Origin of the sequence: Halovenus halobia (genome assembly GCF_051414135.1) — an archaeon.
GTDB lineage: Archaea > Halobacteriota > Halobacteria > Halobacteriales > Haloarculaceae > Halovenus > Halovenus halobia.
Genome location: NZ_JBLKOA010000001.1, coordinates 331,032 through 386,765, shown reverse-complemented (window position 1 = coordinate 386,765; position 55,734 = coordinate 331,032). Strand labels below are relative to the sequence as shown.

The following is a 55,734-nucleotide window of genomic DNA, read 5'->3' as shown; positions in this document are numbered from 1 at the left end:
GCTATACCTACGTACTCGTGGCGGCGCTTATCGCAATCGGGCTGTACATCCTCATTGCAAGCCCAAATATGGTGAAGAAGGTGATTGGGCTGAGTATCTTCCAGACCGCTATCTTCCTGTTTTTCATAACCGCTGCGTTCGTCGAGGGCGGCTCTTCGCCAGTCATCGACGGCGACGGCCTGTACGCGAGTCCGCTGCCACAGGTCATCGTGCTAACAGCAATCGTCGTTGGCGTTGCCCTCACTGCGGTGGCGCTGTCGCTGATTGTCCGCATTTATTCCGAGTACGGGACACTCGACGAGGAGACACTCCGGGAGGTGCGTGCCGATGAGTGATTACCTGCTCGGACTGGTTATCGTCCTCCCGCTCGTTGGCTCCGGGCTGTCGCTGGGTGCTGGACTCGTCCGCGACCACAGCGGCTGGTGGGTCGCCGCGGTTATCTTGGCCGTCGAGGCTGCGCTGGCCGCCAGACTCGCCTACGCAATTTACGTCGGTGGTGACCGACTCGTTCACATCCTCGGCGGCGAGACGTTCGGGCGCAAGACCATCACCGTCGACGGCGGAACGACCAACTTCACCGTCGGTATCGAACTGGTCGGGGACGCGCTCTCCGGACTCGTCGTTATCCTCATCGCTGCCGTTGCCCTCGGCGTGCTCGTATACTCGCGACACGCCGGTCCTCGCGGGAACGTCTTCTATACCGTCTACCTCATCATGACCGGCGGGCTGATGGGTGTCGCGCTCACCGGCGACCTGTTCAACCTGTTTGTCTTCCTCGAAATCGTCGGGCTGGCGACCTACGCACTGGTCTCGACTGGTCGAGACGTCGAATCTGCCGTCGCGTCGCTGAAGTATCTCGTCGTCGGGACAACCGGCGCGTCAATCTACCTGATCGGTGTCGGCTACGTCTTCCTCGAAACGGGCGCATTGAACATGGTCGACGTGTCGCGGTCGCTCGCGGGCGAAGCGCCGTGGTTCGACGGGGCGCTGTACAGCGAACCACTTGTAGTGGCCGGGTTTGGCTTCATCGCGGTTGGATTGGCGACGAAATCCGCAATTTTCCCGCTACACACCTGGCAACCTGACGCCTACTCCGAGGCACCTGACGCAGTGACTGTCTATATCTCGGCGCTTGCCTCCACCTCGTCGGCCTATGCCTTCGCACGAATCACGTGGATGGTGTTCACGCCCGACTTCTTTGCCGTGAACCGCCGCCTCCTCGAAGCCGTCCTCGTGCTGGCGTGTGTGAGCGTCGTCGTCGGCAGTTCCCTTGCGGCGATGCAACGCCGTGTCAAGCGAGTGTTTGCCTACTCCTCGGTGGCACAGTTCGGGCTGATTTTCGCCGCAATCTGCGTCGCTGTCCACCCGGCCGCTGGCGAGCGGGCAACACAGTTTGCGGTCTACGGTACGGCGGTCCACCTCGTCGGCCACGCGGTCATCAAGAGTGGGCTGTTCGCCGCCGCAGGCTCACTCGCGGCAGGTGAAGGCGCACGGACACTGGAGGAGTACGCCGGTCTCGCGAGTCGTCGACCGTTCGTCGCTGGCTCGATGGCCGTGCTCGGACTCAGCCTCGTCGGCGTCCCGCCGTCGGTTGGGTTCGTCGGCAAGTGGTACATCGGCGTCGGAGCCGTCAACGCACAACTTTGGGCAGTCGTGGCCGTCATCTTCGCCAGTACGGTGCTGTCGCTTCTGTACACGGCACAACTGCTCGAAAAACTGTACTTCAGCTCCGACATCCGGGCTGACGCCGACGCTGAGCTCACATCTGTCGTCGCTGACGGCGGCGAGACGCTTTCGTATGGGATGGCTGGTGTCGGAGTGACGGCTGCGATACTCGCGGTGAGCCTCGGATTCCTCGGGGCAGACCTCGCCGCGCTGCTCGACCCAGTCTGGCAAGCAGTCGCCGAGTCCGCACCAGAGGTGACAGCATGACAGAAGTCGTCGCAGACCCACGACCGCTGCTTGCGGTGTTATCCTCGGCAATTGCGATTGTCTTCATCATCGCCTCGCACAATCGCCCGAACGTCCGGGAGGGCTGGTCGGTGCTGGCGGCGCTGACGAAGTTCGCCATCATAGTCAGTATGCTGCCGGGCGTGCTCGACGGAACGAGATACGAGTGGTCGATGGGACCATTGGTTGGCGGTGGCGGCGGTATCGAGTTTGCACTGCAGGCCGACCCGCTGGGCATGATTTTCGCCACGCTGGCCAGTTTGCTGTGGATTTTCACCGCTTTCTACGCGGCAGGGTACATGCGCGGGCTGGAGGAGCACTCCCAGACGCGATTCTTCGCGGCCTTCGCCGCGAGTCTCTCGGCAGCAGTCGGCGTCGCTTTCGCGAAGAACCTCCTGACAATTTTCGTCTTCTACGAACTGCTGTCGGTGGCGACGTATCCACTGGTTGCCCACAACGAGGACCCCGAGGCCAGGGCCGCTGGCCGGAAGTATCTCGCGTACACCTTCTTCGGCGGGGGTGTGCTCGTGCTCGGCGGGACGGCACTGGTATTCGTCCTCGCCGGAACGACGACGTTCGGAGAAACAGGGCAGGCGCTTGCCAACGCCGACCCCGCGCTGGCCAAGGCTGCGTTCGCCTTGCTGGCAACTGGCTTCGGCGTGAAAGCCGGGCTGATGCCGTTGCACTCCTGGCTACCGGACGCGATGGTTGCGCCAACACCAGTCTCGGGACTACTGCACGCTGTCGCAGTCGTCAAAAGCGGTGTGTTCGGCATTGCGCGCCTCGTTCTGGAGGTGTACGGACCCAACGCGATGAGCCAGTTCGGCCTCGGGTTGCCGCTGGCCGCCGTCGCTGCCTTTACCCTCACGGTGGCGAGTGTCATCGCGCTCAGACAGGACCGACTCAAGCGCAGGCTGGCGTACTCGACGGTGAGCCAGTTGTCCTACATCGTCCTCGGGTTAGCACTCGTGGGGCCGGCCGTCACCAGCGGCGGTGATGGTCTGCGATTCGTTATCTGGGGGGCGCTGTTGCACATCCCCGCACACGCGTTCATGAAGCTCACCCTGTTCTTCTGTGCCGGATTCATCCACGTCGAAACCCACACCGACTACATCAGCGAGATGGACGGTATCGGGAAACGGATGCCGCTGACGATGGCTGCCTTCGCTGTCGCGGCGGCAGGGATGGCCGGAATTCCGCTGGTAGCTGGGTTCGTCAGCAAGTGGTTCCTGCTGCTTGGCTCGGTCCAGGCAGGGCAGTCAATCTTCGCGGTGATACTGCTCATCTCCGGCGTGCTCAACATCGCGTATTTCTGGCCCATCGTCTACGGAGCCTTCTTCGAGTCCCACGACTCCGCGGACGCGAAGCCGTTGATCGGGGGCTCATTTGGCGGACGAGCGAGTGAGGAGGCTGTCGCCACCGACGGCGGAAGTCGTGCTGAAGGCGGCGAGGCTCACGATGACGAGACAGAAGCCCACGACGATGACCACCACGACCATCACGGCGGCCCGGGGCCGGGTGGCTGGGAGCGCGTCGGCTGGACCGGTCAGGAAGGCTCGTGGCTGATGCTCGGGCCAATTCTCGTCATCGCAGCGGGCGCAATTGTCCTTGGAATCGTCCCGTACGAGACAGGCTTCCTCGAACTCATCGAGGTTGTCGCCGAGGAGGTGATGAGCTGATGGTGCTCGATATCGTTCCCCCGGCGGTGTTCGTCCTCGCCGCAGCACTACTGATGGCAGTGATTCCGCAACGTCGAATCGCCCACGGAATTGGCATCCTCGCCACGGGTGGGGTCGCCGCAATTTCGTGGTTCGTCCCCGAGGGCGCGCACGTGGAAGTGCTGCTGTTCGGCGCGTTCGACGCCATCATCTACAACGTCGACCCCTTCTCGCGACTGATGGGGCTGATTTTCGGTATTATTGGCGTCGTTGCCGTGCTCTACTCCTACGCCAGTGACGCCGAGAATATCCAGACCGCGATTGCACTCTCGTACGTCGGAACCAGTATCGGGACAGTGTACGCTGGTGACTGGCTCACACTCGTCTTCTTCTGGGAGTTGATGGCAGTCACCAGCACGCTGCTGGTCTGGCACTACGGCGGCGCGGCAGTCCGGGCTGGCTTCCGGTACGCCGTGTTGCACGGAATCGGTGGGAGCCTCCTGCTCGCCGCCATCGTCTGGCACTACGTCGAAGTTGGCTCTGTGGCGTTCGCCGCGAATCCCGGTATCGTAAGCGGAATCCCGGCCGCACTCGCCGCCGTCGGTATCGGCGTCAACGTTGGCTTTGTCGGACTGCACGCGTGGCTTCCGGACACCTATCCGCGCCCGCATATCGCCGCGAGTGTCTTCCTCTGTGTCTTCACGACGAAGACGGGCGTTTACGGAATGTTCCGCGCCTTCCCTGACGGTCACCTCTGGATTGCGTACATGGGCGGCGCGATGGCCGTCTTCGGTGCCTTCGCCGCGTTGTTGCAGTCAGATATGCGCCGACTGCTCTCCTATCACATCCAGTCACAGGTCGGCTACATGGTCGCGGGTGTCGGACTCGGCGGTGCGGCAATCGGCTACGGTGGCTCGAAGTACTACTACGACGCCCTCGCCACTGCCGGTGCGTTCGGTCACGTCTTCAATCACATTCTCTACAAAGCGCTGTTGTTCATGGCAGTCGGCGTCATCATCTATCGCACCGGCAAGGAGAGCCTCGACGAGGTCGGTGGCCTCGGTCGGAAGATGCCGCTCACGGCGATAACGTTCGCCGTCGCAGCACTGTCGATTGCTGGCTTCCCTGGCTTCAACGGCTTCGTCTCGAAGGGGATGATTATCGGCGCGGCCGACAAGAAGAAGCTAGAAGCGCTGTGGATTCTGTTGCTGATTGGTGGAGTCGGGACCTTCCTTTCGTTCATCAAACTCGGCTACTTCGCCTTCATCGAGGGCGAGTACACCGGCGAGGTGAAAGACGCGAACACAGGACAGAGCGTCGCGATGGTCTCGGTCGCAGGCTTGTGTGTTGCCTTCGGTGTGGCACCGAACCTGCTGGTTACAATTCTCCCGGTGCCCGCAGAAGCCTACGAGTACACCACGTTCACGGTGCCACACGTCGTCGAGGGTGTGGGGCTGGCGCTTGCTGGACTCGTCGGCTTCGCGATATTGCGTGGCCCGCTGCATCACATCGGTCGTGTGCCCGATATCGACGCAGTCTACAACCGCGTGGCCTTCTACGGCGGCCGAGGAGTCATCGTCGGCACCACCGAACTGTTCGCGGCGGTCGACCGCGTTGCAGTGCGGTTCGTCCGCCTCTGTTACTGGGCAGGGTCCAATCCAGTGTCCGTCGTCCTTCGAGTTAGCAGGCAGTTACCGCGCTCGTTACAGCCAGCGTTCGCACGAGAAGACATCTCTGCGGACGGTGGGTCGATTTCGCGGCTGTACATCCGCGCTGGCGTCGGTACGTCAGTACTGATTCTCGTTGCCGTGTTAACACTGGTCTTGCTTGTGGCGCTGTAGGTGCTTCGGAACTGCTTAATCCCGTGATAGAGAAGTAGGGGTATGGATCCGTCGAGAGTAGATATGGCAGTCGACCTCGGTTACGGAGTGTTACTTTTCCTTGCGCTGGGGATGATGGCCGTCGTTGGCCAGTCCACAGGGATTGCCTTCGGTGTTGGGATAATCGTCTCCTACGCCCTGCACGTTGTCTGGAAGATGGCACGATTTGATCCCGAGTGGATGACTCAGGCCGTCGAAGAGACAGTCGAGCGAAGCGTCGAGGAAACTGTCGGCAAGCAAGTCGACGACTCCGTCAACGAGAGCGTCGAGACTGCAGTCGAGAAGCAGGTCGAAACGAGCGTTACCGAGTCAGTCGAGAAAAGCGTCGAGGACGCTGTGGAAAAGCAGGTTGAAACGAGCGTCACCGAATCTGTCGAGGGGACGATGGAGGACACTGTCGGTGAAACTGTCGAAGGAGCTGTCGAGGATACTGTCGGCGAAACTGTCGAGGGTGCCGTCGAAGAGACAGTTGCTGAAACGGTCGAGGACAAGGTTGAGGAGACAGTCGAGAAGACGGTCGCGGAGACTGTCGAAGGGAAGGTCGAGGACACCGTCGAAGAAACTGTCGAAGATGCTGTCGAAGGGAAGGTCGAGGACGCCGTCGAAGAAACTGTCGAAGATGCTGTCGAAGGGAAGGTCGAGGACACCGTCGAAGAAACTGTCGAAGATGCTGTTGGAGATACTGTTGAAGAGACCGTTGCAGAAACTGTCGAGAAGACCGTCGAGGAGACTGTCGAACAGAAGACCGACGATGACGGCTCAGCGGACGCCCAGAGCTGAGGGAGTCCCGTTTGCCTCGGCCCGCTCGTCCAAAAGCGGGTCGAAATATCCGGTCGAAACTGCGTTCTGGATTGCCTTGCCTCGATTATCGTCTGCAGCCGCAAGCTCGTAGGCTTCGGTCAGGCCCGTCTGCCCGGCCAGCGGCACGAGAGAGACGGAGGTTCCGGCCGGAGTGACACGGACGAGCAGGTACGCGGGTGGAAACGAAGAAACACTGGGTATCCCGACAACGTTGAGTCCCCGGTACTTCCCAGCGTACGGCCAGTGGACATGACCGGTCAAGACGAGGTCGGCACCTGCTGCAGCGAGTTCGTCGGCAACGACGCGGGCATTGTCAAGTTGGTACGACTGCTCAGGTAGCGCTTCGTCGAGTGGGTCCGGGACCGGACTGAGTGGATGATGACAGACCGCAATTCGTCTGTCTCGCTCGTCCGAGAGCGTCGTTAGCCACCGGCGTGTGGTAGGGTCGACTGCACCGCCGACTTTCGTCGTTCCATCAGTTCGTGTGCTATCGATTGCGAGAAGTTGGTACTCTCCTACCCTCTGCGCGCGGGGGAACTCCGACTGACCACACCACGCGGCAAAGGCGGTACCGTCGGGGACCGGCCCCCGGTCACCGTCGTAGGCAACGTCGTGGTTGCCAGGAACGACAATAGTTGGCTCCGGGCTCCCAGATAGAAGTCGGGTCGCGAGTTCGTACTCGGCCCACTCGCCGTCTTTTGTCAGGTCACCCGCGATGACTGTTACGTCGACGTTTCGCCGGTCGGCGTCGGCAAGCGCCGTCGCGAGGCGCTGTTCACTCCGGTGGTAGGCCTTGATCGAACCGTGAGCAGTGGGACTCAGGTGCGGGTCGGCGAGGACCGCAATAGTCGTCTCGGGGCCGCGCGGATGGTCGAATGTTGCCATCTGCTGAGGTGTATCGGTCGCCGAGAGCGCGTCACGTACCGTCTCTGGGAGCGGTTGTGCTGGCCGAGCGGGCATCGTTTGAAGCAGCGAGTGAGAGTACCAAGAACGTTTATAATAGCTGTGTAGCCACCTACAGCCGGCTCTGGAGGACGATAGAGCAATCAAGAGAGATATAGACGACGCGTTCGGTGAGTGGAAATATCGAGAATCGTCGGCGTTATGCCGAGTCCGCCCCTGGCAGTGGTAATGACAGTACGCGGCGCGATTATCGACCTCGATGGCACGGTCTACCGGGGTAAGGACCTCTGTGCCGGGGCGGCTCAGGGTATCACGAGTATCCGAGAGGCTGGACTGGACCTCCTCTTTTTCTCGAACAATCCCCTGAAAAACGGCGATGATTACGTCGAGCGCCTGACTGAGTTCGGACTCGATGTCTACCCGGGCGAGGCCTGTTCTTCTGGCGTCGTTACGACAGAGTATCTGGTCGAGAACCACCCCGACGACCAGGTATTTTGCATCGGAGCCGAGGGGCTGCGCGAGCAGTTCCGGGCCGCAGGCCTTGACGTGACGACAACCCCAACTGAGACAGAAGTGCTGGTCGCTTCCTGGACCAGCGAGTTCAATTTCGGAGACATGCGCGACGCACTGGCAGCAGTCGACGACGACACGCCGTTTCTTGGAACCGACCCCGACCGAACTTTCCCGATGGAGGATGGGATGGCAGTTCCTGGGTCCGGCGCAATCATTGGCTCGGTCGCTGCGGTTGTGGGACGGGACCCGGACGCGATTCTGGGCAAACCATCCGAGACGGCACTTCAGGCTGCACTGGACCGTCTCGGTGTCGACCCCGAAGAATGCCTCGTCGTCGGTGACCGCCTCGATACCGACCTCCGGATGGGTGATGGGGCCGGGATGACGACCGTTCTCGTTTTGTCCGGTGTCGCGGACAGAAACGATATCGAACGGAGTGATATCGAACCAGACTATGTTATCGACAGTCTCGGAGAGATCGACAGTGTCCTCGCGGCCATCGACGCGTCCGATTGAGGAGTTCCCGAAAGCAGAGTCTGTTTATGTCCTGGGGCGGTAAGGACCGATAATGGTCGAAGCAGACCCAGTGATGCGCGCCGCCAGAAACGGCTTTGGCGTGTTGATGGTCGCAATTCTGGCGCTGTGGGCGTGGCGGTTTCGCGCCGAAACTGGCCCAGATACACAGCTATTCGACCTGCTGTTGCTCGGTGGGCTGGTCTTCTGGGGCTCACAGCTGTACTACCGGCGCCAGCAGTCCTCAACAGAGTGAGCACACAGCGCAGGCCTGCTCGGAATTTCAGGTTCGTTCGGAAACGATTAACTGGCTACGCCCAGTAGGAGCGATCAAATGGCCGACGACGTCAAACCCACGCGGAAGGTCCTGATGCAAATCGAAGACCGCATCGAACTCTCCGAGCGTGGGCACGATACACTGGAAAAGAAGCGTGACGGCCTGATCATGGAGTTTATGGATATTCTCGATCAGGCCCAGGATGTTCGAGAAGACCTCGAAGCCAACTATCAGGACGCCCAGCGCGCAATCGATATCGCGCGGGCGACTGAGGGCGACGTCGCCGTTCGGGGCGCGGCGTCGGCACTGAAAGAGCATCCCGAAATTACGACCCAGTCGAAAAATATCATGGGTGTGGTCGTGCCACAGATTGAGTCGACCAAGGTCCAGAAAAACCTCCAGGAGCGCGGGTACGGTGTCCTCGGCACCAGCGCACGCATCGACGAGGCAGCGGAGGCGTACGAAGAGCTGATCGACCAGATTATTCTCGCTGCAGAGGTCGAAACGGCGATGAAGAAGATGCTCAACGAAATCGAGACGACCAAGCGCCGCGTCAACGCCCTCGAGTTCAAACTGCTGCCCGACCTGCACGAGAATCAGGAGTACATCGAGCAGAAACTCGAAGAGCAGGAGCGCGAAGAGATTTTCCGCCTGAAGAAAATCAAAGCCAAGAAAGAAGAGGAAGAACGCGAGGAGCGTGAACAGCAGCAAGAGGACGAAAAGGAGCAAGAGCCCGTCTCTGCGGACGACTGACCTGATTGCCGATACGTTTTACAGCACTCACCGTGTACGACTAGCCAATGAGCAACAGCGAGGAACTGGACGAACTCGAACGGATTCGCCAACAGAAGCGCAAAGAGCTGAAAGAACAGCGTGACGCTGGCGCGAATGCGGGGTCAGCTGCCGGAAGTAGCGAGGCCGGAGAGACACCGACCTCACCTATCGAAATAGAGGACCAGCCACACTTTCAGGAAGTGACATCGACACACGACCTCATACTCGTCGACTGTTATGCGGACTGGTGTGGGCCGTGTCAGATGATGGAGCCGACAATCGAAGCACTCGCCGCCGAGAGCGAGGCAGCAGTCGCGAAGGTGGATGTCGACCGTCACCAGCGCCTCGCCCAGCAACTCGGCGCACAGGGCGTGCCGACGCTGGTCGTCTTCGCAGATGGTGAGCCTGTCGAGCGAGTAGTAGGCGCGCAGGACCGGACAACACTGGAGCAACTTCTCCAGCGAGCGGCCTGATGCAGGGTGTCGTCCCGGCGGCGGGCGAAGGAACACGGATGCGCCCACTCACGGCCGACAAACCGAAAGGACTGGTCGAAGTAGCCGGGAAGCCACTACTGACACACGTCTTCGAGACACTACTCGAAGTGGGTGTGAGCGAACTGGTCGTCATCGTCGGCTACCGAGGCGAGCAAATCCAAGCACGATACGGCGAGTCATTCGACGGCGTACCAGTCCAGTACGTCACCCAGCAGTCCCGAGACGGACTCGCGGACGCACTGCTGGCCGCCGAGGACAAAATTACTGGTGACTTCGTTCTCCTGAACGGTGATAACGTCATCCGAGCGAACGTCGCCGAACTGGTGAACCGCCATCAGGAGACTGGTGCCGACGTGACGGCGTTGACTGAACAGGTTGCCCGCTCGGAGGCAGGCAAAGGGGCAGTCTTCGAGCTAACTGATGGGTCGATCACTGGCATTGTCGAGAAGCCCGAACAACCGCCATCGACACTCATTCCTCGGGGCTGTTACGCGTTCTCGCCAAAAATCCTCCACGCCTGTCACCTCGTGACGCCACAGCGAACCGGAGAGTACGAACTCACTGACGCCATCGACCTGCTATTGCAGGCCGGGCGGCGTCTGGAAACTGTCGAACTGGACGGCTGGTGCCAGAATGTGAATACGTCCGCCGACCGCGCGGCCGTTGCGAGTCGACTCGACGGGAGAGAGTCGTAACTGACTGCACCCCCGTGGTCGAGCCGACGATATCTTTCCTACGTGTAACATGTCGACAAATATGAACCATCTGGCGTTCAGTCGCTGTGATAGGAAGCGGTACTACTATTACAGTGCCGATATGATGTCGCCTGTATGAGACGTAGGGACTATTTGGTGCTCGCGGGTGGATCGATGACCGCAGCGATTGCAGGGTGCAGTGGGAACGACGACGATGGCTCAGACGGCGGGTCAACCGACGGGACAGCAGACGATACCGACCAGTCGGACGATGGGGGAGAGACGGACGATGGAGGGCAAACGGACGATGGAGGAGAAGAACAGCCAGCGCCGGCAGTGTTCGAGGTCAGCAACGTGTCGTTGGGTCAGGCGACGGTGGCCGCCGGGGCGTCGGTCGAACTGACAGCAACGGTTACGAACACGGGCGAACAGAGCGGGACGAAAACGGTCGAACTTCGACAGGCAGGCAACGTGGTCGCCAGCCAGGATGTGCAACTCGACGGCGGCGGCGAACAGACCGTTACGTTCGAACCGGACACCGACCTCGACCTCGGTGAGTACGAGTTTACGCTCCTGACCGAAGACAGTGAGGGGACGGCGACGCTGACCGTCGCCGAAGGCAATTTCGTCGTAGAGAACCTGTCGCCGGCGACGGCCGAAGTCCAGATTGGCGAGCAGTTGACCATCAGCGCGACGGTCGTCAACGATGGGCCGGTCGAAGACACCAAAGATGTCGAACTCCGAATCGACGGCGGAACGCTGCTCAAGCAGGAGGTGACGCTTGCGGCAGGCGCCGACCAGTCCGTCGAGTTTAGCGGCGTCGACACGAGTGGACTCTCGACCGATGTCGAACAGCACAGCGTCTGGACGCCTGATGACGAGGCAACAGGCGTGCTCACACTGCTGCCAGTCGAAACCGGACCCGGGACGCTCCAACTGAACGTTGTCGACGCAGATGGCGTCGCTATTGGCGGCGCGAGCGTCACTGGCGACGGAATCGACGAGACAACTAACAGCGATGGCGTCCTCACGCTCGAACTCGAGGCCGGAGACTACGACCTGACAATCACTTCCGGTGAGTTAGAGGCAACCCAGACCGTTACTATCGAAGCGGATGAAACGACCAGCGCGACTGTCGAACTCGCCGCCAGCGCGACCGGTGCGGTTTCATCCTTCGACGGCATCAACTCCTCCGGGTTCACGGCCTTCGCGGAAGACAACGAGTCAGGCGCCCGCGAAAACGGGATTAGCTTCCCGCCGGGCGATGTCATAATCAACGGAGACGTTTCGGATGGCGAGTGGACCTCAACCAACGTCGAATTCAAGGAACTGACAGTGAGTGGCTTCTCCGTGCAGGTCGAGGCCGTCAACGGATTTTCCGGCACCTTCGACGAGGAGGCCGGGCTGATGACCGTGGAAGGAGAACTGATGGTCACGGTCGGCGGCGACCAGAGCTTCAGTTACAGCATTGCCGCGACGACCGGCGAGAGTGGCGCACTGACCGGGTCGGCAGACTTCAACAGTGAATCGGGAACGGCAACAATCGTCGACAACGAGTACACTGTCAACGATACCACCGACGACGCCGTGCTGAACAGCGTCCTCGGCCTCCCTGTCGAGGAACCCGGTCGGGCGTGGATCGAACTCGCCATTGACTTCGACTTCCAACGGGCCTAACTGCCGCCATGGAGGTTTCCGTTGTCGTTTGTACGTACGACTCTGCTCTATTCAGCGACTTCGTCGAAGCAGTCGAAAGTCTGCTTGACCAAACGTACGACTCAGTCGAAATTATACTCGTTATAGATGGAAACGAGTCGGTCTACGAAAGCACCCAGCAAAGGTTCGCCGGGGTGGATAGCATAACAGTTATTTTAAATGAACAAAACCGGGGCTTGTCTTATAGTCGAACCCGCGGCGTGGAGCAGGCGACTGGTGATGTTATTGCATTTATCGACGACGATGCAGTTGCGGATTCCGAGTGGATCACAGAACTCGTCAAAACATACGTTCAGACCAACGCAATTGCCGTCGGTGGCCCAATGGTTCCAGAATGGGTCGCAGACAGACCGTCATATCTTCCCGAGGAGTTTTTTTGGCTTATTGGGGTAAATCATAAGCAGCCAGCAGAGGCGTTAGAAGAGGTTCGAAACACCTTCGGGTCGAATATGTCGTTCCGCTCAACAGTGTTCGAGGAGATCGGCGGATTCGACGAGAACGTAGGATTAACCGCCGACAGTCAGATTCAGGCTGATGAAACAGAGCTCGCAATCCGCATGCAACGGGCGTTTAATAAGGGCATGGTTTATCAGCCAGATGCAGTTGTTCGGCACAAAATTTTCCAGTCTCGCACCGACCCACGGTGGCTGTGCAGGCGAGCGTTCTGGCAAGGATACTCAAAGCGAATTCTCGATGAGGAAAGCCACCAGTCAGGCAGTAGTAAAGAACAAGAATTTATATCTAATCTCGTATTTTCAGGCGTTCCTCGGCGATTTAGGCGACTCGCCACAGAGAGATCGATAAAAGACATTGAGCAGTTGTGTATGTTACTTATTTTAACGACCAGCGTCGGGATGGGATATCTATTTGCAGTGGCTCAAAGATAGACAATGGCACAGACCGGTTTCAGTATTATAAATCTGTCCGCGTATGTCAGAGTTCCATAAATGGGCAAACGCTATTCGTTGAACACGTCCCGCGGCGCGTGAACTCGCTATTCGCGCGCCCTCGGGAGCGAATGTCGCTCAACTGATCATGTAGGTCGTGTTGACTGGATTAGTCGGCATGGGGTATCTCTGGGCCCTACTCTCGCGCTAGGGCGGTACGTTCAAGCCGGCGGCGATAAAACGGCGAGGTGAATGGACGACACAGGCGGCGTCTGTCTCGTGACACAGCCCCACCGAGGCCAGGTCGGGAAAGACCACGCGCACGACCTTGCAGATATCATCGCTCAGATTACGACCGTCACAGTGCTGACAGCGAATCTCCCGGCCAACGCGGCGATTCGTGACGACCACGATACCGTCGAGTTCAGTAGCGCCGGAACTGGAGAGTTCGTGCTGGTCGAAGCACTCCGATTTCTGCTGAACCAACTGCGGCTCTGTCGGATTATTACGCGCCGGGACGAGGAGTCTATCCTGTTTTTCGGAACGACGTCCTATCTACTGCCGGTCCTCTGTGGCCGCCTTCTCGGCAAGCGCGTGCTCGTGCTGCCGCGGGGAGACGTACCCCTGTCGTTACGGCTCCGCTGGGAGCAACAGCTTCCGGAACTGATTGCGCGTGTTCTCGCCGGTGCTGTCTCGGGACTCGAACGCCTCGACTACTGGCTGGCCACCGACGTAATTAGCTACACGCCAGCGATGGCTGACCAGCTCGGGCTGGAGCGATACGAGGAGAAACTGCATACGAACGGTGCTCGGTTCGTCGACACAGAGCGCTTCGACGTGTCGACGCCGTTTGCCGAGCGCGGACGAACGGTCGGCTTTGTCGGGCGGCTGGACGTGGAGAAGCGAGTGCCAGCGCTGGCGGAAGCCGCCAAGCAGTTGCCTGAAGATGTCACGTTCGTCTTCGTTGGGGACGGCGACTACCGCGACCATCTCGAACGCAAACTTGCGGCAGAAATCGAGGCTGGGGTCGTCGACGTGGTGGGCTGGGTGGACCGGGACGCTGTCCCCGAGCAGTTGAACCGACTGCGCCTGCAAATCGTCCCATCGCATCCGACAGAGGGACTACCCACTGCAATTCTCGAAGGCATGGCCTGTGGAACGCCGGCCTACGCGACGCCGGTCTCGGGCGTGCCTGACGTCGTCAGAGATGGCCAGACTGGATTTCTGATGGTCGACGATGACGGTGCCGCCATCGCCGAGGAAATACAGCAGATACTCGACCGAGCCGACCTCGAAGAAATCAGCGAGCGCTGTCGCGAGACCATCACCGAAGAGTACAGCTTCGAGGGCGCAGTTCGGCGGTGGCGTGGGATTCTGACAGGCTCGTAGCCCAATCGGCGGAGTTTATGTCCCGTGAGACGCACTAATAGGTGTGCGAGGAATTTTCTCTTCAGACGGGTGGGCAGCAGACTCGGTACCAGACCAGTCCGGACAGACAGTGATAGTCACCGGTGCAAACTCCGGACTTGGCTTCGAGGCGACGAAGGTGCTGGCCGGGAAAGGCGCTCACGTCGTACTGGCCTGCCGCAGCGTCGAACGCGGGGAAGACGCACGGGATTCCATCCGTGAAGAATTCCCCGCCGCGTCGCTATCTGTCCGTGAACTCGACCTGGCTAGCCTGGCGTCAATCCGTTCGTTCGCCGAGACGTTCACCGATGAGTACGACTCGCTGGATATCCTCTGTAACAACGCGGGTGTGATGGCAATTCCGCGCCAGGAGACCGAAGATGGCTTCGAGATGCAGTTCGGGGTCAACCATCTCGGACACTTTGCGCTGACGGGACTGCTGCTCGACACGCTCGAATCGACGAGCGGGCAGGCCCGAGTCGTGACCCACAGCAGTGGCGCTCACGAACGTGGTCGTATCGACTTCGACGACCTCCATTCGGAGGACTCGTACGCCAAATGGGGTGCCTACGGCCAGAGTAAACTCGCGAATCTGCTGTTCGCCTACGAACTCGACAGGCGACTGAACGACGCCGGCTCAAACGTGCTCAGCACGGCCTGTCACCCTGGCTACGCGGACACCAACCTGCAGCGCCGTGGCCCCGAACAGTCCGGCTCACGGCTGCGGCTGGCGGGGATGAAACTCGCGAACTTCGTGTTGGCCCAATCCGCCGAAGCCGGTGCACTCCCGCTTCTGTACGCTGCAACAGACGAGAGTATCGAAGGCGGGGAGTACGTCGGTCCGGGCGGGTTCGTAAACATGCGGGGCACACCCGAGATTCAACAGTCCAACGAGCGGTCCCGTGACGAGGAAACAGCCGAGCGTCTCTGGACCGTCTCCGAGGAACAGACGGGCGTCAAATACAACCTCTAACAGACACGAACGGAGCGGTCCAGTACCGGACGTTCGGCTCATATAAGCGCTTCTTACAGGAGAGAGTCAGTAGCTAGCTGGACGATTCCAATGAGTCTCGATGACCCCGACCCGCGTCGACAGTACACCTGTCTGGCCTGTGAAGACACGCTTGCCCAGTTCCACACCGAGTGTCCGAGTTGTGGCGGACAGTCATTCAGAACCGCCGCAAGGAAGCCTGACAGCACACCCACGACCCCGATCCAGCGGGTCGCACTGGCCACGGCCCCATTGAATCCGTACGTCCCAAGATGAGCCACAATATCCCATGGAAGAGCTATATAGAAATATATCTATCAAAATATAGATTCAGATAGGGATATATACCAATTAGTACAGTATTTACGTTCAACAGCCATCGCTACAGCTAATGACGGAGCTCAACTCCGAGGCGTCATCAACAGCATCACGACGGAAGTTTCTGACAGCGGCCGCGGGCGCCGCAGGTGCGCTGGCGCTTGCTGGTTGTACAGAATCATCAACCGCTGATGATGGCAGCAAAAGCATCACCATCACCGGGTCCAGTACCGTGTATCCGTTGATGAGTGCCATCGCCGGGGAGTACGCAGCAGAAAACCAAAATATCAAGCCAACGGTCAACCGTACCGGGTCGGGTGGCGGGTTCTCGAATCACTTCTGTGTCGGTAACTCCGATTTCAACAACGCGAGCCGCCCAATCCAGCCCGCAGAGCAGGACAAATGTGGCGAAAACGACGTCGAGTACGTCGAACTCACGCTCGCAACGGACGCGCTGACTATCGTTGTCGACGAAGACAGCTTCGTCGACTGTCTCACCGTCGAAGAGCTGGCACGGGTCTGGGAATCTGACTCGGCAGCAACGTGGGACGAGGTTGCCGACCGGTTCCCGAACGAGCCAATCGACCGCTTCGGCGCGTCTGATACCTCTGGAACCTACGATTATTTGATCGAGAACATTCAGGGCGAGGAGCGAGGCCACACGAGCGACTACACCGCGACCGAGCAGGATAACCAGATTGCCCAGGGTGTCAAAGGCAGCGAGAACGGCGTCGGCTACTTCGGCTTCGCGTACTTCTTCCAGAACCCAGACGGACTCAAGGCAGTCGGCATCGACAGCGGCGACGGCTGTGTGAAACCGTCGCTGGAAACAGCCCGGACCGGCGAGTACCAGCCGCTCACTCGGTCGCTGTACACCTATCCGTCGATGGAGGCACTTGGCAAGGAGTATATCGCAGATTTCGCTCGCTATGTAGTCGGGGAGACCACCAATGAGGAACTGGTCGCCGAAAATGTCGGATACGTTCCGCTCAGCGACGCAGTCCAGGAAGAACAGATGCAGAAACTTGAAGACGCAATCGAGCAAGCAAACTAGGTGAGTATGTACGACTGCCTTGACCACGCCGGGCAAGCGCCTCGATTGCGAGCGAATCGGGGTGACGGGCCGTGAGCAGCGAATCTGAGAGCCCAGACCTGACACGTGAGTCTGGCCTCAACCAACTCATTGAAGCAACCTCCACCGGCGTGTTCGCACTCTGTGCGGCGGTCACACTAGTGACGACAGTCGCGATTTTTGTGACGCTAGTCGGACCTGCTATCGAGTTTTTCTCGAATGTCTCGGTCATGGACTTTCTGACCGGGACGGCGTGGAGCCCCAATCCCGCCGGCGGGTCGCTGGCGTTCGGAATCGTCCCGTTGATTATCGGTACGCTGACCGTGACGATTATGGCGGGGTTCATCGCCATTCCAATCGGGACCCTCACTGCGGTCTATCTCTCTGAGTACGCGACAGGCCGGATTCGTGCCATTCTGAAACCGATGCTCGAAATTCTGGCCGGCGTGCCCACGGTCATCTACGGCTACTTCGCGTTCGTGTACGTGACGCCGGCATTGCAGGCGACGTTTTTCCCGAACCTGGGGACGTTCAACGCACTCTCGGCGTCACTGATGATCGGTATCATGACGATTCCGATGGTGTCCTCGATTAGTGAGGACGCGATGAGTGCTGTGCCCGACCGACTTCGGAACGCGAGCTATGGACTCGGCGCGACGAAATACGAGGTCTCGACATCGGTTGTCATCCCAGCGTCGGTCTCGGGTATCGTCTCGTCGTATATTTTAGCTATTTCGCGGGCGATTGGCGAGACGATGATTGTCGTCGTTGCGATGGGGTCACAGGCCAATATGCCGGACGTTCAGAGCACACTCCTCGGGATTCCATACATCCATCCGGCAGACGTATTGCTCCAGGACGGCGCGACAATCACTGTCGCAATGGTGAACATTGCCGTGAGCGACCTGACCGGCGGAACGCTCCCCTACAAGGCGATGTTCGCGCTCGGATTGGCGCTGTTTCTCATCACGCTGTTACTGAACGTGGTCAGTGATATGATTGCAAAACGGTACCGTGAGGTGTACTGAGATGGCGACAGAATCAGCAGGAAATCAGTTCGGACGGGTGAGTCGACTCAAAGGGCAGCTATTCGAGTCAGTGACATTCGTCGCGTCGGTGACAGGCATCGTTGCCCTCGCTGCACTGCTCACCTACGTTACAATCGACGCGTTCGACCTCGAAGCGGCCAGCCCCGAGTGGTTGCTCGTCTATTTCTTCACCCTAGTTGTGCCCTATATTGGATTTTGTCTGTACGAAACGAACCACCTAATCAAGCGGAGGGCACTGGGAACCCTCGGCGTCGGGCTCGTAGTAATTGCAGTGACGTTTACTGCCATTGAGACAGTCATTCGTCCGATTCCGGGGATGACGTGGCAACTCATCTATCTGTTTCTCGTCGTCGTTCCAGTGGTCGGGTACGTCACTGTCGTCGGTAGCAATACACCGACCGGAAGCGTTGGCTTCGGCCTGTTGGGCCGGCTTGTTGGCGGTGCGGCGCTGGGTGCCTGGATTCTCGTTATTTTCGTCGTCTTCGACCTTCAGATGTACTTTCTCGTCTACACCTTTGGATTGTTGCCGGCCGCAGTCCTGGGATATGCGCTCCAGCACTGGGAACTTATCGCTCGGGCCCTTGGCGAAAGCTCGGGGACTGAGCTGATCAACCGACTACTCATCTTGGTCGTCGGCATAGTTGGCACGGTTGCTGCTGTGAGTCTGCGCGGGAGTGTTCCAACGTATCCAACAGATCTCATCATCCTCACGTGGTCGCTGGTTTTGCCAGTTGTAGCGTTGACCGCACTGTTGACAGCCAGGCAGTACGACCTCCGAACGGGTCTCGCGGTCGGAGCAGTCGTGTTGGCCATCGCGCTCGGCGGTGGCTTCGGGCTCTCTACCGTGGCTGCAACGCAGCGGTCGGCCGTGCTGTTGCTGCTGGGCGTGGCCGTGCCAACTGTGACATATCTCAACCGCACGTTCCGCACCAGTGAGGGTCGAGCGGGGCTTGGCCTTCCAGTACTGCTCATCGCCGGCGCGCTCGGTGGGGCTGTCCTCGTGCAAGCACTGGGTGTACAATCACCGGACCCGTGGCTCGACCTCTCGTATATCACCGGGACACCCACGACACAGACCACACAGGCTCGCAGTGCAGGACTGTTCCCGGCTATTGTCGGTTCGATTTTGCTCATCACGCTGACCGCACTCATCTCGTTCGTGCTCGGCGTCGGAACTGCTGTGTTCCTCGAAGAGTACACGAGAGACGCCGGAGCAATCGGTGCAGTCTCGCGGCTCATTCAGGTTAACATCGCGAACCTCGCCGCCGTTCCGTCGGTGGTCTACGGGCTGCTGGGGCTGGCGGTGTTCGTCAATATAGCAGGGTTCGGTGTTGGCACGGCAATCAGTGCGTCGCTTACACTGTCACTGCTAATTCTGCCGATTACGGTCATCTCGGCACAGGAAGCGATTCGGTCTGTTCCGGACGACCACCGCGATGGCTCGCTGGCAATGGGTGCAACGCGCTGGCAGACGACGAAAAACGTCGTGCTGCCGGAAGCGATGCCGGGGATTCTCACTGGCATTATCCTCGCACTGGGTCGAGCGATCGGTGAAACCGCGCCGCTGATTATGATTGGGATGGCGACGATTGCGTTCAGTCCACCCTCGGGCCTGTTCAGCCAGTTGAACGCGATGCCGATGCTGATTTTCTCGTGGGCGAACAACCCCTCGGCCGAGTTCCGGTTTGGCGTCGTCGCCGCTGGTGTGTTGACCCTTCTGGGCGTGCTGCTGGCGATGAACGCGACGGCGATCATCATCCGCAACAAGTACGAGCAAGGCGCGTGACCTCCTCCCCGTCGTGAACGACGGGGCTTCCCGAACCGCACCGAAGCGTTGGGATATTTACCGGTTTACCGTCGGACCTGTTCTTGTGGGAGTATCTCACCCGTTGATTTCTCGAACAGGCGGACCGATGGCTGGGCCAGACAGCCGTTACTCCTATCCTTCGCAGGACTCGGAGTTACCGTCACTCGCATATTCTCAGCCGCATTCAAATCACTATTCGCAACTAATTCACACTCCTCACAGACGTACAAGCCACGCTCAACACGGTTCGAATCGGCTTTCATACCGCACCCACAGCAGGTTATTGACGTAGCCAGTTCGTACTCATCAACCCGCTCAACCTCAATCCCACGTTCTTCAGCCTTGTACTCAATGTGACTGAGCAGTGTGTCAAACGCCCAGTCGTGCAGGCGTTTGTTCCCGTGCCTGCCCCAATCTTCATCAGCTCGAATGTTCTTCGGATGACCAACCGCTATCGTGCCAACATTACGGGAAGCGCACTGCTCAATAATGTCTTTCGAGAGGGCGTGCAGAAAGTGAGTTTGTCGTCGGGATTTCTTCTGTCGTGCCCAGTCAGCATGGTTACTGGGACCGTTCTCACCTTCCGTGCCGTACTCTTCCTGCCGAAAGTAGTGAGCGTCTTCTTTCAGGGCGTTGCCCGGATACAGCAGTGTTTCGTCACCGACAGAGACAGCCGCCGTGTTGCAGATGCCGAGATCAACACCAGCTGTCTTCTCACTTGAGGAATCAGCGGCGTCAATACTGACTTTGCAGACGAAATGCAGTTCCCAGTGGTCGCCGTTCCAGACGATGCGGACCTGTTGTACGTCTTCTACGTCGGTCAGGTCAACGTCTGGTCCGGTTTCATATTCACAAATGATGAAATCACTCCATCCGTCTTTCAAGTTCTTGCCCTTGGAGAGGCGGACCTGTTGGTGTTTCGTGTCGAGTTTAAAGCCGTCTTCTTTGAACGTAACAGTTGAGCGTGGTCGTTCATCACCGTCTTTGCGGTAGCCCGGTGGGTTAGCGTCTGGGTCGTCTTGTTTGTACCATGACTGGAAAGCGCCAGACAATTCTTCTACGATTGCCTGACTTGACTGCGAGTTCAAATCTTTCCAGCACCGTTGGTTTTTCATGTAGGACTTCAGCGGACCTTCATCTGGAATTTCTCCGGTATGATCCCAGATGCGGCTGATTGTCCACCGAGCAACGTTGAAGATCTTACTGCCAGAACGACCAAGTGAATCGAAGTCACAGACAATACCCTCACGGTCGTTCGTGAGTGACGCGGTGATGGTACGTGTCGTGACCAGATTCACCACACATAGCCCATGATAGCAGAGTGATTTAACGGTTGCGATTCAAGTGTTGAATATCCTGTCAGCAGAAACAGTGTCGGTATTTCACCAGAGTTGACGCGATTCACTCCCGCCGTGAACGGCGGGATTCTCTCGCTGAATCAAGATAGGACCCGCAGCCGCTGATTCAGATTTGCGAACTACAACCGCTCAGGGCTGGCGTTCAGGCGGTGACCCCCAGAGGCGTGCCTGTTCGAGTCTGCGGTCTGGGAGCGGCCCAGTCACACCGAATCGGACGCGATAGAGAACAAATCCGAAACCCATTCCAAACAGCAGCGTTGCCGACGGCGTCGCGACGACACCCTGTCCGACGAGCAAGGCCACGCCAACAGCGGTGAACATAGCGCAGGCGAGCACGAGTGACATCGGCCTGGTTCTGTTGATGAATGCGAGAACGCGAGTGTGTTCTGCGACGTACAGCGTGGTGACGAAGGCGAACAGTCCTGTTCCAGCGATGAGCATTCCATCGAGCGAGCGTGGCGTCCCCCGAGCCAAGACGCCGAAGACAACTGCAGCGAACCCGAGGGAAAAATCCACCCACAGTGCTCGCCGTCGTGCCGTACCCATTGCCTGTGCTAGGTACGAGAGGTAAATAAGACTGCCCTGCTACTTCCCGGACGTGGCCCCACCGTCGGCCGACTCTGTCTCTTCTTCGTCCGCCTCGCTGTCAGTGTCACGGTAGCGACTGGCGTACGTGTAGGTCGCCAGTAGGGTTACGAGCCAGATCACGGCCCCGACCCTGACCGCGAACAGTGCCCGGTCAGGCCACGTAGGCAACTCAGCAAACACCGAGAGAATCGTCACGACAGGCGTGCCGATGAAAATCGTCGAGATGAACGTCACCTGCATTACCCACCCGTAGTCGACTCCATCGGGGTCTGACGTGCGTACCTCTGGGCTCACAACTGCCGCTAGGACAGGGGGCGATAAGCAACTGGTGGTTTCGGGCCGCTCCCAAGCACATATATTCTGTCGGAGAAAATTCCGAGTATGCCAAGCGTGCAGGAGATTCGAGCGAGTCCCGGCGGGGAACCGATCACCATGGTGACAGCCTACGACGCCGTCACCGCGACGCTGGTCGAGGAGGCTGGCGTCGATATCGCGCTGATCGGCGACAGCATGGGCAACGCTGTGCTGGGCTACGACGACACCCTCCCTGTCACTGTCGAAGAGGTTGCCTCGCGTACGGGCGCGGTCGCACGCGGGACAGATGACACACTCGTCGTCGCAGATATGCCATTTCTCTCCTTTGGGACGGACCTCCAGACGAGCGTCGAGAACTGCGGCCGGATGGTCAAAGAGGAAGGGGCCAACGCGGTCAAAATCGAGAGCGGTGAGCACACGATCGAGTTGACCGAACGACTGACCGACATCGGAATTCCCGTCGTGGCACACGTCGGACTGACACCACAGAGCGTCAACCAGACCGGATACACCCGGCAGGGGACGGACCCAGAAGCGGCCAAGCGAATCGCACGACTCGCGCGCGAACACGAAGCGGCCGGCGCATTCGCCTGCATTCTCGAACACATCCCGTCGAATCTGGCCGCCGAGATCACTGACGAGCTCTCGATTCCGACCATCGGTATCGGGGCTGGCTCGGACTGCGACGGACAGGTGCTCGTCATCAACGATATTCTCGGCCTCTCCGACCGGACACCACCGTTTGCCAAGTCCTTCGGAAATGTCCGCGAGGAGATGTCCGCCGCAATCGGCGAGTACGTCGACGCCGTCGAAGACGGAGAGTTCCCGGCAGACGAACACAGCCACGTCGCCGAGGAACTCGACGAACTGTACTGAGCTTTACAGTCCTGCGTGGTAGAGTTGTAGTATGACGCTATATGACCACATTTCTGACCTTGGTCTGCAATTAGATGACTACGACCTCGAACTCCTCGAACGTGATACCTCCAGTGACTTCGTCCGCACCTCGACAGTGATTTCGCTCCACGGCGACGGCGAGACAGGCCGCGGCGAGGACGTAACCTACGACAGCGAGCCACACTACGAACTCGTCGACGACCCGCCAGACCTGCCGCTTGAGAACGTCGAGACGTTCGCGGACGTTTCCGAACTCATCGGCGAGACCGACCTCTTCGTCGGCGACCCACCCAAAGACGACATCTACCGCTCCTATCGCCGGTGGGGATTCGAGAGCGCCGCGCTGGACCTCGCGCTAACACAGGCCGGAACCGACCTCGCGACACAACTGGGCCAGGAGTACGACTCAGTTCGGTTCATCGCGAGTACGCGCCTCGGCGAGCCACCGACGACCGACCGCGTCGACAACCTTCTCGCAGACAATCCAGATATCGAGTTCAAACTCGACCCAACCTCGGAGTGGACCCAGGAGATTGTCGACCACCTCGCAGCGACTGGTGCCGTCCGGACGCTCGACCTCAAAGGCACCTACGAAGGAACTGATGTCGACCAGTCTGGCGACCCGGAGCTGTACGCGATGTTGCTTGAAGCGTTCCCGGAGGCTGTCATCGAAGACCCCGACCTCACGCCAGAGACACGACCGCTGTTCGACGGTGAGGAGGACCGTGTCTCCTGGGATGCGATAATTACTGGGGTCGGGAGCGTCGAGAACCTGCCGTTCGAGCCAGAGTGGCTCAACATCAAGCCCTCTCGGTTCGGCTCGGTCGAGTCCGTGTTAGCGACTATCGAGTACTGCCGAGAGCGCTCGATTAGGATGTACGGCGGCGGTCAGTTCGAGCTGGGTGTCGGTCGACAACACCTCCACGCGCTGGCCTCGCTATTTTACCCCAACTCACCGAACGACGTCGCGCCGGGAGTGTACAACGACCCCGACCCCGAGTCGGGGTTGCCCCGGAGTCCGCTTACTCCACCAGCACAGCCAACAGGCTTCGAGTGGTCCTGAGTCTGATTTACCCGCCCCACTCATATCGTCGCGAATCCGGACAAGCCACTCGTCGAACCGCCTCTGGCAGGTCGGGGCCTCGTCGAGGTGGTCCATGAATCCTGCGCCGGGGTCGGTGAGTTCCGCGGCACAGAATGGGCAGTAATCAGGATTTGTCCACGGCTCGGAATCCGGCGGTGGGTGTGTGTCGGTCGACATATACTCGACTGTCGACGACAGAGGGAATCACAGTTTTGGCGAGGTAGTTGCGGGAATCGTGAACCGTCAAAGGACTGTTTGAGTCTCCGTGAGCCCCTTTTAATCGGGGAACGGTGTTGTACGTATGAACGAGCGAATTGGTCCCGCTTCTACCGTGCTCTCGCGTGCCGCCTTCGGCGCCGCCGAGCGGATTGGCTTCTGGGGGACGGTCTTCCTTCCCGCGACGTACCTCCCCGTCCTCTACGGTCTCGACGAACAGCTGAAACTCCCGACGCTGGCAGTACTCGTGACGCTGAACGTGCTGTGCCTCCTTGCCGGACGACGACATCTGAACTAACAATGCCCTCCCACAACGCAGCAAAGACAGATGCCTCCGACGACGAAGCGCTCACGCCGAAAGCTCGACAGTTGCTCGCGTATCTCGACAACGAGGTCGAGAGCGAATCCTACCTCAAGAGTCGGTTTATCGCGCAGGACATCGACCTCTCGTCGAAGGAGGTCGGTGCGATGATGGCGAAACTACAGAACTCGGCAGTCGGACTGACAATCGAGAAGTGGGGATACACAAACGGAACGACGTGGCGAATCCGAGCCGAATAAGAAAGCGCCGGTCAGTCGTCGGCAGTGACTTCGACCGACTCGTCTTCGGTGTAGTATTTCTCGATGTTCTCCTCGTCGACACGGTTGAGTTCGTCTTTTGGGAGCATCGAGAGCAGGTCCCACCCGACGTTGAGCGTCTCGTCGATGTCGCGGTTGGTGTCGTACCCCTGCTGGACGAACTCTTCTTCGAAGCGGTCCGCGAAGTCGAGATACTTGTTGTCTCGCTCGGAGAGTGCTTCGCGACCGACGATGTTGACCAGATCACGAAGGTCCTCACCCTCGGCGTAGGCGGCGTAAATTTGGTCAGAGACGCCACCGTGGTCGCCACGGGTCAGTCCCTCGCCAATCCCGTCGTCCATCAGCCGTGAGAGGCTGGGCAGGACGTTGACCGGCGGCTGGACACCCTGACTGTTGAGGTCACGGTCGACCATAATCTGGCCCTCCGTGATGTAGCCTGTCAGGTCCGGAATCGGGTGCGTGATGTCGTCGCTGGGCATCGTCAGGATTGGGATCTGGGTGACAGAGCCATCCTCGCCCTTGATTCGACCGGCCCGCTCGTACAGCGACGCAAGGTCGGTGTACATGTAACCGGGGTAACCACGTCGGCCCGGAACCTCCTCGCGTGCCGCACCGATCTCACGCAGGGCCTCACAGTAGTTGGTCATGTCCGTCAGGATGACCAGCACGTGATACCCTTTGTCGAAGGCGAGATACTCCGCGGTGGTGAGTGCGAGTCGCGGCGTGACCGTCCGCTCGACTGCAGGGTCGTCCGCGAGGTTCATGAAGACGACCGAGCGTTCGAGTGCGCCCGTACGCTCGAAGTCGTCCATGAACTCGTTTGCTTCTTCGGCGGTGATTCCCATTGCGCCGAAGATGACTGCGAACTCGCTTTCCTCTTCGTCCTCGCCGGCGTCCTCTGGGACAGTTGCCTGTCGGGCAATCTGGAGTGCGAGGTCGTTGTGCGGAAGGCCCGAACCCGAGAAAATCGGGAGCTTCTGGCCTCGAACCAGCGTGTTCATGCCGTCGATGGCCGACACACCAGTCTGGATGAACTCCTCGGGATACTCCCGGGAGTATGGGTTGATTGCTGCACCGACAATGTCACGACGCTCGTCCGGAACGATATCCGGGCCGTCGTCGATTGGGTTCCCAGAGCCGTCGAGCACCCGTCCGAGCAGGTCCTCGGTAACGGGCATTTTCATCGTTTCGCCGAGGAATCGAACCGAGGACTTGCGGTCGATGCCGCCGGTTCCCTCGAAGGTCTGAATGGCAACGGTGCCACTCGAGGAGTCGAGCACCTGTCCACGGCGGATTTCGCCGTCGGCAGTCTCGATCTCCACGATCTCGTCGTAGCCGACGGGCTCGTCGACTTCGGCGAAGACCAGCGGTCCGCTGATTTCCGTGATAGTTTGGTATTCTTTCATTGTTAGTAGAGTGCGCGTAGCTCTTCTGTGATGTCTGCTTCGAGTTCCTCGACGAACTCCTCGGCTTCGTCGTCCGGCGTGGTGCCGATACGATTCAGCCGCGGCAGCGAGTCGACGTCGGTGATTTCCTCGACCGGAACACCGGCTTCGAGTGCGTCGAATGCCTCGTCGTTGAATGTCTTGATTGCGCCGAGCATCTGGTAGGTTTTCTCCGGTGGACAGTAGCGGTCCACATCGTGCAGCGCGTTCTGCTGGAGCCACGCCTCCTTCAGGAAGCGAGCCACCTCGAGGGTGAGTTGCTGGTCCTCCGGCAGCGCGTCCTTCCCGACGAGCTGGACAATCTCCTGCAGTTCACCCTCCTCGTCGAGCACGTCAATCGCCCACTGGCGCTGTTCTGGCCAGTCGTCAGCGACGTTCTCCTTGAACCACGGGTCAAGCTGGTCGCGGTACAGCGAGTAGGATTCGTCCCAGTTGATCGCCGGGAAGTGTCGTCGCTCGGCCAGGTCGGCGTCCAGCGCCCAGAACGTCTTGACAATCCGCAGCGTGTTCTGGGTGACTGGCTCCGAGAAGTCCCCGCCCGGCGGCGAGACAGCACCGATGGCTGAGACCGACCCCTCGGTCCCGTTGATGTTCTCGAAGTAACCGGCTCGCTCGTAGAACTCGCTGAGACGGGCGGCCAGATATGCTGGGTAACCCTCCTCACCGGGCATTTCTTCGAGTCGGCTCGAAATCTCTCGCATGGCCTCTGCCCACCGTGAGGTGGAGTCGGCCATCAGCGCCACGTCGTAGCCCATGTCGCGGTAGTGCTCTGCGATGGTGATTCCCGTGTAGACACAGGACTCACGCGCCGCGACAGGCATGTTCGACGTGTTGGCGATGAGGCAGGTCCGGGCCATCAGTGCGTTGCCGGTCTGTGGGTCCGGCAGGTCCGGGAAGTCGTCGATGACCTCGGTCATCTCGTTGCCACGCTCGCCACAGCCAATGTAGACGACGATATCGGCGTCTGCGAACTTCGCGAGTGACTGCTGTGCAACGGTCTTGCCCGAGCCGAACGGCCCAGGAATCGCGGCCGTCCCGCCTTTTGCGAGCGGGAACAGCCCGTCGAGAATTCGCTGCCCAGAGGTCAGCGGTTCGGTCGGCGTCTGTTTCTCTTCGGTCGGCCGAGCCTCTCGAACCGGCCACTCCTGACGCATCTGAATCTCGTCTCCGGTTTCGAGTTCGGCAACTGTCTGTTCGACGTTGAACTCGCCAGACTCGATTGAGACGACCTCTGCGGTTTCGTCTTCTTCGAGGGTTCCCGGCGGAACCATCACCTTGTGGTCGATACTCGGCGTCTCCGGCACAGAGCCGACGATGTCGCCGTTACCGACTTCGTCACCTTCCTCGACTTCTGGGGTGAAATCCCACGTTTTCTCGAGGTCGATACCCGGCGCGTCGACCCCACGGTCGAGGAATGCAGAGTTCATTTTCTCCTCGAGGACATCGAGCGGGCGCTGGACACCATCGTAGATGGAGTCGAGCATGCCCGGTCCGAGGTCCACGGAGAGTGGCGCACCCGTCGATTCGACAGGTTCACCCGGAGCAACCCCGGAAGTCTCCTCGTACACCTGAATTGTGGTCAGGTTCCCTTCGATTTCGATAACTTCGCCCATCAGCCCCTCGTTGCCGACGTAGACGACGTCGTTCATCCGCGCTTCCAGATCGACCGCGGTCACGACAGGGCCACTTACGCTTTCGATGATGCCGTCTTCACGGACATCGGATTCTGTTGCTTTACTCATTGTTGTCTTCGTCCATCAGGTCGATTCCGATTGCTCGTTTGATCTGTTCGCGCAATCCACTGCTGCCTGCACCGCCGCCCAGTGTCACCACAACTGGTTCGACACTCGTCTCGACGTCCTGTCGAACTCCTCGGGAGAGGTAATCCAGGTCTCCGTCGTGCATCACGACGATTCCGACGCCATCGTCTGCCAATGTCTCCTCGACTGCGGCATCGAGCTTCTCAGACTTGTCGTCTTCGGGGATGTTCTGGAACTTGCGGACGCCGGCGAGGCGAAAGCCAGTGGTGAAATCAGGACTGCCGATAACTGCGATTTCCTGGCTCATATTACCACCAACTCCTCTTCGATTTCCTCGACCGAGAGACCAACCTCCCGGCCCCGGGCGATTGCCCGGACATTCTCGATTTCTCGCTCCTTGGCGAGAATGTACGACAGCGCCGAGCAGATCGACACTGGGTGTGAGTGCGACAGCGTGTCCGAGTATTCGAGCAGTGCAGCGTCCAGCGCCTGCTCGAACGCACTCAGACTCTGTGCCGACTCCAGCTCCGCGAGGCCAGCCGACAGTTCGTCACCGTAGGAACTGTCTCGGATGTACTCGACCAGGTCATCGAAGCTGCCAACCAGTTGTCGGAGCTGCCCTTCTTTGAACAGTTTGCCGCCGTCGATGTAGTACTCCTCGGGGTCCAGGTCCGTGCCGGTCCGGGAGAGCCGCAGTGCGTTGCGGATATTCCGGAAGTCGATTTCGGCCTGCAGGACCTCGACGTACAGTCCTTTCGGGCTGTACTGGTTGAGGGTAACCATGTTCACGTCGTCGAGCAGGTGCTCGTAGAACGTCTTGTCAATCGCGTTTTCCAGCGGGACGAGCACGCTCTGCTCCTCGAACTCCTCGTACGCCAGTTCCAGCCCCTCCTCGAATATCGTGCCGTCGAGTAACTCGACAATTTCTTCGATAGAACCAGCGTTTGCCAGCGAGTTCAGCAGTTGGTCGTCGAACTCGCCGGCACGGATAAAGTCGCCTTCGATGTCGTCGGGACTGGTTCCGGAATAGACACCACGAATCGCCGTCTTGGCGTTCCAAGCGTCGAATTTCCGGAGGTAGTTTGCGATCAGTGCGTGGAGTTCGCCGTCCGCCCACTCGAGCATGTCCTCGAAGTGTTTGGCGAGGTTCCGGTTGAGCGCAAATTCGATCAGGTCGACACCGCTGTGGCGAGCACCGAGGTCGTTCATCTCTGCCTCGTACTCGGTCTCTTCCATGTAGCGGGCGATCTCACCCGTGCCCATCCGGACGAGTTTGCGGTAATCCTCCTCGGCGAACAGCGCAGCTCGGCGTGAGCGGACGCGGGCATTCACGTACTCGGGGTTGGAGCTACCAGTCGCGCTCATTGCTCGAACAGTCGGTCGCTGATTTCACGGAGGTTGTTCTCCCAGACTTCGTCGAGGATCGAATCAAACGTATTTTTGACCCGGACGCGGGACTGCTCGCTGTCGGCGACGACGCCGCCGAGACAGTCGTACTCGCCAGCGTACTCGTAGCCGTCGTAGTCTTCGAGCAGGTCTTCGAGTAGCTCCTGGTCGTCGGCACGGCCGTAGACTTCGACAGACTCGCCGTCGTCGAACTCCTCGGCAGTTGCCTCCAGGAGCACTGCGGTCAGTTCCTCGCGCTCGTCGCCCGAGAGCTCTGCAACGTCCTGCTCGATGTCCGACCGAACGGACTGCAGGACATCCCGACGTGCCTCCAGTCGAGCCTGCTTGGCTTCGAGTTTCGCACTCGAGAGTTTCTGTTCGCGCTCCTGCTCGATTGTCCGATCTGCGTCGGCGAGAATCTCCTCGCGGATCTCCTCGGCGTCGGACTCGGCGTCGGCGAGAATCTCGTCTGCCTCAGCCTCCGCTTCGTCGCGGATTTCGTCCGCACGCGCGCGGGCCTGTTCTCTGATGTCCTCGACAACTGTATCCAGACTCATAGGTGAATAAGGGGGGTGTGAGCCGTTAACCCACGATGAAGATGGTCACGAACGCGATAATAATCAGCGTCTCAGGAATTGCCGTGAAGATCAGTCCCGAGACGAGATTGTCGCTGTCCTCTGCGACGGCACCTACTGCAGCGGATCCTATTCCGCGCTGTGCGTAGCCGGTTGCGAGTGCAGCTAGTCCGACTGCGATTGCTGCGGCTGACTGTGGTGCAAGTCCTCCTCCTGTACTTAGTGCAACGCTTAGGGGTTCAATCATTGGTATGTGTTGGGGGTTGTGTTATTAGTCCGATGTGTGCGTTCGTTCGTGTCCGAACGGTTCATACTTCTTGCCACCGCCTTCATAAAACTTCTCAAAGAACTCGAAGTATTCGAGCCTGACAGCCTGTATCGCGGCGGTTCCTCCGATTGCTAACACGACGGCATGACCGATGAGATACACCGGCAAGCCGAGGATTGCACCCTCCAGTCCGAGTTGGAACGGACCGAGCGGAAATGTGCTACCCATGTTCGCCAGCCCGCCGAAGACAACCTCGCCGTGTTTCGGCGTGTAGCCGGGTTCGTAGGTGTGCATGAAGTGGAACCCTTCCGAATCTCGGTACGCGCCGAAGTACAGGAGATTGACCGCCAGCGCCATCCCTGCCTTCGCCAGCAGGACTGCTGCCAGCCGCGTGTACGACAGTGTGTGGGCGAGCGGAACGAGGAACTCGACAACCTCGTACCACGGCCCGGTAATGATGATGACGATACCGAGAGCGAACAGTGCGAGGCCAACGATGCCCGCAATCGCCGGGAAGCCCTCGAAGCCGAATCCGAGCGGTCCAGTCGCGAACAGCGCTTCACTGCCGACCAAGAAGCCAGGTTTCGCGCCCGAGAACAGGTCACTGAAGATGAAGACCCAGAGTCCGTTCAGCATCAGCAGCCACGAGCCGACCTCGACAACGGCCGGTTTCGCGCCGTGGATGGTCCACTCCTCGACGAAGTTGAAGATGTAGCCCAGATTCAGGTGGAGCCAGCCGGCGACCACCGAGACCAACAGCCACGTAATCGCCCACGCAGTCGAGTCGATTCCCTTCTTGAGCACCGGCTCCATCCCCATCTGTTCGATGAAGTGCAGGCCGAGTATCTCACCGTAGAGGAAGCCAAACAGCGTCGTCAATAATCCGAGCCAGACGACGACGGCGCCGAAATCAGACAGCGCCTTGCTGTCGAATTTTCGGTAGACTGCGTAGCCGATGAAGACGTACAGCAGCCCGTAGCCCACGTCGCCAATCATGAACCCGAAGAACAGCGGGAAGGTCAGAAACAGCGTAATCGTCGGGTCGAACTCCGAGTATTTCGGCTGGTTGACCGCCCGTGTCAGAATCTCGAAGGGGTTGACGAGCTTCGAGTTTTGCTGGACGACCGGCGGGTCGTCCTCGACGGTAACGAGGTCACCATCGGATTTGCCACCGTCAGCCATCACCTCTGGTTCGGAATCGTCTTCGTCCGCAATCGGCTGTCCGCCATCAGTTGCGGCTTCCTCCTCGTGAACTTCCTCTTCGGAGTGGCCGCTGGCGTCGGTGTACTTCGCGCGCTTGATCTCCGAGACTTCGAGCTGGTCGCCAACCTTGGAGTCGAAGGTCTGCCGCAGCGCCTCGACTTTCTCCGTCGGAATCCAGCCCTCGACGATGAACGAGTGGTCCGTCGTCGCGAAGCGCAGCGGCGCTTCGGTCTTCTGGGCCTCGATTGTGAGTTCTTCTTCCAGCGCCAGCAGGAAGTTCCCGGAGTTGATCTTGATGGATTCGAGTTCGTTGTCGATTTTCTCCAGTTCTGCTTCGACCTGTTTGCGCTCTTCTTGCAGGTCGGCGACGTTACTCTGTGGGTCGCCGTCGACTTCCGGAACTTCGTAGGCCGTGAACGGAACACCGACGAGCGCGTCGTCGAGGTCGTCGTCGGCGTCATCTTCGGAGTAGCCGAAGACAGCCACGCTGTTCGACTCGTCGCCGGTGAAGACGTCGAAGGCTGCGATGTGCTCGGCCGCTTCGAGTGACTCCGCGATAGCCTCGCCGTCACCTTCGCCAACGACGACATCTAGAGAGTCGTAGCCCCACAGCAGGTCCAGGTCCAGCCCGAGATCTGCGAACAGCTCCATCTGGTCGAGCTGTTCGTCGATTTCGCGGCGTCGGTCCTCGAGGTTGTCCTGTCGGTCGTCGAGGTCGTTGACCTGTGTGCGAATCTCTTCGAGCTGTTCGTCGGCGTTGGTCAGGTCGACCGCCGCGTCGGTGTTGACCTCGTCGCCGTCGAGGTCGAGACTGTTTGCGAGTGCCCGGACCGTGACCAGTTTGCTGGACGTTTCGTCAGCGCCTTCCAGCGAGTCACCGGGCTCGAAGCCGTCCCACGAGCCGTCGTAGTCGGTGATGTGGACGAGGTTCAGTTGGTGCATCGTCTCGATGGCGTCGCTCATAACGCGTTTGGAGCCAGCCACCGAGACCTTCGACATTTGCTCAGGTCTGAGCATGAATCGCCTCCTTGAACTGTTCCAGTGTATACTCCGTGACGTCGTCGATGCGGCCCTCAGCCTTCGATTCGAGTTCCTCACGGGCCTGTTCGCCTTCGTCGAGAATCTCCGCACGAGCCTCTTCGATCTCCTCGCGTGCGTCCTCGATCCGCGTTTCAGCCTCCTGCTCGGCCTCCTCGCGGGCCTCCTGGCGGATCTGCTCGGCCTCTTCCCGAGCCTCCTGGAGCCGTGTGTCGGCCTCCTGTTCGGCCTCTGCGATCAGTTCGTCGGCCTCTGCCTCGGACTCTTTGATTTCCCGTAGTACCTTCTGGTCAGGCATTCCTCAATCATCCGTGTCTTGTATGAATGCGTATTTGGTTGTTGCGGATCGGTTCCGACGAGCAACTCCCTGTGAGCGGGTAGTTCCTGCTGGTCTCAGTACACTGCCGGTCAGTTTCTCCCCCGACTCCAACGCAACTGAGCGGTCATCCGCCACCACCGGGAATTACGCTGGCGCCTGCACCGGGTCGCGTGCGAACCGTCCGCAACGAGCAAGTCTCCGCTGTAGCCGAATACATACTTAAAGACTCGACCGATTTTGTCCGGGGTGCCTCTCGGCCAATGAGAAGGGTATCCAGGGCCTGGGAACCTGCTGGCCGGATTTTATACATGGATATACAACGACAGTATGTGAGCACCAATGACTGAAGGAAATCCACAAAACCGTCGAACCGTACTCAAAGCCGCGGGTGTCGGTGGCACAATGTCTGTTGCAGGCTGTCTCAATAACGCAGTCAATGACGACTCTACCGCCAAGCCTGCAGACAACCAGACGGAATCGAACGGTACATCCCCAGCGAAGTCGGTCGACACGGACCGAGTTGCTGCCGACCCGACGGAACTGCCGGACCCCGTCGACTGGAATAGTCCTCGCCACCACGAGGTGGAGATGACCACCCTCGAACAGACGGCAGAAATCGAGCCCGGAGTGACCTTCGACTACATGACCTTCGACGGCCGTATCCCCGGCCCGATGGTCCGTGTCCGCCAAGATGACACGGTCACCGTCTCACTCACCAACGACGAGTCTAACGCGATGCCCCACAACGTCGACTTCCACGCCGTCTACGGTCCGGGCGGTGGTGCATCAGCATCGACGGTGCAGCCTGGTGAGACGGAGACATTCAAGTTCAAGGCCAAATACCCTGGTGTGTTCGTCTACCACTGTGCGGTCCCGAACCTCGACTACCACATCAGCTCCGGGATGTACGGCGCGATTCTGGTCGAACCGAAAGACGGCTTGCCCGAAGTCGACCGCGAACTCTACTTCGGCCAGCACGAAATCTACACGGACAGCCCAGCAGGTGAGAAGGGCCACCACAAGTTCGACTTCGAAGCGATGAAGTCCGAAGACCCGACCTACACCTGCCTCAACGGCGAAGCCTACGCCATCACGAGCGACGGCTACGGGCCAGTCAACGTCGACAAAGGCGAACGGATCAGGATATTCCACGCCAACGGTGGACCGAACCTCACCAGTTCGTGGCACGCCATCGGCAACGTCTGGGAGACGTTCTACCGCGACGGTGCGGTGGCCTCCGAGCCGGACCACTACGTCGAAACCGCACCAGTGGTCCCAGGGAGTGTCGCAATCGCCGAAATCGACACCCCAGTTCCAGAGCCGATCAAGCTGGTCGACCACGCACTGACGCGAGTCGCACGGGAGGGCCTACTGGGTATCATCAATGTGGAGGGTGAACCCGAACCCGAGATCTTCGACCCAGACCCGGCCTGACGTAACGCGCTGACTCGTGGGGAGTCGCGATTAAAATATACAGTGTTTTTCTCTTCCCCTCGTTCCGGTTACGCTGTACTTAATTTGGGGCGAATAGTTTACTGTATACGCCTCACTTATAAACCCTGCCACCGAGTGCTACCAAACCTTAAAGTGATTAATCTGAGTGGTCACTTGTGACATGGTGGACGAACCAAGCCGACCAGCAGAGACACGGCGGAACGTACTGAAGTATCTCGGTGCAGCGATAGGGATTGGGGGAATTGCGAGCCAGACGGAGTTCGATCCGTTCGCGCATCCAGTTGCAGCGTTACAGAGTGACGGCTCCTTCCAGACGGAGGAGCGCGTAATCGAGTCCTTCGACGGAACTGAACTCGACACGACGTTTTACAATCCAGACGCAGATGGACCGCATCCGGCGATGCTGATGACTCACGGATGGGGTGGGGACAAGCGTCAGTTGCAACCACTCGCGGAGGTGTACGCAAGCAATGGATTTGTCGTGCTGGCATACACCTCTCGTGGATTCGGAAAGACTGAGGAGAGTGATGGTTCGGGGGGACAGGTGAACTCGACCAGCGATCTCGAACGCAGAGACGCCAGCGCACTCATCGACTATCTTGCGCAGCAGGACGCCGTGATGACCGACAGCGAGACCAATCCACGCATCGGAATGGACGGCGTCTCGTACGGTGGGGGGATTCAGTTGCGTACCGCGGCGAATGACGACCGCCTCGACGCGATCGTGCCGCGAGCAACGTGGTACAACCTCGCAGAGGCGCTGGAGATAAACGGCGTTCTCAAGACTGGGTGGCTCAGAGCGCTCGATCTCGGAGCGAATCGGGCCCCACCAACTGGCGATGTCGCTCCGGAAGTCAACCAGAAATCGCAGGCGATTCTGGACCGTGGATACATGACCGAGGAAGACATCGAATTTTACCGCTCTCGGTCGCCGATAAATTACGGCGAAATCGATACGCCAGCGCTGCTCATTCCGGAGTGGACCGACCAACTGTTCCCGATGAATCAGGGGGTTGGAAACTTCCGGAAAATCCAGGACAGTGGTGCCGACACGACACTTATCGCTGGGCAGGACGGCACACACATCCTCGGCCAGGGAGACAATTACCCGCCGGGGTCGGGCCTCTCACGGCAGTTCGTCGGCCGGCAGGCGCTCGCCTGGATGAACGCACACCTCAAAGGCGACGGCAACCACGGACTCTCGACGTACCACTACTTCGACGCCGAAGCCGCCGCGGACGCCGAACAACCAGCCGACGCGTTCATGGCCGCCGACCAGTTCCCGCCGTACGAGCGCAAGTCGCTGTCGTATGCTATGGATGAGACAGTCGAACTCACTGGTGGAGACGCAAACGTGGCGACCATCGACCGAGAAATCAGCGAGGAAACGGAGGTCAACGGGCTCCCGCAGGTGACTGTCGAAGCGACCCCAACCGGCGATGGACCGAGTCACCTCTTCTTTGCTGTCCAGCGCGTCCGCGAGGGCGAAGCGACGACGCTCAAACAGCAAGTCACCCCCTATCGGCTCGAAGCCGAGGAGACGATCGAACTCGACCTCTCGGGCGTGCAGGGCCGATTCCAGTCCGGCGATACGCTCCGGCTGGCGATGAGTGCCCGGGCAGGTCCGCTGAGCAACGCCGACGTGTCGACAGTCTTCGGCGGGAACCTCTACCTGAACACGCCAGAGGGCTCGGGTGTCGAGATTAGCGAGGGGACAGAGGTTACACTGTCGATGCCGGCGAGCCAGCCGTTGCCCGAGGGACAGGATATGGGTGACGGTGAGATGGACGACGGCGACGACGGTTCCGACGATGGTTCTGACGACGGGAGCAGCGATATGGATGGCGGCGAAAACACGGACGGGAGCGAAAGCGGCGACGGTGAGAGCAGTGACGACGGCTCGGAGAGTTCAGACGACGGCGGTCCCGGCTTCGGTATCCCGGCCGCACTCGGTGGGGCAGGTGGGCTCAGTTACCTCCTCAAGCAGCGGCTGGACGGCGCGAGTCCGGACGGCGAGCAGTTCGAAACGGAGGCTGACGACTGAGAACGCAGGCGCTCACCACCGGCGGGCAAACCCGCAATCCGGAGAATTATATCCACAGAGTCCAATAGTTACGTAATGGGCGTACTGGAAGATAAGGCGCGAGCACGCACCTTCTACAAGTATCTCTCGCAGGTCTACGACCGGATCAACCCGTTCATCTGGAACGAAGAAATGCGAGACGAGGCGATTAGCTGGCTCGACATTGGACCAGAGGACCGCGTACTCGATATTGGCTGTGGCACCGGCTTTGCCACCGAAGGGCTGTTACAGAAGACCGAACACATCTACGGACTGGACCAGAGCCCTCACCAACTGTCGAAAGCATTCGGGAAATTTGGCAAGCGAGGCCCAGTTCGATTCCATATGGGCGACGCCGAACGACTCCCCTTCGCCGACGATAGTTTCGATGTCGTCTGGTCCTCAGGCTCGATCGAGTACTGGCCGAACCCGGTTGCCGCACTGCGGGAGTGTCGCCGGGTGGGCAAGCCCGGCAGCAAAGTTCTGATCGTCGGGCCGGATTACCCGAACAATACGGTGTTCCAGAAAGTGGCCGACGCCATCATGCTATTTTACGACGAAGAAGAGGCTGACCGGATGTTCCGCGAGGCCGGATTCGAGGAATTTGAACACCGAATCCAGCAGGCCAGCGCGAACAGTCCTCCTGCGATCACGACCATCGCAACAATTCCCGAGTGACGCGTCTGACGCAAGTGCGACACCGGGAGACATCCTTTTAGGGTTGGGCCACAGAGTTTAACCATGGTCGAGGGGTCAGGCGACGACTCGAGCGACGGGGGCCGGGCAGACGAAGGGAGGATACTCACCCCGAACGAACTCGATATCACCGAAAGTGAGCACGTCGAGGAGATTGACGACGGCCGATTCGTCGTCTCACCCGACGCACGGACAGGCAGCGATACCCCCGCTGGCGATGGGGCTGGTCAGGGGACGCCACAGCGCGGCAACCCACCGAGCGGTGGCGGGGGAGGCCGCGACACCGCCCGGTCTGGGGGCGGACAGGCGGGCAATCAGCCGCCGGCTGGCGGCAACGCTGGAAGAGGTGCGCCTGCGAACCAGAGACAACAAAACACCCAACCCAGCGCACAGGGTGGCCGAGGCCAACTCTCCGAGGAGGACGTTCGGCGCTGGCTCCGCCAAAAATACGAGCAAAGTAACTCGAAATACGCCTTCGACGTGACGGCGCAGTTCGACGGCACCGTCAGCCAGCGCCGACTCGCCTCGAACGACCTGATTACCGTGTTCGAGAGTCTGATGCTCTGGTACGGTCAGCAAGTCGACAGCAACATGCCAGTCGAGGAAGTGCTCGGTATCCTGCTGATGGAATCGAACGTTCCGATTCGGTACCCGCCAGAGAGCGTCGAGACCCTCATCAAATCCACTGGCCTCGGCCCGGACGATACCATCGCCGACCTGCTCGAAGCAGTCCGAGACGACGACGGCGTCAAACTGTGACAGAGCGGTTGTTTCTGCCGATTTAATTAGTATCAACGCCGATAATTAACGGGAAGCATTTATTTGGATGTTCGGGGAATGAATGAGTGAGCAGAATATGGCAAAAGTACTGATTGCCGACGACTCCGAGTTCATGCGAAACCTCCTCCGCGAAATCTTAGAAGAGAACCATACCATCGTCGGGGAGGTCGAAAACGGTGTCGAGGCCGTCGAGGTGTTCAAAGAGGAGCAGCCAGACCTGGTCATGATGGACATTGTGATGCCAATTCGGGACGGGATCGAAGCGACTGACGAGATCAAAAATACCGACCCGAGCGCGAATGTCATCATGTGTACGAGTGTCGGCCAGGAAGAGAAAATGAAAGAAGCCGTCAAAGCAGGTGCTGACGGGTATATTACGAAACCCTTCCAGAAGCCAAGCGTGATGGAAGCAATTCAGGACGTCGTCCCAACGTAGCAATGAAAGTCGATGTTCAGTCGCTCGATACGTTCAATCAATTAGCCCACGAGGGCGCTCAAGAAGCGACGGCGTCGATGGCCCAGATGACGGGCATCGACGCGACAGTCGACGTGACCAAAATCTCGCTGATTGACCGAAGTGATATCGGCGAGGAACTCGGAACCGGCACCTTCGTCGGCGTCGAGTTTGGATTCGAGGGTGCGTTGAGCGGTGAAACCGTTCTCATCTTCGAGCAGGGCCAAAGCGAGGAAATCGTCGACGCAATGATGCCCGGTGCGTCGACGGACGATAGCATGGGTCAATCTGCGGTCCAGGAGATTGGGAACATCATGATGAGTGGCTTCATCGACGGCTGGGCAGAACATCTCGGCGCCACCATCGACCACACCCCGCCGGGATACGTCGAGGGAGACAGTGCTGCGATTTTGCCCGACGGCCCGGAAACCAGCGAACACGACCAAGTGTTCGTCTTCCGCAGCGAGATTACCTGGGAAGGTGAGAGTGTGAGTTTCTTCATCTACATGTTGCCCGAGTACGAACCGATGGCGGAACTCATGGCCGAACACGCCGAGACAGGGGCAGACGCCATCCCAATCGAAAAGCTGGCCGTGTTCAACCAGATGACCCAGCAAGGGACCGAACGGGCAGCCGAAAACGTCGAACAGATGTCTGGAATCGAGACCGAAGCAGAGGTTTCCCAGATATCGTTCGTCCCCATCGAGGACGTGCCACGGCAGTTCGGCGAGGAGACGTACGTGGGCACCGCCGTCGAGTTTACCGGTGCGCCGAGTGGCTTCTTGCTCGTGTTGTTTGACGAACAGTCTGCCGTGACGGTTGCGGAAGCACTGATGCCCATGGAGATGGACAGTGACGAACTGACCGAACAACACAAGATGGCCATCGAAGAACTGGGTAACATTATGACCAGCGGCTTCGTCGACGGGTGGGCAAACGTGCTTCAGCAATCCGTCGACCATACGCCCCCACGGTTAGTCCACGACATGGGACGAGCCATTATCGACCCACTGGCGGCCCAGCTCGGGCAGCACCAACGCCACGCCTTCGTCATCGACTCGAAGATGAAAACTGACGAAGTCGAATTCGAGAGTGAGATTCACGCACTGCCCAACGAGCAGGAACTGCGAGAAGCACTCGACGAGCTAGATGTCGAACGAGCAGACCAGACCGACGCAGACGCTGGTCAGATATTCTGAACATGAAAGTCTACGACGGGAGCCAAACCGAGCAAGCAACCGACGCCCAACCGGAGCGAATCAAAGTTGGGATTGCCGAGTACGAAGTGGCGACTGACACAGCCGAACTGACGACGAGCGGACTCGGCTCCTGCGTTGGCGTGGCGCTGTATCACGAGCAGACGAACATCGCAGGACTGATTCACGTCATGCTTCCCGTCTCCGACGAAATGGAAGATGGAAAGCCTGCGAAGTTCGCAGACACAGGAACGAAACTGCTTATCGAGGAGATGGACGCCGCAGGCGCACGACCGGGCGAACTGGAAGCGAAGATTGCGGGGGGTAGCGACATGCTCGACTTCTCCGAAGGCGGTTCTGGGATTGGCGACCGCAACATCACCACGGTCAAAGAAACGCTGTCGGACGCTGGAATTCCAATTGTAGGTGAAGATGTCGGTGGTGACCACGGCCGGTCACTCAGTATCGAAACCGAAACCGGTGACCTGCTGGTCAAAAGCGCGAACCGCGACGACCAGCGACTCTGAGTGGACTGCGCCTGCGTCAGACGGCTGACAGACAACAGCTCTCATGCCAACAGTTCGTAGCCGCGAACGGCTGCGCGCTCTTTATTTCGAGTTTGGCACGTAAGTTTCACCAACTTAGTTTTGAAACAAAATGAATATTATCAATTGCGATACCAGAAACAATACATTCAAGAGCGTAAGTCCGGACCTATGTGTATGATGAGTAGGTCAGACAGCGCGACAACTAGCTCTCTGTCCGCCCGCAGCCGGCAGGCCCTGGGGTTGGCTTGCTTACGGGCGCCAGAGCTCCGGCGCCCGGGGTGGTCAGGATGAGTATTCGTGATATGGTCGACTCGATTATGGCCGACGAGGACGAAGAAGAGAACCTCGACGGCGGTGACGACCTCGGCGGCGGTGGCGGCGGCCTGATGGGAGAAGAGAGCGGCGGAATGGACGGCGGTGGTGGTGACGACGACCTCGGTGGGCTCGGTGACCTCGACGACGGCGGTGACGATTTGGGCGGATTGGACGACGGCTTCGATGACATGGAGGGTGGCGACGAGATGGCCGGCGGCGGTGGCGGCAATGTCGACGAACTCGAACACCGACTCGACGAACTCGAAAACGAAGTTGGCAGCCTTTCTTCGACAGTCAATACCGTTCGCAACGAGAACGAGCAAATTTCCAACAGCGTCGAAGAAGTCGAAGAGAACGTCCGCAAACTGCTCGACATCTACGAGATGGTGACCCGTGGTGTCAATCCATTCGCCGACGAGATGGGTGGCGGCGAGATGGGTGGCGGTCAGATGGACGCCCAGGACGGTTCCTTTGGCCTGTTCGCCGACGACGAAGAGCAAGAAGAGGAAAGTGTCGACGAGGATATCGCCGACGCCGACGCTGAGGGCTTTTTCGACGACGACCTCGTCGAAGAAGGAGAAGAAGATGACTTCGGTGGGATGGACGAGGACCTCGAGGACACGTCCGAGGAGTCTGCCGACGACGGCGGCGGGACCTCTTTCGAAGACCTCAAAGACGAGTACGAATCCGGAGAAGCCGACTGGGACGAAGAAGAAGACCTCGACGACGACGGTGGCTTCGAGGAGGTTGATGACGACTTCGACGACGGTGGCTTCGAGGAGGTTGATGACGACTTTGACGACGGTGGCTTCGAGGAGGTTGCCAAATCGGACGCAGAAGTCGAGGGGACCGACGAGTTCGACGAGACGGATGATGACCTCGGCGACGATGACCTCTTCGACGAAACTGTCGAGGAGGCACCAGCCCAAGCGACGACCGAACAAACGCAACCGACCACGACAGAAACAGTCGAGACGACGACCCAGTCCACGCAGACGCCCGAGAGCGGGTCCCGTAGCGACGGAAAACCCTACATCGCGACGCTTCCGGACGGATTCGCTGCGGACCTGATCGTCGTCGAGTGGCTCGAATTCCTTGTCTCCGAGGCCGGTATTCGCGAAACCTCGAAGGCGCTGAACTACTACGAATCAGTCGGCTGGATTAGCGAGGACGTTGCAACGGCGATGGACGAGTATCTCCGTGGCCTTCAGGATACTGGCCGCGGTTCGCTCGTGATCGACCACCACAAACAGAGCCTCGAATTCATCAATCAGCTCAACGGAAACGTCTCCACTGCTGGACTCGAAACGATTGGAGGACGCAAGCGCTAACACATGGGGTTCAGCGTCAGTGGTGCTACAGCCCTGCTGTTTGTCGCCCTGTTGATCTCGTTCGGCACGTTCTACACAGCCACGATGGGAGCGATGGACCAGATTCAGGAGGCTGAAGTCGACACACAGGAGGAAAACATCGAGACGCTGAATACCGAGATTGAGTTGGGAACGGCAGTGTACAACACAACTAAGGATCCGAGCGAGTTGACGATCACCGCGAACAACACCGGCGCAGAGCCGTTACAACCGTCAAAGCTGTCGTTGTTGATTAACGGAACGTTCGTCAGTTTCGGGGCAGAGAATCTGACGCTGAGTAACCCAAGCGGAGAAGATCTCTGGGTGCCACAACAGCAACTGACACTGACGTTCAACGGCAACGACCCCGACTTGCCTGACTCGTTCGATGTGGGAGACACGGTCAAACTTGTTACCCAGACAGAAATCGCCGATACAGTGACCATCACAGAGGTGAACTAACAGTGGCAAGTGTTTCAGTCTCACAGTTGATTCTGTTTATCGCAGCGATGCTCGTTGCCGCGTCCGTTGCGGGACTGCTGACATCGACTGTCAACGATATCGGCGACGCGATCGAAGACCAGGGACTGGCGACCAGCGACGACATCAGGTCTGACATCACGATTATCAACGACGCCGGCGCGACAGCGGTCAACGACAGTAACGTCACCCTATACGTCAAGAATACTGGCAGTTCAGATTTATCGACACGACCTGAAGATATTGATATCCTCATAAATGGCCAATTTGTGACAGGAGTTGGCTCGGGCCGGATCAGCCTGCTCGATGGCGCACAGATCTGGAGTGAGGGTGACGTCCTCAGAATCGTCGTCGACGTGTCATCTGTTAATATCGATCCCGGAGAGAATCGGGCACAGGTCGTCGTTGGCGGTGGCGAAGATGTCTTTATCTGGGAAGAGCCAGCGTAGTGGCGACCGGTTGTTATATATTTCAGCGCATTCAAGAGCCGCTTGTATGAGTAGCGAGGCAGATTCAGAGGCAGAAGAGAGCCCGGAAAACGAAGAGAATGAGGAGACGGCGGGAGACGTTGGAACAGCATCGTCAGGCGGAGCAACACCAATCGGCGTGAAACTCGGGAGCACCCGAACCGTGATTGCCCTTCCCTCGGAGCACGGTTCTGGGCTCCGGACGATCCAGACGCTCACCTGTCTGGCAGAGTACGAAGACCCACTGACCGGCGAGACGAAATATCTCTACGGTGAGGAAGCCGCGACGGAGTACCCCGACAAGGTGCAGTACATGCTTCGCTCGGGTCTCCCAGAGGACGAGGACCGCGCCGAACTCACCAAACAGTTTTTCAACTCGGTCATCGAGTCACACGATATTCCCGAAGACAGCGTCGTCGTCTACGCTGTTCCGACGATCAACAACCCGGCGGGAATCGAGAACCTGCGTGAGGTCATCGAACAGAGCGCAATCGGTAACCAGCTCATCGAGAGTTACCCCGAGTCGCTGTGTGGCGCAATTCCGGCCGTCGGCAACGAACTGGAAGCTGTCGAAGAGATTTTCGTCGCACTAAACCTTGGTTCGACGAATCTCGAAGCATCCGCCTACCGCCGCGGTGAACAGCTCTCGCCGTTCCGAACCGGGGCAACGACCGGAAACGAAGTTGACCGCGCCATCGCCAACTACGTCGAAGAGGAAACTCAGGGCCGAGTCAACATCGACACCAACACTGCCCGAGAGTACAAAGAACAGCACGCCGACTTCGTGGACTTCGAGCCCTTCACGGACATCATCCAGCAGCCCGGTGGTGGCCGCCACGAGTTCACCATCGAATGGTCTGTCATGGAGGCCGTCGACGAGTATCTGGACGAGGTTGTCGACGAGTTCGCTAACACCTTCCTCTCACAGTTGGCCAGCGACCACATGAAGGTTTACCAGCTTGCCCTCGACCAGCCTGTCGTGCTCACCGGCGGGATGGCCTGCATCCCCGGCGTTGTCGAAGAATTCGAGGAGCGCGCCAGCGAAGAACTGGGTCGAGAGATCGACGCCATCGCCCCGGACAGAGCAGACCTCTCAGCGACCATCGGCGCACAGCGAATCGCAGCCCGCCTCGCCAGCAACCTGTAACGACAGCGCGTTTCTGGTTTGCTGTCTGTTCTGACGATACTGTAGGTTAGTGTCAATTGTGATGCTGGAGACGGTACATTCAAGAGTGTCATCCGTCATAGTTGTACTATGAATACGACTGTCCTCGAGAGTATCCTGCAGTTACTGCAGCAGGATCTGACGGCGACCGTCGCGGTCGCTGTGGGGCTGGCGGTCGTGCTGGCCGTACTTGCCCGGGTACTTTGGGGCGCAGTCCTGACCGACGAACCCACCGCTGAACCGATCAGTGACGGTGGCACAACCAGCTTTGCCAACGCTGAAGCCACGCAGGACCCAGCCAAAGCGACCGAGGAGAGCGACGAAGAACTCGAACACCGACTCGACGAACTCGAAACCGAAGTCGACAGCCTCTCTTCGACGGTCAAGACTGTCCGCAACGAAAACGAGCAAATTTCAGAGAGTGTGCAGGATATCGAAGCGAACACCGGACGGCTGCTGAACCTCTACAAGATGGCGACTCGCGGGGCCAATCCCTTCGCGAACGACGCGTCCGAAGAGCCTGACTCGGCTGCGGTCAGACACGACCAGACAGACGAGGAGTTCTCGAAAGAAGACGAGATCGAAGAAATCGAAACTGAGGTCGCTGACGACAGCGCGACAGAGCTGTTCGACAGCCCTGACGCAGAGATTCGAGAGGAACACTGTGTCGACAGCGTCGAGGAAGTCGTCGCCTCCGGCAACGAGCCAGAAGACGCCTTCCAGCGCAAGAAACAGGCCGAACGGTCGGAACCGGACGAGTCTGGGACCGAGGAGAGTATCGACGACGAGTTCGAGGCAGTTTTCGAGACGAAAACGCCCGTCGAGACGGACACCGAAGACGGAGCGCAGTTTGGGACTGAAGAAATGATCGACACAGACGGACGGGCGACACAGGCCGCCAGCGATGGTGGGCAGTTGCTCGAACCGACCGACGCTGACGTGTCGACACCGGACACGACAACGTCGACAGAGAGTGCCGTCGAATCTGGGCCAGAACCGGACACTGAGCCGGTTTTATCGTTCGAGATGGACGAAGCGCCGACCGAGGCGGCGAGCACGTCTGAGCCGTCCACGGAGGAGTCGGAGATGTCCCCAGCAGTCGCCCCGGGCACGGAATCTCCGACTGGGAGCCCAGAGGTTGGCGACGGCAAACCGTACGTCGAGTCGCTTCCTGAAAATATCTCGACGGAACTGATGACTGTCGAGTGGTTGGAGTATCTCGTCGAGGAGGTCGGCATTCGCGGAACTGTTCGCGCACTCGAGTACTACGAGACGATTGGCTGGTTGACCGAGGAGGCAGTCGAGGAACTGGACGAGTATCTCGCCGCCTTCGAGGAGCCAGACCAGGAGGAACTCTCGGTCGAACACCACCTCCGGAGCCTCGATTACGTCGAGGAACTCCAGCACGCAAGCGAAGAGTAAGCTGAAGCTCACTCAACAGACCGGTATTCGATTGGACTCGGCGAGAGAGACCGACAGAACAGCGAACTCAGCGGCGGCAGCCTCACGTAATCTCCTTCCGGTTGTTATATCACTGAGTGTCTAAAACAGTGAGACATGACTGACACCGACCGGCGACGACAGCCAGCCACAGACGGTGGGTCACCGGTGCCCGTTGGTGTCAAAATCGGCTCGACACGGACTGTTATCGCGTTTCCAGCACCGGACGGCGGTGTACAGGTTATCCGGACACTAACCTGTCTGGCGGAGTACGAGAATCCGATTACCGGCGAGACGAAGTATGCGTACGGTGACAGTGCCGCGACGGAGTATCCCGACAGCGTCGAGTTCCCACTCCGGTCGGGACTGCCTGATTCGAGTCAGCAGACCGAGCGCACGGCACAGTTTTTCGATGCCGTCCTCAACTCACACGACGTTCCTGAAGACAGCGTCGTCGTCTACGTCACGCCACTCAGCGAGAACGCGACGGGGCAGGAAAACCTGGGCCGAGTGATTGCGGACAGTCCGATTGGAACGGGAGGAATCGAGCGCTACCCAGAGATGCTGTGTGGCGCGATTCCGGCCTTCGGCGACGGCCTGGAGGCCATCGAGACGGTATTTGCAGCGATGAATCTCGGCGCAACACACGTCGAGGCCGCCGCCTTCCGCCGTGGCGAACAGGTCGCCCCGTACCGAACGGCAGCAGTCTCGGGCAACGAGGTCGACCGGAAAATCATTAGCAACGTCGAAAATGAGACACAGAGCCGGGTCCACATCGACATCAACACCGCCCGAGAGTACAAAGAACAGCACGCCAGTTTCGAGGGTTTCGAGCCACTGACCGACGTTATACAGCAACAGGGCGGTGGCCGCCACGAGTTTACAATCGGCCGCTCAATTATGGACCCGGTCGAGGAGTACCTCGACACCGTCGTGGCATACTTCGCCGGCGAGTTCCTCCCGCAGTTGTCTGGCCAGTACCGACGCGTACAGCGGTTAGCACTGGATCAACCAGTGGTTCTCACTGGTGGCATGGCGTGCGTACCCGGCTTTGTCGAGGAGTGTCAGCAACAGCTCCGTGAGGCTGTCGACGCGGAGATAGCGGTAACCGCGCCAGACCGGCCCGACATTGCCCCAGCCATCGGCGCACAGCGGATTGCGTCGCGGCTGGTCCGGTAACTATCCCGGAACTATTATCAAGACTGATAGCAAAAACGGTGGATTGAATAGGCGCACGCGCGAATGTGCGCTACAATGAGTGGTAGCGACGACCTTGGTGGGTTGGGAGAGTTAGACGACGGGGGCGAGGACCTCGGGGACCTCGACGACGGCGGTGACGATTTGGGCGGATTGGACGACGGCTTCGACGACATGGAGGGTGGCGACGAGATGGCAGGCGGCGGTGGCGGCAACGTCGACGAACTCGAACACCGACTCGACGAACTCGAAAACGAGGTTGGGAGTCTCTCTTCGACGGTCAATACCGTTCGCAACGAAAACGAGCAAATTTCCAATAGCGTCGAAGAAGTCGAAGAGAATGTCCGGAAGTTACTGGATATTTACGAGATGGTAACCCGCGGTGTCAACCCCTTCGCCGACGAGATGGGCGGCGGCGGGATGGGTGGCGGCCAGATGGACGCCCAGGATAGCTCATTTGGCCTGTTCGCCGACGACGAAGAGCAAGAAGAGGAAAGTGTCGACGAGGATATCGCCGACGCCGACGCTGAGGGCTTTTTCGACGACGACCTCGTCGAAGAAGACGAAAGCGACGAATTCGGTGAGATTGACGAGGAGACAGCCGACGGCCTCGACGACGCCGACGAATTTGAAGCCGAGGTCGAAGAGACCGAGGAGTTCGACGATGGCCTCGACGAGAGTGAGGAGTTCGACGACGACTTCGATGAGGCTTCGGAATTCGACGAGGCCGGCGAGGAGTTTGAAGAGATGGGCGGCGACTTTGACGATGGCCTCGAAGAAACCGAGGAGACGCCGACAGCGGACGGCGACGAAATGGGCGACGAGATGGGCGACGAGCAGTTGCTTGCAGAGGATACCGCCTCCAGCGAACCTGACGATCAACAGGTGAGCCGAGCGGACGACGGAGCCCCAAGCCAGAGTAAAACACAATCTGGTTCGTCGACCTCCGAAACTGAGGAATCGACCGCCGGAAAGCCGTATCTTCGGGAGGTTCCGGGCGGCATCACTGGTGATCTGGTCGTCGTCGAGTGGCTGGAATATCTCGTCGACGAAGTGGGTGCTCGGGGTGCGTCGGAAGCAATCCAGTACTACGAGACGATTGACTGGGTGACTGAAACCGTTGCGACCGAACTCGAAGCCCACCTCGGCCAGTTCGAGCACGGCCACCAAGGGTCGCTCTCGACCGAGCACCACAGGCAGAGCCTCGCGTACATCGACCAACTCAGGGGAGGCGAGGATACGCAGGCGTCCATCTTCGGTGGTGGTGACTCACTGTGAGCCCCGCCATCGGAGAAATTGTGGGGGTCGTACACCAGCCAACACCGTTAACCCGGTTACTCACAAACATTGTAGTTGAGCAGCGAGCACGAGCAAATGCGGAGCGGCAGGTGCCGATACAACCAGATACCCAGGGAGTGTCACGATGAGTCTAGCACAACAGGATTTATACTCGATTGGACTTGGCGAGCGAGATCGACTGAACAAAGAACTCGGCGGCGGACTTCCGCCCGGCAGCATCGTCCTCGTCGAGGGCGAATACGGTGCCGGCAAGTCTGCGATGAGCCAGCGCTTTTCGTACGGGCTGTGCGAGGAAGGCACGATGGTCTCACTGCTATCGACAGAGTTGACTGTCGGTTCGTTCCTCGAACAGATGCACTCGCTTGACTACGGGATGGTCGACCACATGCTCGACGAGAACATCCTCTACCTGCACGCCGCCATCGGTGACTCGAAAAACACCTTCACCATGGACGACGACGACGAGGAAGACCGGAAAGAGCTACTTCGACGACTGATGGAAGCCGAAGTGATGTGGGACTCTGATGTCGTCATTATCGATACTTTCGACGCCATCCTCCGGAACGACCCCAAGTTCGAGGCGCTGGTCCGACAGAACGAGGAGCGCCAAGCCGCACTGGAGATTATCTCGTTTTTCCGTGATATCATCTCCGAAGGCAAGGTCATCATCCTGACTGTCGACCCGACGACACTGGACGAGGAGGCACTCGGTCCGTTCCGCTCGATTGCAGACGTCTTCATCGAGTTAGAGATGGTCGAAGTCGGCAACGAAACCCGGCGGCAGGTCAACGTTTTGCGGTTTGCGGGGATGGGTGAGCAGGTGGGTGACACCATTGGCTTCTCCGTCCGACAGGGGACCGGTATCGTCATCGAATCACGTAGTGTCGCCTAACTTATGACAGACCACGGACAGCCAACTCCCTCAGATGAACTCAGACAACACGCGGCCCGACGGCCACATCTCCGTGAGCATCTGATGAAGTTCAAGCAGATTACGGGGGAGTTTCCGCTGTTCATCGAAGAAGCCGACGACGAGTACGAGTCTCAGCGGCCAAACGTGCTCTATCCCGTCGGCGGACCCATCTACTGTCACATCTACGGCGATGTCGGACAGGATATGAAATACTACGTCATCGAACCTGACCTGTCCGACGATGAGTGGTCCGTGTTCAACAAAGTCCGAGACAAACTGCTCGAACGCAGCGTCACCAAGCCCGCACCACAGGACGAGGCGGAGTACGACGACCGTATCGAGGAGTTGATGGAGGAGACGACGAAGATCAAACAACCCGAAGAAGAGGCAGATGGTGGCGTTCTAACGCGGCTGAAGAATATTACTGACGTAGGCAAAGTCGAGTTGACCGAACAGACCTACGAGAACATCCGCTATCGGCTCAACCGCGATATTGTCGGACTTGGCCCGCTCGAACCGGTAATGCGCGACCCGGCCAACGAGGATATTCACGTTATCGGGCCAAACCAGTGTTTCACCGACCACTCGGTCTACAGCATGCTCGAGACGACTGTCGAGTGGGAGAGTGACGACCACTTCGACCAGTGGCTCAAGAACATGGGCGAGCGGATGGGTGACCCAGTGTCCGACAGCGACCCGATTGTGGACTCGACGTTGCCCGACGGGTCACGTCTCAACCTCATCTACTCGGACGACGTGAGCCTCAAAGGCCCCTCACTGACGATTCGTCAGGGCGACGAGGTGCCGCTATCGATTTTCCAGATTACCGCCTGGAGCACGCTCAGCCCCGAGTTAGCGGCGTATCTCTGGCTCTGTCTCGAAAACGAGCAGACCGTCTTCGTCGTTGGGGAGACAGCGTCAGGGAAGACGACCACGCTGAACGCGAGTATGTCGTTTATTCCGCGGGACTCGAAGGTCTACACCGCGGAGGACACCGCAGAGGTCATGCCGCCACACGACACGTGGCAACAACTGCTGACTCGTGAGGGCGACGACGAGTCCACGTCGATTACGATGTTCGACCTCGTCGCGGCCGCCCTCCGTTCTCGCCCTGACTACATCATCGTGGGCGAGGTTCGTGGTGAGGAGGGTCGGATGGCGTTCCAGGCAGCACAGACCGGCCACCCGGTGATGCTGACCTTCCACGCCAGCGATATCGTCTCCATGATTCAGCGATTCACGGGTGACCCGATCAATATTCCCGAGACGTTCATGGATAACGCCGACGTTGCACTGTTCCAGAATCGTGTCAAACAGGGCGATGACGTGCTTCGACGGGTTACCTCGGTGCAGGAAATCGAGGGCTACTCCAAGGAGATGGACGGCGTCGTGACCCGCCAGGCCTTCTACTGGGACCCCGTCGAGGACGAAATTGTCTTCCAGGGTCGAAACAACTCCTACGTCCTCGAAGAACAGATTGCGACCCTGCTGGGTTACGAGGACACCCGAGATATTTACGACGACCTGGATTTCCGGGCGCGGATTATCGAGCGGGCGATTCAGGAGGGAATCGTCGGCTACCACGAAGTAAACGAACTGATAACTGACTTCCAGCGAGACGGTGTCGAGGGACTCCCCTTCGACATCTACAGGCAAGACTAATGGCCACCGATAGTGCGGACCCAGCCTTTGACCTGACGATTACCGAGAACATCAAGTCGCTGCTTGAGTCCTACCGGCGGATGGAGATGCCGATGGGCCAATACGTCACGTTCATTCTCGTCCCAGCACTGGCGTTTTTCCTCGTGACCATCTTCATGCCGCTTTTGCTCAGCAGCCAACCGCTGGTCGTTCGCGTGCCAATTCCGCTGCTCGGACTGCTCGCCTTTATCTCGGCGGTGTTTTACCCGAAGATTCTGGTCAGCCAGCGCCGTCGGCAACTCAACAACCAGTTCCACCTGATGGTTACACACATGACCGTGCTGGCAATCACGAAAATCGACCGGATGGAGGTCTTTCGGTCGCTGGCTCAGGAAGAGGAGTACGGCGAACTCGCCAAGGAGATGGGGCGGGTCGTCGAACTCGTCGATACCTGGAACCAGAGTCTCGACGACGCCTGCCGACGCCGGGCACAGGAAGTCCCGAGCGAAACGGTGGCAGACTTTTTCGAGCGACTCGCCTACACCATCAGCGCCGGGCAGTCACTCCGTGAGTACCTGCTGACCGAGCAGGAGAGCATCATTCAGGAGTACGCGACGGTCTACGAATCGACACTGAACAACCTCGACGTGATGAAAGACCTCTACCTGTCGATGGTGCTCTCGATGACGTTCGCGCTGGTGTTCGCAGTCGTGCTGCCGGTGCTGACAGGGACGAATCCGACGATGACCGTCAGCGCGGTCATCGTGATGTATATCTTCATCCAGACTGGCTTCTATATGGCACTGCGGTCGCTCTCGCCGTACGACCCACGGTGGTACCACCCGCCAGAGAAACCCTCGAAGGCAAAGCCCCGGATTCGAGCGAGTTTCTGGACCGGTGTTGCGCTCTGTGGTGTGCTGGCGTTCGTCACCTACGGCGGATTGCTCGGAATCCTCCCAGTTCGAATCTCGATGATTGTCCCGTTTTTCGGCACGCCGATGCCGCTCCCACTGTACGCGGTGATTCCGATCACTCCACTACTCATCCCCGGGATTGTGCTGTACCGACAGGAGAAACTCGTCAAGGCCCGTGATGACGAGTTCCCGAGTTTCATCAGGGCGCTGGGGACGACGGAGTCGGTCAAACAATCGACCAGTTCTGACGTACTCCAGACGCTACGCGAGAAAGACTTCGGCCCGCTGACCGACAACATCGACGACCTGTACAAACGGCTGAATATGCGAATCGAGCCGGCGGAGGCGTGGCGCTACTTCACCGCTGACTGTCGTTCCTACCTGATCCAGACGTTCAGCGAGATGTATCTCATCGGCCGAGAGATGGGTGGCGACCCACAAATTCTCGGCGAGCTAATCGGTGAGAACATGAGCGAAGTGAACCGTCTCCGGCAGCAGCGTAACCAGGCAGCAACGACGATGGTCGGGTTGCTCCACGGAATCAACGCAGCAGCGACCTTCGCGTTTTTCATCGGCCTCGAAGTCGTTCGTATTCTGAGTAACATGCAACTCGATTTGGGTAACGCCGGCGGCAGCGGGTTCAGCGCGAGCTCACTCATCAGTACGAGCATGTACAACATCCCGCTTATCGAGTTTCTGCTGGTCATCGTTATCATGTTCTCGGCGATGCTATCGTCGCTGATGATCCGAACCGTCGACGGCGGCCACAAGATCAACAGCTACGTACACTTCGTCGCGCTGGCGTGGATTGCGGCGCTAACTGCAATCTTGACACGGGTTGTCGTCAGCAGTTTCCTCTCGGTCTGAGTCTGCCGTTTTGATGACGTCGCGGTCGTCTGCCCTGTGTGGCACGAGAGATTACTCACGAGGAGACGAGACCACAGCCATGGATGAAAGTGATTTCGGCAACGACGGCAAGGCGTTCATCTGTCGCCGCGGGCTTTCCGAGGAAAAGCCACTCTGTGACGGGTCGCACAAGATGACAGCAGACAAAGACGAGGGCACAGTCAACAGGTACGAGGATGACAGCCCTGACGGCGAGCGCCGCGAGATTGCCGAGACCAACTACGCCGAGGAGTAGCGGATTCCAGAGGGCTTATTCGGCCAGCAAGCAGATGATGTGCCAATGAGCGAACGCGAGGCGTTTTTGGCTGGCGAGCGGCCGTCGGACATTCACATTTTCCTGCACGAGGACAGTGTCTCGAACGCTGAAGCCTTGCAAGCACACGGCGAGAGCGTGGCCGAAGGCATCGTGCTGGTGATGGACGGCGACCAGGCCCGGAGTGTCTTCCAGCAAGCGACCGGTATCGACCCGATGGCACTCGCACAGGAGGCGATGAAGCAGGACGGGTCGGTGACTGAGGACTGCACGGCAGCGACCTGTCCAGAGGGCGACGACCACGCACCGAAGTTCATCTTCGCCTTCGCCGAAGAACAGAACGAGGAGGTTGGTGGCATCTACGCTGATGGGCCCGTCATCCACGCCTACGTCGCATGTGACTGCGGGACGCGATATTCCGACAAGTGGGTCGTCGACGCGTAAACCGTCGCTTGAGTGACCGCAAACGTCTCGTTGCTGGGCAATCTGAGGCGAGACATGGACCGACGACGGTATCTCGCCGCCACCGGCGTGGCGGTAGCTGGTCTCGCAGCTGGCTGTGTCGGGAACGCTGACTCCCCAGACAGGGGAGACGATACCGACCAAGGGACACCGATGATGACATACGAGGCACGGAACGACAAAACCGACGACGGGAGACCGCTCGAACATACCGTGAACGTCCTGTACGGAGGGCTTCGAGACGAGCGGCGCCCGCTCAGACTCGAACTGAGCTCACGAACCAGAGTGACGAGAGAATCGCTTACGGGGAACGACGGAGTGCGCTGGGCCTCGATGCCCGTGCGAACGGATTTATTTTACTCGGGGCGGGCGGCCAGTTCTACGGCTTCAGGGACGGCTGGTGGACGAAAACTGAGGTGATCGCTCGGACCGAAGAGTATCAGGTCGGGACGCTAGAACCGGGAGAAAGCACGAGAGTCGAGCGAGTTGTTGTCGTCAACGATATCAACAAAAATCCGGACCAGCTCCCAGACGAGCTTCGATTCGAGCTGTCATATCGTGCCGGCTCGGAAGCAGACAATCGGGACTGGACCGACTACGAGTGGGGCTTCAGGCTCGTCGCCGTTGGTGGAAACTAATCTTCAGCCTGGCTCGCCTGTGCATCCGTTTCCGCCGCGAGGCGCTTGAACGCCTCGAGAATAGTCTGTTTTGCGACCGCACCCTGCGTCGTCCAGTGGTGGGCGTAATCGAGCATGTCATCGTAGATTTCTGGCTTGCAACCCGCCGCTTTCGGGTGGCCGCCGCCGCTGACCTGTTCGGCAACCTCGTGACAGCGCTCGAAGGAGTCGGTCCCACGAATCGACGCCGACCCAGCAGGTTTGACGATGACAGCCGCGTCCGTGCCCTGTTCTCGGAGCGCCTCGGCAACCTCGTTTTGCGAACAGCGACCGTAGGTCACACCGACCGTCCACGGTCCGATGTCGTGAATCTCGGCGCGGTCGACGGCTTTCTCGATCAGCGCTTCTTTCTCGACGCGGCGCTCGGCGAGTAGTTCCGCGGCCTCGGGCGGCAGGTCTGGGCCGTGTTCGAGCACCGTCTCGATATACTCCTCGGGTTCGACCCAGTGGGCGTAATCCGCCAGGTCGTCCGAGCGCTCGTCGTCGCGAATCCAGAGGTCGTGGTCACGGGTGACTGCGGCCAGGTCGACGAGGCTGTCGTCGAACTCGGCGTCAAGTTCCGACAGCGCAACATCGGCAGTACAGACCGCATCAGAGTCACCGACGGTGAGGTCGACACCACTCTCGCGAACCTCGGCGGCAAGGTCCTCGTCCCACTGGTGGTGGTCGTACCACGTCGCCCCACCGAGACGGTCAACTACGGCGGGGAGGTCCGCGATATCACCAGTCCGGTCGGGACAGAGGTCACAGATGAACAGTCTGGCCTCCGACGGCGCGTACTCGGCAATCCACTCGAACGACTCCCGGAGTTCGTGGGGGCTGGTCGGGAGCAGCGTTCCCGAACCGAGGGCCGCACGAATCAGTGCCGTACACGCGAGTCCGTCGGCGTCGGGGTCGGCAACAACAATCACCGAGGCGTCGGCGAGTGTCTCGGCTGCTTCGCGTTCCTCCTGTTCAGCTTCGATTGAGTCCGGTCGGAAAAAGCCCTCTCCGGGGAGGAGAGATTTCCGACCGAGAGAGAGGTTGTCGTCGTCGATGAGCCAATCTTTCATACTCAATCCAGCAGAGCAACCCTCAAAAGGACGCCGGTCGACCGACTCAGGCCGGTTCAGCGTCTTCGAGTTGTCTGACGGTCAACACGGGCTGTGAGGCCGAGCGGACCACTGCTTCGGCAACGCTGCCGAGCAGGAAGGCGTGGTCACCGTCGCGGCCCCGGGTACCCATCGCAATCACGTCAGCGTCAACTGCGTCGGCGTAAGTCGTAATCTCTGTATGTGGGTCTCCCTCGCGAACGGCCGTGACAAGTTCGATCGCGCCACCTGCCTCGTCCTCGGCGAAAGCGAGTGCGTCATCCCCCGCGGATTTGATGGCAGTTGCGAGGTCCTCACGGATCTCGGCAGGAGAGTTTTCGATTTCGTCGGTGTCGATGACATACAACGCGTGGACCTCAGCCTCGAACCGTCGGGCGAAATCGACTGCCGTCTCGACGCTCCGGGCAGCACTCTCGGAGCCGTCGGTCGCGATAACCACAGTATCGAACATACTCCACCCATCGGCAGGCAGGGCAAAAAACGGGTGGGTTCCAGACGGATGGTAGCTGACCGGCGGGTTTTTTTATTCGGCCCTCCGCAGAATTGACAATGACCCCCGAGATTGACCTTGTGCTGTCGGCGGCCGATAACACCCAAGAAGCCGCCGAAGCCGCCGCGTGCGCCGCCGAAGTAGCGGCCCGATACGACGCGGATCTTCACCTGTTGCACGTCATTGACCAACGGATCGTCCGCGGTCTCGAAACTGGCGACCTGCCAAGTGAGGTCGTCGCCGACCGACAGCAATGGATCACCGGCCACGCTCGTCAGCACCTTCCCGAGGACGGGTCGGTGACACTCACCCAGTCCGGTGCTATCGGCTTCTCGAAGGACCGACTGGACCAGACACCGGGTAGTGTTATCTTGACTGTTGCCGACAATCTTGAGGCGGACTTTCTGGTCGTCCCGCGCGTTACTGCTCACGGGTCGCCCGACGAGGTGCTCGGAAAAGCCGCGCTGCACGTGCTCGAATACGCAGAACAGCCTGTCTTGTCGGTCTGATCAGGCTAACCGGAGCGACATCATCCGCTCGAAGCGCTCGTTTTCCCAGGCCTCGAAGCCGATCTTCTCGTAGAGGTTGACCGCCGGTTTGTTCCAGCGTTCGACAGAGAGCCAGACACACTCGATTCCTTCCTCAGCGGCACCGCCCAGTGCCGTCTCCACCAGTGCGGTACCAATCGACGCACCCTGGTATGGCTGGAGGACGAAAATCGCGAGTTCGTAGGCACCCTCGTCGTCAC

59 protein-coding genes (2 of these 59 running past the window's edge) are annotated in these 55,734 nt (G+C 59.2%); 43 read left to right on the top strand and 16 right to left on the bottom strand.

Annotated features, from left to right (window positions below; translation table 11 throughout):
* The 5 genes from ACMGFM_RS02095 to ACMGFM_RS02075 all read left to right on the top strand — a co-directional run.
* On the top strand, positions 1-335 hold the 3' portion of the coding sequence (locus tag ACMGFM_RS02095; protein WP_436900677.1) for a cation:proton antiporter subunit C. Its footprint begins 22 nt before the window's first position; only the last 335 of its 357 coding nucleotides appear in the window; its start codon lies off the left edge, out of view; it ends in the stop codon at positions 333-335.
* Complete coding sequence (locus tag ACMGFM_RS02090; RefSeq protein WP_436900676.1) at positions 328-1,932, top strand: proton-conducting transporter transmembrane domain-containing protein; 1,605 nt, start codon at positions 328-330, stop codon at positions 1,930-1,932. The genes ACMGFM_RS02095 and ACMGFM_RS02090 overlap by 8 nt, the downstream gene beginning before the upstream one ends.
* Positions 1,929-3,629 (top strand): proton-conducting transporter transmembrane domain-containing protein, encoded by a 1,701-nt coding sequence (locus ACMGFM_RS02085; protein WP_436900675.1) that lies wholly within the window; start codon positions 1,929-1,931, stop codon positions 3,627-3,629. The genes ACMGFM_RS02090 and ACMGFM_RS02085 overlap by 4 nt, the downstream gene beginning before the upstream one ends.
* Positions 3,629-5,449 (top strand): Na(+)/H(+) antiporter subunit D, encoded by a 1,821-nt coding sequence (locus ACMGFM_RS02080; RefSeq protein WP_436900674.1) that lies wholly within the window; start codon positions 3,629-3,631, stop codon positions 5,447-5,449. The genes ACMGFM_RS02085 and ACMGFM_RS02080 overlap by 1 nt, the downstream gene beginning before the upstream one ends.
* A 63-nt stretch (positions 5,450-5,512) precedes the next feature.
* Positions 5,513-6,268 (top strand): hypothetical protein, encoded by a 756-nt coding sequence (locus tag ACMGFM_RS02075; RefSeq protein WP_436900673.1) that lies wholly within the window; start codon positions 5,513-5,515, stop codon positions 6,266-6,268.
* On the opposite strand, the gene ACMGFM_RS02070 is transcribed toward ACMGFM_RS02075, so the two are convergent.
* A complete protein-coding gene (locus tag ACMGFM_RS02070) occupies positions 6,248-7,249 on the bottom strand; it encodes a metallophosphoesterase family protein (protein WP_436900672.1) in 1,002 nt (333 codons plus the stop codon). The genes ACMGFM_RS02075 and ACMGFM_RS02070 overlap by 21 nt on opposite strands.
* A gap of 171 nt (positions 7,250-7,420) precedes the next feature.
* Here ACMGFM_RS02070 and ACMGFM_RS02065 point away from each other — a divergent pair, with 171 nt between their 5' ends.
* The 13 genes from ACMGFM_RS02065 (at position 7,421) to pstA (ending at position 19,684) form a co-directional block, all read left to right on the top strand.
* Complete coding sequence (locus ACMGFM_RS02065; protein WP_436900671.1) at positions 7,421-8,221, top strand: HAD-IIA family hydrolase; 801 nt, start codon at positions 7,421-7,423, stop codon at positions 8,219-8,221.
* Positions 8,222-8,273: 52 nt separating this feature from the next.
* Entirely contained in the window at positions 8,274-8,474 is a 201-nt protein-coding gene (locus ACMGFM_RS02060; RefSeq protein ID WP_436900670.1) for a hypothetical protein, read from the top strand.
* Positions 8,475-8,552: 78 nt separating this feature from the next.
* The gene (locus ACMGFM_RS02055) at positions 8,553-9,248 is read left to right on the top strand and encodes a V-type ATP synthase subunit D (protein WP_436900669.1); all 696 of its coding nucleotides are present in this window, start codon (positions 8,553-8,555) and stop codon (positions 9,246-9,248) included.
* Positions 9,249-9,295: 47 nt separating this feature from the next.
* Positions 9,296-9,742 (top strand): thioredoxin, encoded by a 447-nt coding sequence (gene trxA, locus ACMGFM_RS02050; RefSeq protein ID WP_436900668.1) that lies wholly within the window; start codon positions 9,296-9,298, stop codon positions 9,740-9,742.
* Complete coding sequence (locus tag ACMGFM_RS02045; RefSeq protein WP_436900667.1) at positions 9,742-10,458, top strand: sugar phosphate nucleotidyltransferase; 717 nt, start codon at positions 9,742-9,744, stop codon at positions 10,456-10,458. Before trxA ends, ACMGFM_RS02045 begins: the two co-directional genes overlap by 1 nt.
* A gap of 135 nt (positions 10,459-10,593) precedes the next feature.
* Entirely contained in the window at positions 10,594-12,135 is a 1,542-nt protein-coding gene (locus ACMGFM_RS02040; RefSeq protein WP_436900666.1) for a CARDB domain-containing protein, read from the top strand.
* An 8-nt stretch (positions 12,136-12,143) separates the two neighbouring features.
* Entirely contained in the window at positions 12,144-13,061 is a 918-nt protein-coding gene (aglG, locus tag ACMGFM_RS02035) for a glucosyl-dolichyl phosphate glucuronosyltransferase (RefSeq protein ID WP_436900665.1), read from the top strand.
* 252 nt (positions 13,062-13,313) lie between these two features.
* Complete coding sequence (locus ACMGFM_RS02030) at positions 13,314-14,450, top strand: glycosyltransferase family 4 protein (protein WP_436900664.1); 1,137 nt, start codon at positions 13,314-13,316, stop codon at positions 14,448-14,450.
* A gap of 52 nt (positions 14,451-14,502) precedes the next feature.
* Positions 14,503-15,441 carry an oxidoreductase gene (locus tag ACMGFM_RS02025; RefSeq protein ID WP_436901727.1) on the top strand — a complete coding sequence of 313 codons (939 nt, stop codon included), beginning with the start codon at positions 14,503-14,505 and terminating at the stop codon, positions 15,439-15,441.
* Between the two features lie 90 nt (positions 15,442-15,531).
* Positions 15,532-15,735 carry a hypothetical protein gene (locus ACMGFM_RS02020; protein ID WP_436900663.1) on the top strand — a complete coding sequence of 68 codons (204 nt, stop codon included), beginning with the start codon at positions 15,532-15,534 and terminating at the stop codon, positions 15,733-15,735.
* Between the two features lie 115 nt (positions 15,736-15,850).
* Positions 15,851-16,831, top strand: a complete 981-nt coding sequence (locus ACMGFM_RS02015) for a PstS family phosphate ABC transporter substrate-binding protein (protein ID WP_436900662.1) — start codon at positions 15,851-15,853, stop codon at positions 16,829-16,831.
* A 71-nt stretch (positions 16,832-16,902) separates the two neighbouring features.
* Positions 16,903-17,877 (top strand): phosphate ABC transporter permease subunit PstC, encoded by a 975-nt coding sequence (gene pstC / locus ACMGFM_RS02010; protein WP_436900661.1) that lies wholly within the window; start codon positions 16,903-16,905, stop codon positions 17,875-17,877.
* 1 nt (position 17,878) lies between these two features.
* Complete coding sequence (gene pstA / locus ACMGFM_RS02005) at positions 17,879-19,684, top strand: phosphate ABC transporter permease PstA (RefSeq protein WP_436900659.1); 1,806 nt, start codon at positions 17,879-17,881, stop codon at positions 19,682-19,684.
* A gap of 65 nt (positions 19,685-19,749) precedes the next feature.
* On the opposite strand, the gene ACMGFM_RS02000 is transcribed toward pstA, so the two are convergent.
* From ACMGFM_RS02000 to ACMGFM_RS01990, 3 genes are all read right to left on the bottom strand, one after another.
* Entirely contained in the window at positions 19,750-21,006 is a 1,257-nt protein-coding gene (locus ACMGFM_RS02000; RefSeq protein ID WP_436900658.1) for an RNA-guided endonuclease InsQ/TnpB family protein, read from the bottom strand.
* Positions 21,007-21,192: 186 nt separating this feature from the next.
* The gene (locus tag ACMGFM_RS01995) at positions 21,193-21,609 is read right to left on the bottom strand and encodes a hypothetical protein (RefSeq protein ID WP_436900657.1); all 417 of its coding nucleotides are present in this window, start codon (positions 21,607-21,609) and stop codon (positions 21,193-21,195) included.
* 39 nt (positions 21,610-21,648) lie between these two features.
* Entirely contained in the window at positions 21,649-21,945 is a 297-nt protein-coding gene (locus ACMGFM_RS01990; RefSeq protein ID WP_436900656.1) for a DUF5822 domain-containing protein, read from the bottom strand.
* 87 nt (positions 21,946-22,032) lie between these two features.
* On the opposite strand from ACMGFM_RS01990, the gene panB reads away from it, so the two are divergent.
* Together panB and ACMGFM_RS01980 are read left to right on the top strand one after the other, a co-directional pair.
* The gene (gene panB / locus ACMGFM_RS01985; protein ID WP_436900655.1) at positions 22,033-22,842 is read left to right on the top strand and encodes a 3-methyl-2-oxobutanoate hydroxymethyltransferase; all 810 of its coding nucleotides are present in this window, start codon (positions 22,033-22,035) and stop codon (positions 22,840-22,842) included.
* Positions 22,843-22,873: 31 nt separating this feature from the next.
* The gene (locus ACMGFM_RS01980; RefSeq protein ID WP_436900654.1) at positions 22,874-23,926 is read left to right on the top strand and encodes a hypothetical protein; all 1,053 of its coding nucleotides are present in this window, start codon (positions 22,874-22,876) and stop codon (positions 23,924-23,926) included.
* Here the strand turns inward: ACMGFM_RS01980 and ACMGFM_RS01975 are convergent.
* The gene (locus ACMGFM_RS01975; RefSeq protein ID WP_436900652.1) at positions 23,816-24,124 is read right to left on the bottom strand and encodes a DUF7501 family protein; all 309 of its coding nucleotides are present in this window, start codon (positions 24,122-24,124) and stop codon (positions 23,816-23,818) included. The two genes, ACMGFM_RS01980 and ACMGFM_RS01975, sit on opposite strands and share 111 nt — an antisense overlap.
* A gap of 124 nt (positions 24,125-24,248) precedes the next feature.
* On the opposite strand from ACMGFM_RS01975, the gene ACMGFM_RS01970 reads away from it, so the two are divergent.
* Positions 24,249-24,461, top strand: a complete 213-nt coding sequence (locus ACMGFM_RS01970; RefSeq protein ID WP_436900650.1) for a DUF8028 family protein — start codon at positions 24,249-24,251, stop codon at positions 24,459-24,461.
* Positions 24,462-24,463: 2 nt separating this feature from the next.
* Positions 24,464-24,724, top strand: coding sequence for a DUF7123 family protein (locus ACMGFM_RS01965; protein WP_436900649.1), 261 nt, complete (start codon positions 24,464-24,466; stop codon positions 24,722-24,724).
* Between the two features lie 11 nt (positions 24,725-24,735).
* On the opposite strand, the gene ACMGFM_RS01960 is transcribed toward ACMGFM_RS01965, so the two are convergent.
* From ACMGFM_RS01960 to ahaH, 8 genes are read right to left on the bottom strand one after another with little or no spacing between them, the layout of a single operon-like run.
* Entirely contained in the window at positions 24,736-26,148 is a 1,413-nt protein-coding gene (locus ACMGFM_RS01960) for an ATP synthase subunit B (RefSeq protein ID WP_436900646.1), read from the bottom strand.
* Positions 26,149-26,150: 2 nt separating this feature from the next.
* Positions 26,151-27,929 (bottom strand): V-type ATP synthase subunit A, encoded by a 1,779-nt coding sequence (locus tag ACMGFM_RS01955; protein ID WP_436900645.1) that lies wholly within the window; start codon positions 27,927-27,929, stop codon positions 26,151-26,153.
* A complete protein-coding gene (locus tag ACMGFM_RS01950; protein WP_436900643.1) occupies positions 27,922-28,254 on the bottom strand; it encodes a V-type ATP synthase subunit F in 333 nt (110 codons plus the stop codon). The genes ACMGFM_RS01955 and ACMGFM_RS01950 overlap by 8 nt, the downstream gene beginning before the upstream one ends.
* The gene (locus ACMGFM_RS01945; RefSeq protein ID WP_436900642.1) at positions 28,251-29,312 is read right to left on the bottom strand and encodes a V-type ATP synthase subunit C; all 1,062 of its coding nucleotides are present in this window, start codon (positions 29,310-29,312) and stop codon (positions 28,251-28,253) included. The genes ACMGFM_RS01950 and ACMGFM_RS01945 overlap by 4 nt, the downstream gene beginning before the upstream one ends.
* A complete protein-coding gene (locus tag ACMGFM_RS01940; protein WP_436900641.1) occupies positions 29,309-29,890 on the bottom strand; it encodes a V-type ATP synthase subunit E in 582 nt (193 codons plus the stop codon). The genes ACMGFM_RS01945 and ACMGFM_RS01940 overlap by 4 nt, the downstream gene beginning before the upstream one ends.
* Positions 29,891-29,915: 25 nt before the next feature.
* Entirely contained in the window at positions 29,916-30,155 is a 240-nt protein-coding gene (locus tag ACMGFM_RS01935) for an ATP synthase subunit C-like protein (protein ID WP_436900640.1), read from the bottom strand.
* Between the two features lie 24 nt (positions 30,156-30,179).
* Positions 30,180-32,396, bottom strand: a complete 2,217-nt coding sequence (locus ACMGFM_RS01930) for a V-type ATP synthase subunit I (RefSeq protein WP_436900639.1) — start codon at positions 32,394-32,396, stop codon at positions 30,180-30,182.
* Positions 32,383-32,715, bottom strand: coding sequence for an ATP synthase archaeal subunit H (ahaH, locus tag ACMGFM_RS01925; protein ID WP_436900638.1), 333 nt, complete (start codon positions 32,713-32,715; stop codon positions 32,383-32,385). Before ahaH ends, ACMGFM_RS01930 begins: the two co-directional genes overlap by 14 nt.
* A gap of 360 nt (positions 32,716-33,075) precedes the next feature.
* Between ahaH and nirK the strand changes: the two genes are divergently transcribed.
* The 20 genes from nirK (at position 33,076) to ACMGFM_RS01825 (ending at position 53,366) form a co-directional block, all read left to right on the top strand.
* Positions 33,076-34,170 carry a copper-containing nitrite reductase gene (nirK, locus tag ACMGFM_RS01920; protein ID WP_436900637.1) on the top strand — a complete coding sequence of 365 codons (1,095 nt, stop codon included), beginning with the start codon at positions 33,076-33,078 and terminating at the stop codon, positions 34,168-34,170.
* 181 nt (positions 34,171-34,351) lie between these two features.
* Positions 34,352-36,235, top strand: a complete 1,884-nt coding sequence (locus ACMGFM_RS01915) for an alpha/beta hydrolase family protein (protein ID WP_436900636.1) — start codon at positions 34,352-34,354, stop codon at positions 36,233-36,235.
* 75 nt (positions 36,236-36,310) lie between these two features.
* Positions 36,311-36,931 carry a methyltransferase domain-containing protein gene (locus ACMGFM_RS01910; protein ID WP_436900634.1) on the top strand — a complete coding sequence of 207 codons (621 nt, stop codon included), beginning with the start codon at positions 36,311-36,313 and terminating at the stop codon, positions 36,929-36,931.
* Positions 36,932-36,994: 63 nt separating this feature from the next.
* Positions 36,995-37,708 (top strand): DUF7500 family protein, encoded by a 714-nt coding sequence (locus ACMGFM_RS01905; RefSeq protein ID WP_436900632.1) that lies wholly within the window; start codon positions 36,995-36,997, stop codon positions 37,706-37,708.
* 97 nt (positions 37,709-37,805) lie between these two features.
* Positions 37,806-38,165 carry a chemotaxis protein CheY gene (gene cheY, locus ACMGFM_RS01900; RefSeq protein WP_436901726.1) on the top strand — a complete coding sequence of 120 codons (360 nt, stop codon included), beginning with the start codon at positions 37,806-37,808 and terminating at the stop codon, positions 38,163-38,165.
* Between the two features lie 2 nt (positions 38,166-38,167).
* Positions 38,168-39,382, top strand: coding sequence for a chemotaxis protein CheC (locus ACMGFM_RS01895; protein ID WP_436900631.1), 1,215 nt, complete (start codon positions 38,168-38,170; stop codon positions 39,380-39,382).
* 2 nt (positions 39,383-39,384) lie between these two features.
* Positions 39,385-39,906 carry a chemotaxis protein CheD gene (locus ACMGFM_RS01890; protein WP_436900630.1) on the top strand — a complete coding sequence of 174 codons (522 nt, stop codon included), beginning with the start codon at positions 39,385-39,387 and terminating at the stop codon, positions 39,904-39,906.
* A gap of 308 nt (positions 39,907-40,214) precedes the next feature.
* Positions 40,215-41,573 carry a FlaD/FlaE family flagellar protein gene (locus tag ACMGFM_RS01885; protein WP_436900629.1) on the top strand — a complete coding sequence of 453 codons (1,359 nt, stop codon included), beginning with the start codon at positions 40,215-40,217 and terminating at the stop codon, positions 41,571-41,573.
* 3 nt (positions 41,574-41,576) lie between these two features.
* Positions 41,577-42,053: an archaellum stator protein ArlF gene (arlF, locus tag ACMGFM_RS01880; RefSeq protein WP_436900627.1), complete on the top strand. Its 477-nt coding sequence runs from the start codon at positions 41,577-41,579 to the stop codon at positions 42,051-42,053.
* A 2-nt stretch (positions 42,054-42,055) separates the two neighbouring features.
* On the top strand, positions 42,056-42,520 hold the full coding sequence (gene arlG / locus ACMGFM_RS01875; protein ID WP_436900626.1) for an archaellum stator protein ArlG: 465 nt from the start codon (positions 42,056-42,058) through the stop codon (positions 42,518-42,520).
* A 46-nt stretch (positions 42,521-42,566) separates the two neighbouring features.
* Entirely contained in the window at positions 42,567-43,685 is a 1,119-nt protein-coding gene (locus ACMGFM_RS01870; protein WP_436900624.1) for an actin-like salactin, read from the top strand.
* Positions 43,686-43,793: 108 nt separating this feature from the next.
* Positions 43,794-45,125, top strand: a complete 1,332-nt coding sequence (locus tag ACMGFM_RS01865; protein ID WP_436900623.1) for a FlaD/FlaE family flagellar protein — start codon at positions 43,794-43,796, stop codon at positions 45,123-45,125.
* Between the two features lie 135 nt (positions 45,126-45,260).
* On the top strand, positions 45,261-46,322 hold the full coding sequence (locus ACMGFM_RS01860; RefSeq protein ID WP_436900621.1) for an actin-like salactin: 1,062 nt from the start codon (positions 45,261-45,263) through the stop codon (positions 46,320-46,322).
* Positions 46,323-46,397: 75 nt separating this feature from the next.
* A complete protein-coding gene (locus ACMGFM_RS01855) occupies positions 46,398-47,618 on the top strand; it encodes a flagella accessory protein C (RefSeq protein ID WP_436900620.1) in 1,221 nt (406 codons plus the stop codon).
* Positions 47,619-47,763: 145 nt separating this feature from the next.
* The gene (arlH, locus tag ACMGFM_RS01850; protein ID WP_436900619.1) at positions 47,764-48,531 is read left to right on the top strand and encodes an archaellum protein ArlH; all 768 of its coding nucleotides are present in this window, start codon (positions 47,764-47,766) and stop codon (positions 48,529-48,531) included.
* 3 nt (positions 48,532-48,534) lie between these two features.
* Complete coding sequence (gene flaI, locus ACMGFM_RS01845) at positions 48,535-50,214, top strand: archaellum flagellar ATPase motor FlaI (protein ID WP_436900618.1); 1,680 nt, start codon at positions 48,535-48,537, stop codon at positions 50,212-50,214.
* Entirely contained in the window at positions 50,214-51,974 is a 1,761-nt protein-coding gene (gene arlJ, locus ACMGFM_RS01840) for an archaellar assembly protein ArlJ/FlaJ (RefSeq protein ID WP_436900617.1), read from the top strand. Before flaI ends, arlJ begins: the two co-directional genes overlap by 1 nt.
* 79 nt (positions 51,975-52,053) lie before the next feature.
* Positions 52,054-52,248 (top strand): CDGSH iron-sulfur domain-containing protein, encoded by a 195-nt coding sequence (locus ACMGFM_RS01835; protein WP_436900616.1) that lies wholly within the window; start codon positions 52,054-52,056, stop codon positions 52,246-52,248.
* A 45-nt stretch (positions 52,249-52,293) separates the two neighbouring features.
* Positions 52,294-52,710: a DUF5807 family protein gene (locus ACMGFM_RS01830; RefSeq protein ID WP_436900614.1), complete on the top strand. Its 417-nt coding sequence runs from the start codon at positions 52,294-52,296 to the stop codon at positions 52,708-52,710.
* 434 nt (positions 52,711-53,144) lie between these two features.
* Positions 53,145-53,366, top strand: coding sequence for a hypothetical protein (locus ACMGFM_RS01825; RefSeq protein WP_436900613.1), 222 nt, complete (start codon positions 53,145-53,147; stop codon positions 53,364-53,366).
* Here ACMGFM_RS01825 and ACMGFM_RS01820 read toward each other — a convergent pair.
* Both ACMGFM_RS01820 and ACMGFM_RS01815 read right to left on the bottom strand, forming a co-directional pair.
* Positions 53,363-54,457: a DHH family phosphoesterase gene (locus ACMGFM_RS01820; RefSeq protein WP_436900612.1), complete on the bottom strand. Its 1,095-nt coding sequence runs from the start codon at positions 54,455-54,457 to the stop codon at positions 53,363-53,365. The genes ACMGFM_RS01825 and ACMGFM_RS01820 overlap by 4 nt on opposite strands.
* Positions 54,458-54,503: 46 nt before the next feature.
* Positions 54,504-54,947: a universal stress protein gene (locus ACMGFM_RS01815; RefSeq protein ID WP_436900611.1), complete on the bottom strand. Its 444-nt coding sequence runs from the start codon at positions 54,945-54,947 to the stop codon at positions 54,504-54,506.
* A 98-nt stretch (positions 54,948-55,045) separates the two neighbouring features.
* Between ACMGFM_RS01815 and ACMGFM_RS01810 the strand changes: the two genes are divergently transcribed.
* Entirely contained in the window at positions 55,046-55,495 is a 450-nt protein-coding gene (locus ACMGFM_RS01810) for a universal stress protein (RefSeq protein WP_436900609.1), read from the top strand.
* Here ACMGFM_RS01810 and ACMGFM_RS01805 read toward each other — a convergent pair whose 3' ends face one another.
* Positions 55,496-55,734, bottom strand: partial view of a GNAT family N-acetyltransferase gene (locus ACMGFM_RS01805; RefSeq protein ID WP_436900608.1) — the 3' end only. The gene runs 283 nt beyond the window's last position; only the last 239 of its 522 coding nucleotides appear in the window; its start codon lies off the right edge, out of view; the stop codon is at positions 55,496-55,498.

What these genes read in the sequence shown, in the direction of transcription:
- ACMGFM_RS02060 (WP_436900670.1), top strand. Translation starts at nt 8,274, where the DNA reads ATGGTCGAAGCAGACCCAGTGATGCGCGCCGCCAGAAACGGCTTTGGC.
- ACMGFM_RS01815 (WP_436900611.1), bottom strand. Translation starts at nt 54,947, where the DNA reads ATGTTCGATACTGTGGTTATCGCGACCGACGGCTCCGAGAGTGCTGCC.
- ACMGFM_RS02075 (WP_436900673.1), top strand. Translation starts at nt 5,513, where the DNA reads ATGGCAGTCGACCTCGGTTACGGAGTGTTACTTTTCCTTGCGCTGGGG.
- ACMGFM_RS01890 (WP_436900630.1), top strand. Translation starts at nt 39,385, where the DNA reads ATGAAAGTCTACGACGGGAGCCAAACCGAGCAAGCAACCGACGCCCAA.
- ACMGFM_RS01905 (WP_436900632.1), top strand. Translation starts at nt 36,995, where the DNA reads ATGGTCGAGGGGTCAGGCGACGACTCGAGCGACGGGGGCCGGGCAGAC.
- ACMGFM_RS01865 (WP_436900623.1), top strand. Translation starts at nt 43,794, where the DNA reads ATGAATACGACTGTCCTCGAGAGTATCCTGCAGTTACTGCAGCAGGAT.
- nirK (WP_436900637.1), top strand. Translation starts at nt 33,076, where the DNA reads ATGACTGAAGGAAATCCACAAAACCGTCGAACCGTACTCAAAGCCGCG.
- ACMGFM_RS01960 (WP_436900646.1), bottom strand. Translation starts at nt 26,148, where the DNA reads ATGAAAGAATACCAAACTATCACGGAAATCAGCGGACCGCTGGTCTTC.
- ACMGFM_RS01830 (WP_436900614.1), top strand. Translation starts at nt 52,294, where the DNA reads ATGAGCGAACGCGAGGCGTTTTTGGCTGGCGAGCGGCCGTCGGACATT.
- ACMGFM_RS01835 (WP_436900616.1), top strand. Translation starts at nt 52,054, where the DNA reads ATGGATGAAAGTGATTTCGGCAACGACGGCAAGGCGTTCATCTGTCGC.
- panB (WP_436900655.1), top strand. Translation starts at nt 22,033, where the DNA reads ATGCCAAGCGTGCAGGAGATTCGAGCGAGTCCCGGCGGGGAACCGATC.
- pstA (WP_436900659.1), top strand. Translation starts at nt 17,879, where the DNA reads ATGGCGACAGAATCAGCAGGAAATCAGTTCGGACGGGTGAGTCGACTC.
- cheY (WP_436901726.1), top strand. Translation starts at nt 37,806, where the DNA reads ATGGCAAAAGTACTGATTGCCGACGACTCCGAGTTCATGCGAAACCTC.
- ACMGFM_RS01915 (WP_436900636.1), top strand. Translation starts at nt 34,352, where the DNA reads ATGGTGGACGAACCAAGCCGACCAGCAGAGACACGGCGGAACGTACTG.
- ACMGFM_RS01910 (WP_436900634.1), top strand. Translation starts at nt 36,311, where the DNA reads ATGGGCGTACTGGAAGATAAGGCGCGAGCACGCACCTTCTACAAGTAT.
- arlJ (WP_436900617.1), top strand. Translation starts at nt 50,214, where the DNA reads ATGGCCACCGATAGTGCGGACCCAGCCTTTGACCTGACGATTACCGAG.
- arlH (WP_436900619.1), top strand. Translation starts at nt 47,764, where the DNA reads ATGAGTCTAGCACAACAGGATTTATACTCGATTGGACTTGGCGAGCGA.
- ACMGFM_RS02055 (WP_436900669.1), top strand. Translation starts at nt 8,553, where the DNA reads ATGGCCGACGACGTCAAACCCACGCGGAAGGTCCTGATGCAAATCGAA.
- ACMGFM_RS01810 (WP_436900609.1), top strand. Translation starts at nt 55,046, where the DNA reads ATGACCCCCGAGATTGACCTTGTGCTGTCGGCGGCCGATAACACCCAA.
- ACMGFM_RS01940 (WP_436900641.1), bottom strand. Translation starts at nt 29,890, where the DNA reads ATGAGTCTGGATACAGTTGTCGAGGACATCAGAGAACAGGCCCGCGCG.
- ACMGFM_RS01820 (WP_436900612.1), bottom strand. Translation starts at nt 54,457, where the DNA reads ATGAAAGATTGGCTCATCGACGACGACAACCTCTCTCTCGGTCGGAAA.
- ACMGFM_RS02040 (WP_436900666.1), top strand. Translation starts at nt 10,594, where the DNA reads ATGAGACGTAGGGACTATTTGGTGCTCGCGGGTGGATCGATGACCGCA.
- ahaH (WP_436900638.1), bottom strand. Translation starts at nt 32,715, where the DNA reads ATGCCTGACCAGAAGGTACTACGGGAAATCAAAGAGTCCGAGGCAGAG.
- ACMGFM_RS02030 (WP_436900664.1), top strand. Translation starts at nt 13,314, where the DNA reads ATGGACGACACAGGCGGCGTCTGTCTCGTGACACAGCCCCACCGAGGC.
- ACMGFM_RS02045 (WP_436900667.1), top strand. Translation starts at nt 9,742, where the DNA reads ATGCAGGGTGTCGTCCCGGCGGCGGGCGAAGGAACACGGATGCGCCCA.
- ACMGFM_RS01885 (WP_436900629.1), top strand. Translation starts at nt 40,215, where the DNA reads ATGAGTATTCGTGATATGGTCGACTCGATTATGGCCGACGAGGACGAA.
- ACMGFM_RS01950 (WP_436900643.1), bottom strand. Translation starts at nt 28,254, where the DNA reads ATGAGCCAGGAAATCGCAGTTATCGGCAGTCCTGATTTCACCACTGGC.
- ACMGFM_RS01895 (WP_436900631.1), top strand. Translation starts at nt 38,168, where the DNA reads ATGAAAGTCGATGTTCAGTCGCTCGATACGTTCAATCAATTAGCCCAC.
- ACMGFM_RS01955 (WP_436900645.1), bottom strand. Translation starts at nt 27,929, where the DNA reads ATGAGTAAAGCAACAGAATCCGATGTCCGTGAAGACGGCATCATCGAA.
- ACMGFM_RS02070 (WP_436900672.1), bottom strand. Translation starts at nt 7,249, where the DNA reads ATGCCCGCTCGGCCAGCACAACCGCTCCCAGAGACGGTACGTGACGCG.
- ACMGFM_RS01945 (WP_436900642.1), bottom strand. Translation starts at nt 29,312, where the DNA reads ATGAGCGCGACTGGTAGCTCCAACCCCGAGTACGTGAATGCCCGCGTC.
- arlF (WP_436900627.1), top strand. Translation starts at nt 41,577, where the DNA reads ATGGGGTTCAGCGTCAGTGGTGCTACAGCCCTGCTGTTTGTCGCCCTG.
- ACMGFM_RS02015 (WP_436900662.1), top strand. Translation starts at nt 15,851, where the DNA reads ATGACGGAGCTCAACTCCGAGGCGTCATCAACAGCATCACGACGGAAG.
- ACMGFM_RS01930 (WP_436900639.1), bottom strand. Translation starts at nt 32,396, where the DNA reads ATGCTCAGACCTGAGCAAATGTCGAAGGTCTCGGTGGCTGGCTCCAAA.
- ACMGFM_RS01935 (WP_436900640.1), bottom strand. Translation starts at nt 30,155, where the DNA reads ATGATTGAACCCCTAAGCGTTGCACTAAGTACAGGAGGAGGACTTGCA.
- ACMGFM_RS01860 (WP_436900621.1), top strand. Translation starts at nt 45,261, where the DNA reads ATGACTGACACCGACCGGCGACGACAGCCAGCCACAGACGGTGGGTCA.
- aglG (WP_436900665.1), top strand. Translation starts at nt 12,144, where the DNA reads ATGGAGGTTTCCGTTGTCGTTTGTACGTACGACTCTGCTCTATTCAGC.
- ACMGFM_RS01980 (WP_436900654.1), top strand. Translation starts at nt 22,874, where the DNA reads ATGACGCTATATGACCACATTTCTGACCTTGGTCTGCAATTAGATGAC.
- ACMGFM_RS02020 (WP_436900663.1), top strand. Translation starts at nt 15,532, where the DNA reads ATGAGTCTCGATGACCCCGACCCGCGTCGACAGTACACCTGTCTGGCC.
- ACMGFM_RS02085 (WP_436900675.1), top strand. Translation starts at nt 1,929, where the DNA reads ATGACAGAAGTCGTCGCAGACCCACGACCGCTGCTTGCGGTGTTATCC.
- ACMGFM_RS02090 (WP_436900676.1), top strand. Translation starts at nt 328, where the DNA reads ATGAGTGATTACCTGCTCGGACTGGTTATCGTCCTCCCGCTCGTTGGC.
- ACMGFM_RS02065 (WP_436900671.1), top strand. Translation starts at nt 7,421, where the DNA reads ATGACAGTACGCGGCGCGATTATCGACCTCGATGGCACGGTCTACCGG.
- ACMGFM_RS02080 (WP_436900674.1), top strand. Translation starts at nt 3,629, where the DNA reads ATGGTGCTCGATATCGTTCCCCCGGCGGTGTTCGTCCTCGCCGCAGCA.
- trxA (WP_436900668.1), top strand. Translation starts at nt 9,296, where the DNA reads ATGAGCAACAGCGAGGAACTGGACGAACTCGAACGGATTCGCCAACAG.
- ACMGFM_RS01995 (WP_436900657.1), bottom strand. Translation starts at nt 21,609, where the DNA reads ATGGGTACGGCACGACGGCGAGCACTGTGGGTGGATTTTTCCCTCGGG.
- ACMGFM_RS01975 (WP_436900652.1), bottom strand. Translation starts at nt 24,124, where the DNA reads ATGTCGACCGACACACACCCACCGCCGGATTCCGAGCCGTGGACAAAT.
- ACMGFM_RS01870 (WP_436900624.1), top strand. Translation starts at nt 42,567, where the DNA reads ATGAGTAGCGAGGCAGATTCAGAGGCAGAAGAGAGCCCGGAAAACGAA.
- ACMGFM_RS01965 (WP_436900649.1), top strand. Translation starts at nt 24,464, where the DNA reads ATGCCCTCCCACAACGCAGCAAAGACAGATGCCTCCGACGACGAAGCG.
- ACMGFM_RS01970 (WP_436900650.1), top strand. Translation starts at nt 24,249, where the DNA reads ATGAACGAGCGAATTGGTCCCGCTTCTACCGTGCTCTCGCGTGCCGCC.
- ACMGFM_RS01855 (WP_436900620.1), top strand. Translation starts at nt 46,398, where the DNA reads ATGAGTGGTAGCGACGACCTTGGTGGGTTGGGAGAGTTAGACGACGGG.
- flaI (WP_436900618.1), top strand. Translation starts at nt 48,535, where the DNA reads ATGACAGACCACGGACAGCCAACTCCCTCAGATGAACTCAGACAACAC.